This is a genomic window from Streptomyces sp. NPDC102514 (assembly GCF_055584525.1).
Window position 1 is genome coordinate 427,076 of record NZ_JBVJLW010000007.1, and the last position, 52,067, is coordinate 479,142.

Consider the following 52,067-nt stretch of genomic DNA (forward strand, 5'->3'; position numbering starts at 1 on the left):
GGTGCTGTTGTCGGTGCAGAACGACCGCGAGTGGTGCCGCCTCGCCGAACAGGTGCTGGAGCGGCCGGAGCTGGCCCACGATCCGGCGTACGCGACGAACGCGGCCCGGGTCGAGCACCGGGACCGTACCGACGGTCTGGTCGCCGCGGCGCTCGCGGCGCTGACCGCGGAGGAGGCGGTGGCGCGGCTTGAGGCGGCCGGGATCGCCTGCGCGCTGCTGAGGGACGTGACGGAAGTGGCGGAGCATCCGCAGCTGGCGGCCAGGGACCGGTGGCGGGACGTGCCGTCGCCGGTCGGGCCGCTACGGGCTCTGCTGCCGCCGATCACGCTGCCGGGCGGGGACGCGGCGAGAATGGGGCCCGTACCCGCACTCGGGGAACACACCGAGGCGGTGCTGCGTGCCGTGGGGATGACGGACGATGAGATCGCAGCACTGCGCCGGGACGGTGTGTCCGCCTGAGCGCGGGTCGGGGTTCTGCTGGTCCTGCTGGTACTGCCGTTGCCGCTGGTCCTGCTCGGTTCGGCCGCCTCTCAGCGACCGGGGTCGCCTGTCAGCGGCCGCCGAACAGGGAACGGCGCAGCCGGCGCAGTGGCGCGAAGAGCGAGACCCGCCTCACGCGCGCACTCCTGCCGGTGCGGTCGTGCGCGGTGTCACGTGCGGTCAGTTCGCGCATCAGAGACGTCGCCTCGGCCGCCTCGCGCTGAGGGATGGCAGGGCCACCCATCACCGAAAGATGGCGGTCGAGGCGCGAACTGGTCGCGCTGCTCCCACACGTGATCGCAGGGACTCGCGCCCTGCCACGCACTGTTATCTGTTCCATGTCACTCCCCACCCATACGAGGGCACCCGGCCCGGGCAGGTTAACCCTATCGCTCCCTCATCACACTCGTGTATCCCGGGCACGGGATTCACCTACCCGCAAAGGGGGTTGACGATTACTCTCCGAATCCGAGCGATTTCAGGGCGAGTTGGACAACCGGTGCGGTGGTGGGCTGCGGAGAGCCGCCGGACGGCTCGACGGTGACAGCGAGTGAGGTCGCGTCCGTATTCAGTCCGGTGGCAATCAAGGGCGTGTCGCCGTCGAGGAGCCCCAGGGAGCGCGGTTTCTCCTCCGGTCGCATGAGCCACAGCTGGTGGACCCCTTCGTTCGAAGGCGTACCGAGTCCGGCCGCGGTGACGACGGCGGTCTTCTGGGAGGCGGACGCGACGACACCGATACCGCGGCCGTTCGCGTCACGTCCGGCGGCGGCCCGTGCGTCCGGCGCTCCGAGAACGTGGGCGATCTCACGTGCCTGCGCCTGCTGTTCGGCCAGCTGGTCCTGTGTCCGGGACGCCTGCATGCCGAAGAGCGCGGCGACGACGAGGGCGGCGGCGGCCGTGGTGGAGGCGAGCGGGACGAGGAAGACCGAGAAGGGTGAGCGGCGGGCGCGGGAGGGCGGCCGTTCCGCGCGTGCGCGGGGCTGGGGCTCCGCGGAGGCCGACTCCTGAGGGGTCGTCCGGATGGCCGTCAGGACCCGGTCGCGCATGGCGGCGGGGGCCGGGGCGGCCGTGGACCAGGCGAGGCGCACAGCGTCCTCGCGCAGGGCGCGCACTTCGGCGGCGCAGCTGTCGCAGCGCTTCAGGTGCTTCTCGAATCGCTTGTGCTCATGGGGTTCCAGGGCGTCGAGGGCGTACGGGGCGGCCAGCGAGTGCAGATCACCGCGGCGGAAGAGGGTGCTCATGCGACACCTCCGAGGCAGTCGCGCAGCCGCGTGAGTCCGTCGCGCATGCGGGTCTTGACCGTGCCGAGCGGCAGGGAGAGCCGTTCGGCGACCTCACGGTAGGTGTAGCCGTCGTAGTAGGCCAGGGTGACGGACTGTCGTTGCAGGGCGGTGAGCCGGTCCAGGCAGCGGCGTACCCACTCCCGTTCGAGGCCGGCCTCGACCTCCTCGGCGACGTGGTCGAAGGCGGGGCCGTTCGCCCGCCGGGCCATGCGCAGTTCGCGTTCCGTGGCGGAGCGGGCGCTGCGGACCCGGTCGACGGCCCTGCGGTGCGCGAGGGTCAGGACCCAGGCGAGCGCGGTGCCGCGCCCGGGGTCGTAGCGCGCGGCGGAGCGCCAGAGTTCGAGAAGCACCTCCTGCGCCACCTCCTCGGACTGGGCCGGATCGCGCACCACCCTGCGCACCAGTCCGAAGACCGGCCCGGACACCAGGGCGTACAGATCCTCGAAGGCCTTCTGGTCGCCTCCGGCCACGAGCACCAGAAGTTCGTCCGCCTCCACCCGTTTCCCCCTTCGCCGGTCTGAACGGCTCGTCCCGTCCTCACGTATTCGGCGCAGGAACGCCGTCGGATGGGGTTACGGATCAGCCGCTCGAAAACGCGGGTGAATTTCGAACCAATCCTTATTCCCCCCGGCTCCGAATGGCGTGCATCAGGCATCACCCACCGACGCGGTACGAGCGTGGGGGCGGACCGGTCGACAGGTCCCTCCCGCCACATCACCGCCGGAACACAGCTTTGGGACAGAGGACGGACGGCATGACACCTTTCACCAGTGGGTTCGTGGGACGCAGGAGCCTCGCGACCCTTGTCTGCGGTGCGCTGGCCACCGGCGGGCTCGCGGCCGTCGGCGTGACCGCGCTCGAACCGGGGGCGGCCAGCGCCTCCAGTCACCGGGAGGCTCCGCTCATCTCGGGGCAGCCGCAGTACGACAACACCGACGTGTACGCGTTCGCGAGCCCCGACAAACCGGATACGACGACCATCATCGCCAACTGGATCCCGTTCGAGGAGCCGGCCGGCGGACCGAACTTCTTCCCGTTCGCCGAGGACGCCCAGTACGACCTGCACATCGACAACAACGGTGACGCGCAGGGCGAACTGGTCTTCCGCTACACGTTCGAGACGCACGTCAAGAACGACAAGACCTTCCTGTACAACACCGGCCCCGTCGAGAGCCTCGACGACCCGGACCTCAACATCACGCAGACGTACGACATAGACCTGCTGCAGCTCAAGGACCAGCACCTGGTCAAGAAGACGAAGTACGCGGACGACGTGGCGGTCGCGCCGTCGAACGTCGGCAAGGCGTCCATGCCGGACTACGCCAAGCTCCGTTCCGAGGCCGTCCACGAACTGCCGGGCGGGGCGACGACGTTCGCCGGTCAGGCGGACGACCCGTTCTTCCTCGACCTGCGCGTCTTCGACCTGCTGTACGGCGGGAACCTGTCGGAGGTCGGCAACGACACCCTCAAGGGCTACAACGTCAACTCGGTCGCCCTCCAGCTCCCGAACGACGTGATCCAGGAGTCGGCCGACCAGCCGATCGTGGGCATCTGGTCGACGACGCAGCGCAAGAACGCGAGCGGCCACTACCGCCAGGTCTCGCGCCTGGGCATGCCGCTGGTGAACGAGGTCGTCAACCCGATCAAGGACAAGGACAAGTTCAACGCGTCCGCGCCCTGGAACGACGGTGACTTCCTGAAGAACGTCACGGAGCCCGAGCTGCCGAAGCTCATCGAGGCGATCTACAAGATCGAGGCGCCCGACGAGCCCCGCAACGACCTGGTCGACGTGTTCCTGAAGGGCGTCGAGGGTCTCAACCAGCCGCCGCACGTGCGTCCTTCGGAGATGCTGCGCCTCAACACCTCCATCAAGCCGGCCACCGAGGAGAAGCGTCTCGGTGTGCTGGACGGCGACAACGCGGGCTTCCCGAACGGCCGCCGGCTCGGCGACGACGTGCTGGACATCGCGCTGCAGGTCGTCGAGGGCGAACTGGTCGGCTCCAAGAACGACCTCGGTGACGCCGTCGACAAGAACGACGTGAAGTTCGAGAAGACGTTCCCGTACGTCGGTCAGCCGACCTCGGGTTCGCGCGGGCCGCTGGCCAAGGGCACGACCGGCACCAACGACGTCCGCAACCAGCTCGGTGACGCGCTGCAGCCCGCCGGTACGACCGGCACGGGCGGTATGGACGACACCACGCTGATCGCCGTCTCGGCGGCCTCGGGCGCGGCCGGGTTCCTGCTCGTCGGCACGGGTCTGCTCTGGTGGCGCAGCCGCCGCCGGTCGTACTGACCCGCGGCCTGCCGGCATCCCTGACTGGCGCGGTCCGTGCGTAACCGTCCCCCACGGCGCACGGGCCGCGCCACCCACCGCGGCGAACGCATCCATCACGTGAACCACCTTTTCCAGCACGGCGATTGAGGAGAGCGCAATGTCCCCGCGTAGCAACGACGACGCGCAGGAGAGGGACCTCGTCGACGAGGCCGCCGTCCCGGCCGGGACGGCAGAGACAGCGGCCGACCCGACCGGGGCGGCCACGACGGCCGAGACGGCAGGGGCGGCCGAAACGGCAGGGACCGACCGGCCCGCGCCCGGGGAGCGCCGCGGGTCCGGGCGGTCGCGGGTGCTGCAGCTCGCGGCCTGCGCCGTCGCTCTCGCCGTCGCGATGACCGCGGGGGCCGTGGTGCTGGGCAACCGGGACGGCGACGGTACGAGCACGGTGTCGTCCGCGCCCGGCCTCGATCCCGAACTCCTGGCGGGCGGCAGCCTGGCCTCGGGCATCTCCGCACTGCAGTCCCATCTCAAGGCGCAGCCCAAGGACTCCGGCGGCTGGGCCACGCTGGGCATGGCCTATGTCGAGCAGGCCCGCACCAACGGCGACCCGTCCCGCTATCCGCAGGCGCAGCGCGCGCTGGAGCGGTCGCTGAAGCTGAGCCCCGACAACGATCCGGCGCTGGCGGGCCGGGCGGCGCTCGCCGCGGCCCGGCACGAGTTCCCCGAGGCGCTGGCCTTCTCGGAGAAGGCACTGGACGAGAACGCCTTCAACGAGCGCGCGCTGTCGGTCCGTATCGACGCCCTGGTCGAGCTGGGCCGCTACAAGGAGGCGGCGAAGGCCGCCGACGAGGCCGACTCCCGCCGCCCGGGCGTCCCGGTCTTCACCCGGTACGCCTATGTGCGTGAGCTGCGCGGCGACATCGGGACGGCACGCCGCGTCCTGAAGCAGGCGCTGGCCGGTGCCACCGCGCCCGGGGACATCGCGTACGTGGCGGGTTCGCTGGGCCAGCTCTCCTGGCGCGAGGGCGACTACGACGTGGCGCTCACGTACTACGAGCAGGCGCTGCGGGCCGACAAGACCTATCTGCCGGCGCTGGAGGGCCGCGCCCGCGCGCAGGCCGCGAACGGCGACCGGGCGGCCGCGATCCGCGGGATGGAGGAGGTCGTGGCGCGCTTCCCGCTGCCGGGACCGCTGGTCGTGCTCGGCGAGCTGTACGAGGCACGCGACGACGAGGGGGACCCGGCGAAGGCCCGCGACCAGTACGCGCTGGTCGACGCCTGGACCTCGCTGGCCCGCGCCAACGGCGTCAACGCCGATCTGGACACCGCCCTCGCGGCGGCGGACCACGGCGACCGCAAGGCCGCCCTGCGCGCCGCCCGAGCGGAGTGGGAGCGCCGGCACACCGTGCACACCGCGGACGCGCTCGCCTGGGCCCTGCACGTCAACGACCGTGACGACGAGGCCCTGGCCTACGCCCGGCGGGCCACGGCGACCGGCTACCGCGACGCCACGTTCCTCTACCACCGCGGCGTGATCGAACGCGCCACGGGCCACGAGAAGGAGGCCCGCGGCAGCCTGTCGTCGGCGCTCGAACTCAACCCGGGCTTCTCGCCGGTGGGCGCGAAGCAGGCCAAGAAGGCACTGACCGCCCTGGGCGGTGCCCGGTGAGCGCCGCCGTACTGCGCGGGCTCCGCTCCCGCCTCACCCGCAACCGCGGGTCGTCCCTGCGCCGCCGCGCGTACGGGTCCTGCGCGGCCGTGCTCATGGCCGCCTGCGCGCTCGTGCTGATCCCCTCCGGGACGGCCTCGGCGCATCCGCTGGGAAACTTCACCGTCAACCGGTACGACGGTCTCGTCGTCGCGCCCGGAAAGCTGCGGGTCCTGCATGTGGAGGACCTCGCGGAGATCCCGGCGACCCAGGCGCAGCCCGCCATCGACAAGGCGGGCATGGGGAGTTGGGCCCGGGAGCGGTGCGAGGCGGCGGCCGGGAAGAGCCGGGTGACCGTGGACGGGAAGCCCGTCGCGCTTGCCGTCGGCGAGAGCCGTGCCCGGGTGCGGCCCGGACAGGCCGGCCTCAAGACGCTGCGGGTGGAGTGCCGTTGGACGGCTCCGCTGCCCGACGGGAACCTGGCGGTGCGCTTCCACGCCTCCGTGGACGACGGACCGGGCTGGCGCGAGGTCACCGCGCGCGGCGACCGGATGACGCTCGCCTCCTCCGACGTACCCGAGAAGTCCGTCTCGGGTGAACTGACCAAGTACCCGGCGGAGTTGCTGTCGTCGCCCGCCGACACGGCGTCCGCCGCGCTGCGCGTGCGCCCCGGTGGTCCCGCGCTCGTCGAGGAGGACACCGACGCGCCCGCCTCGTCCGTGCTGCCGCGCGGCGCCGACCGTTTCACGCGCGCGCTGGACGACTTGGTCTCCCGCCAGGACCTGACCTTCGGTTTCGCCCTGCTGGCCCTGGCGCTCGCGGTCCTCCTCGGCGCGCTGCACGCGCTCGCGCCGGGGCACGGCAAGACGCTGATGGCCGCGACGGCCGCGGCCCGCGGCGGCCGGGCGGGTATGCGCGACGTCCTGCCCCTGGCGGCGTCGGTGACCATCACCCACACTCTCGGCGTCGCGGCGCTGGGCCTCCTGGTCACCGCCGGCTCGGCGGCGGCGCCCTCCGTGGTGACCTGGCTGGGCGTGGCGAGCGGCGCCCTCGTGATGGCGGCCGGCCTCACCCTCGTACGACGGGCCTGGCGGAACCGAGCCCCTGCCCACGCTCCGGCACACGAGCACACACACGAAGGCGGGCACGCGCACACGCACGAGGCTGGGCACGCGCACGAGCACGAAGGTGGGCACGCGCACACGCACGAGGCTGGGCACGCGCACGAGCACGGTCAGGGGCATGAGCACGGTACCGGGCACACCCACCAGCACGACAACGCCCTGGCCGGCGTCCACGAGCGTCGGCCCGTACTCGCGCACTCCCACGCCGGCGGTGCGGCCCGGACCTCGGGGCACGGCACCGCCGCCGCCCTCCTGGAACCGCCCCCGCACAGCCGTTCCGAGAAGGACGGCCACTCCCACGACCACGGTGACGGCCGTTCCCGCACCCACACCCACACCCATGGCGGCTTCACCCACAGCCACGAGATCGCGCCGACCCTGCGCGGCACGATCCTGCTCGGCTTCGCCGGCGGGCTGGTGCCGAGTCCGTCGGCCGTCGTCGTCCTGGTGGGCGCCGCCGCCCTCGGCAAGGCCTGGTTCGGGCTGCTGCTCGTCCTCGCGTTCGGCGTCGGACTCGCCCTGACCCTCACGGCGGCCGGGGTCGCCGTGGTCAAGCTGGGCAGTGGGGTGAGCCACGTGCTGGCGACCCGCTCACGCTGGGCCGGCGGGCCGGTGGTCGCGCTGGTACGCAGGACCGTGCCCCTGGGGTCCGCGTTCGTCGTCGTGGCCCTCGGGGTCGGACTGGTGCTCAAGGGGGCGGCAACCGCACTCGGTTGAGCTACTTTTGTTCAGAATCGTGCGGATGCGAATGGGGGACGCCCGTGTCCGAAGAGCCGGGCAGTGAACGTGTGATCGCGGGCCGCTACCGTCTTCTCTCGCCGCTGGGCGAGGGCGGGATGGGGACGGTGTGGCGGGCCCGCGACGAGGTGCTGCACCGCGAGGTCGCCGTCAAGGAGGTACGGGCCCCGGGCGGGCTGCCGGGCCCCGACGTCGAGCGGATGTACGCCCGACTGGAACGGGAGGCGTGGGCCGCGGCCCGGGTCTCGAACCGCAATGTGGTGACGGTCTACGACGTGGCGATGGAGGACGGCCGCCCGTGGATCGTGATGGAGCTGATCCGCGGGATCGCGCTGTCCGACGCGCTGGACGCCGAGGGCCCGATGCCTCCTCAGCGCGCCGCCCACATCGGCGCGGAGGTGCTCTCCGCGCTGCGGGCCGCGCACGAGGCGGGAGTCCTGCACCGGGACGTGAAGCCGGGCAACGTCCTGCTGTCGAACGACGGCCGGGTCGTGCTCACCGACTTCGGCATCGCCACGGTCGAGGGCAGTTCGGCGCTGACGATGACCGGCGAGGTGATCGGCTCGCCCGAGTTCCTCGCCCCTGAGCGGGCGCTGGGGCGTACGCCGGGGCCCGAGTCCGACCTGTGGTCGCTCGGTGTGCTTCTGTACGCGGCCGTCGAGGGGAACTCCCCGTTCCGCCAGAACACCCCGCTCAGCACCCTGCGCGCGGTGGTCGACGAGGAGTTGCCGCCGCCGCTGCGGGCGGGTCCGCTCGCCCCGGTCGTCGAGGGGCTGCTGCGCAAGGACCCGGCGGAGCGCATGTCGGCCGAGGACGCCGAGCGGGATCTGCGGCTCGTCTCGGGCGGCGGAACGCCCCGTACGGGCACCCTCCCCTACGCGCCGACGGTCGCCACGTTCCCGCAGCCGGACCAGCGGGACGCGACGCGGCCGTCCCCGGTGCCGGCGTACTCACCCGCCGCACCCGGCCCGCAGACCCCGACCGCCACGACGACGACCGCCCAGCCCGACCGTCCCCGGCGCGCCATGATCGTGATGATCGCGGGCCTGGCCGCGCTCGCCCTGGCCATCGCGGGCCTGAGCTACGCGCTCGTCAACCGCGGCAACGGGGGCGACGGCGGGAACGGGGCCAAGAGCTCGAACGGCGGGACCACGAGCGGCGGCTCGACCGGCGGGAACGACAGCGGCGCGAGCAACGGGAGCGACGGGGGCGGCACCGACGGCGGCTCGACGACGGAGAACTCCGGTACGAGCGGGTCGGACGGCGGCTCGACCACGGGCGGCGGGGCCACGACGCCCACGCCCACCCAGTCCGTGAAGGTGACGGTCTCGGGCTCGCACACCGACTACACCGGTGCCTGCCCGCCGCCCGAGGCGGGGGCTCCGACCTTCACGGCGACGTTCACCGTGGGCGTCGTACCGGTCGATGTGCAGTACCGCTGGGTGACGGAGACCGGCGAGGTGTCCGACCCCGGCTGGAAGACGCTCTCGTTCCCGCAGGGCGGCGGGAAGAGCAAACAGAACACGGTCGTCCTGACGACGTACGACACGTCGGGGACGCTCACGAACAAGATCGGTGTGGAGGTCCGCAGCCCGCAGCAGACGAAGTCGAACCAGGTGCCCTTCTCGGTCACCTGCGAGACGGAGGCCCCGACGGGCGGGACCTCCGGCTCCGGTTCTCCCCAGGCACTGGCTCCGAACGGGGTGCTCAGGTCCTGGGGGTGAGCAGGCCGCGGGGCGGATCGGGCCCGCGGAATCGGTCAGGCGGCGGCGGTGAAGACGGGCAGGTAGCCGCCCGACTGGCCGGCGGCGGTCGGGTGGTAGGACTCGCCGATGTTCAGCCAGTTGACGCTGTGGAGCCAGGCGCTGCCGGAGCAGATCTCGTGGTTCGTGAACGTGGGGCGTACGTCGCCGAACGTGAAGCCGTGGTCGGCGGCGCGCTTGGCGATGGCGCTGTCCAGGTAGTCGGCGGCGCCGTTGATGGCGGCCCGTTCCGTCTCGGAGAGACCGGCCAGGCAGCTGCCGCTCAGCTTGTAGAAGCGGGGGTAGCCCAGGACGACCACCTGGGCGGCCGGGGCCTTGGCGCTGATCGCCGAGTAGACCGAGTCGAGCTTGCCGGGGAGGGTCGAGTCGACGTACGCCTTCGCCGTGTTGACGCGGGCGACGCATGCGCTGTCGGACTGCAGGACGCAGGTCGTCATGACGTCGGCGAACCCGGCGTCGTTGCCGCCGACGGAGATCGAGACGAGGCCGGTGCCGGAGTTGAGCGGGCTCAGCTGGTTCGCCAGAACATCACCCGTACGAGCGCCCGAGCAAGCGGTGAAGTCGAAGGACGAGGGTGAATGCGCGGCCGCCCAGAGGTAGGGGTAGGCCTTCGTGCTGCGCTTGCAGTCGCCGCTGGAGCTGATGTAGCTGCCCGCGCCGACGCCGGAGGAGTAGGAGTCGCCGAGGGCCACATAGCCCGTGGCGGCGGCTTGTTGGGACGCCTGGGCCGTCGCTGCCCCGGTGAGGGCGAAAGCGGCGGCGAGGAGAAGTGAGGTCACGTATGCCGTAAGTCGGGAACGTCTCATGGAACCTCCCTTTAGCAGGATCTCTGCCGTGACTTTGGTACCAGCCGCGCGTGTCGCCAGGAAGCGTTCATGCCAAGACTTTTCTGGTCAGGCAGGTAGTTCTTCCTGGCGTTCACCACACGTTCGATTGCGTGCTCATGACAGACATGTGACATACCCTCAACTCCCTTGAGCTACGCCCGTAGACCGATCACGCTGATGTCTCGGCCAGTAGCGGAACGCGACGCTCCTGGCTGTGCGCGCAATCACGTGCGCACCCCCCACAGACGCGCGCCCCAACCCAGGCGCGCGCCGCCTATGAGGAGGAATCCCTCGTAATGGCACAGCTGCGTAGCAAGAAGATCCGGATCGCCGCGGCGACCTCCGTGGTGACCGCCGCCCTGCTCGGCGCCGTCACCGCCCTCCCCGCCCAGGCCGCGCCGGCCGAGGGCCGGGTCCTGGCGGCCGACTCCCCCACCGCCGTCAAGGACAGCTACATCGTCACGCTCAAGAAGGGCGCCGGCTTCAAGGCCTCGTCGGCCCAGGGCAAGAGCCTCATCAAGGGGTACGGCGGCACCGTCGCGAAGACGTTCGGCGCCGCGCTCAACGGCTACTCGGCCAACCTCTCCGCGGCCGAGGCCCGCAGACTCGCCGCCGACCCGTCGGTGGCCGCGGTCGAGCAGAACCAGACCGTGCGGGCGAGCGACACCACCCAGTCCAACGCGCCCTGGGGTCTCGACCGCTCCGACCAGGCGTCACTGCCGCTCTCCGGCACGTACACCTACCCGGACTCGGCGGGCAGCGGGGTGACGGCGTACGTCATCGACACCGGCGTACGCATCACGCACTCGCAGATCAGCGGGCGGGCCAGCTACGGCTACGACGCCGTGGACGGCGACACGGTCGCCTCCGACGGCAACGGTCACGGCACGCATGTCGCCACGACCATCGCCGGCTCGACCTACGGCATCGCCAAGAAGGCGAACATCGTGGCGGTCCGCGTGCTCGACAACGCCGGGTCCGGTACCACCGCGGGTGTCATCGCCGGCATCAACTGGGTGACCGCGAACCACAGCGGACCCTCGGTGGCCAACCTGTCGCTCGGCGGGGGCGCGTCCTCCACGCTGGACACGGCGGTCTCCAACTCCATCGCGAGCGGGGTGACCTACGCGGTGGCGGCGGGCAACAGCAGCGCCAACGCCTCGTCGTACTCGCCGGCGCGGGTCGCCGCGGCGATCACCGTGGGCGCGACCACCAGCACGGACGCGAAGGCCAGCTACTCGAACTACGGTTCGGTGCTGGACATCTTCGCGCCCGGGTCGTCGATCACGGCGGGCTGGAACACGAGCGACACGGCTACGAACACGATCTCGGGTACGTCGATGGCCACGCCGCATGTCGCGGGCGCGGCGGCGGTGTACCTGGCCGGTCACACCTCGGCGACTCCCGCCCAGGTAGCCACGGCCCTGGTGAACGGCGCCACCACAGGCAAGGTCACGTCCCCCGGCACAGGCTCCCCCAACCGCCTCCTGAAGATAGTCCCGTAACCCTTCCCCTCACGCGCCCCTAAAGACGGGGGCCACCCGCCCTCCCCCCACGCGCGCCCCAGTGGGGGCGGGCTGCGCAGTTCCCCGCGCCCCTTCAGGGGCGCGGGGAACTGCGCAGTCTTTCGTCTTGAGGCGCACGCCTCTCAGGGGCGCGGGGAACGGCGCAGTCTTTGGTTTCTAGGGGCGCGGGGAACTGCGCGGCCAGCCCCCACCGGCGCTCGGGCAAATGACACCCCCCTTCACGCGCCGGCAGCCGCCACAGGGCTTGACTGCTCCCGGACAGCTGCGCGACATTGAAGCCCGGCATCCGGCGCTTCAGGGGGCAAGTCGCCCATGCAGACCATAGGTATCAAGTCATCATCATCGGACCCGCCCGACCCGGACGGCGACGAGCGGTTACGGCAGGCGCGAACCCCGGAAAGGGACCTGCTCCCCCTGCTCGCGGGAGCGGCCACCACGATCGCCGGCGTGGGCGCCGTACTGGCCCTCGCCGACATCGACTCCCCCCTGCGCGCCCCCTTCACACTCTTCTTCCTGCTCGCCGCCCCCGCCGCCGCCGTGGCGATCGCCCTGCGGAACCTGGAACCGGTCGGCCGCGTCCTGGCGTCCCTGTCGGCAGCGACAGCTGTCAATCTTCTGGTCGCCCAGGGCATGCTCGCCGTGCACCGGTGGTCGGTCCCGGGCGGAATCGCGGCCGTGGCCGCACTCAGTTCCCTCATTCTCCTGCTGGTCCTGGTACGGCGCCTGCGCGGCCGTACGGCGAGAAGACGGGCTTCCTGACGTGGACGACGTGGATGACGTGGACATCAGCGTGTACCGCCCCGGTGAACTGACCTCCGCCGACCGGTCGGCATGGACGGCCTTCCAGTCGAAGGCCCATCTGCACGACACACCGGAGCTCGCGAACCCGTTCCTGTCCCCGGAGTTCACGCTGGCCGTGGGCCGCTGCCGGCGCGGCGTACGGATCGCGGTCATCAGGGAGAACGGTGAACCCGCCGCGTTCTTCCCCTTCCACACCACCGCCGCGGGCGTCGGCCGGGCGATCGGCCTGGGCATCTCGGACTGCCAGGGGCTGGTCCACCGCCCCGGTTTCAGCTGGGACGCCCGCGAGCTGCTGCGGGCCTGCGGGCTCTCCGTGTGGGAGTTCGACCATCTGGCGGGAGGGCAGGCGCCGTTCGAGGCCGGAGCCTCCGGCGCCTTCCCGTCCCCCGTCATCGACGTCGACCGCGGGTACGAGGCGTATCTGACCCAACTGCGCGCCCGGTCACCCAAGTTCACCCGCACCACGCTCGCCAAGGAACGCAGGCTGGGCCGCGACCACCCGGACGTGCGGTACGTGCACGACGAGCGCGACCCCGAGGTGCTGAGCACGCTGATGCGCTGGAAGTCGGCGCAGTACCGCAGGACCGGGCGCAGCGACCGCTTCGCGCAGGACTGGATCGCCCGGCTGGCGCAGCAGCTCTTCCACAGTCGTTCCGAGTCGTTCGCCGGGCTCCTGTCGGTGCTCTACGCCGACGGCCGGCCGGTCGCCGCGCACTTCGGACTGCGTTCCGAACGGGTGCTGGCGTGCTGGTTCCCCGCGTACGACCCGGAGTTCTCGAAATACTCCCCGGGCCTGATCCTGCATTTACGCATGGCCGAGGCGGCTGCCGCCGACGGCATCGCCCATCTGGATCTCGGCCGGGGCCAGAAGGAATACAAGGACTCCTTGAAGACACGGGAACTCACCGTGTCCGAAGGGTGGGTTGCGCGCCGCCATCCCGTGGCGTTCGGACACCGGGCGCGACGCGCCCCCGTCCGTGCTCTGCGCAATGCGGTGCTGGGGAGGCCGGAGTTGTTCGAGCCGGCCGACAAAATGCTCAAACGGATGGGGAAGATCCGTTCGGGCGGTTGAGTAACGGCCAAACCAACAAAAACGTGAGGCCATGTTCCAGGTCTTGCCATAGCGTCTCAATCATCAATACCGTCGTACATCTCACCCGCATCGGTCCATCAGTGCATATGCGATCTAGGGGAGGGCTCAAGATCGCGACGAGGGCCCGGCGCGGGGCGCGGTAGGGGGGTGCCGTGCTCGGTGACCGCAATTGTGCCGAGCACTGCCGCGAGACCGACCCAGACAGTCGGCCAGTTATGCCAGCTCACCCGGCATGGACGGAGCTCTATTTCGGCATGCCGTGAGTGAGAAACCCCCCTTTCGAACCGGACAAAGAACCGGACCGCCCAGGGGCGGGCGGTCCACCGGACGAGAGGGACCAGACTCAATGACTTCTTTTCTGCGCCCGGCGGATTCGGGAAAAGATCAGATCAAAGATCAGATCCAGAATGAGATTCAAGGTCAGTTTCAGGGTCAGATCACTGCCAGCACCTATCGGCCCATATCAACTCACCTGGCCATAGCACCTCCGGTGAGCATCGTGATTCCCGCCATGAACGAGGCGGAGAATCTCCCGTTCGTCTTCAAGACGCTTCCGCCATGGATTCACGAAGTGGTGCTCGTCGACGGGAATTCCACCGACGACACCGTGGCGGTCGCCCGCGAACTGTGGCCCGACGTCAAGGTCGTCGGGCAGCGGGGGAAGGGCAAGGGCGACGCCCTGATCACCGGTTTCGAGGCGTGCACCGGCGACATCATCGTGATGGTCGACGCGGACGGCTCGGCCGACGGTCACGAGATCGTCAGTTACGTCTCCGCGCTGGTCTCCGGGGCCGACTTCGCGAAGGGTTCGCGGTTCGCCAACGGCGGAGGCACGGACGACATGACACCGATCCGCAAGCTCGGCAACTGGGCACTGTGCACGATCGTCAACCGCAAGTTCGGCGCGCGCTACACCGATCTCTGCTACGGATACAACGCGTTCTGGCGGCACTGTCTGGACAAGATCGACCTCGACTGCACGGGCTTCGAGGTGGAGACCCTGATGAACATCCGGGTGGTCAAGGCGGGGCTGAAGGTCCAGGAGATACCGAGCCACGAGTACGTACGCATCCACGGCGCGAGCAATCTGCGGGCCGTACGGGACGGACTGCGGGTGCTCAAGGTGATCCTCAAGGAGCGCTCCAACCGGCGGTCGCTGCGCCGCCGCCCGCACGCGGTCACGCTCAACTCCGGTGCGGGAGAGACGTCTTGAGCGCTCCGGACATCTCAGTGGTGATCTGTGTCTACACCGAGGACCGCTGGGAGGACATTCTCGCGGCGGTCGCCTCGGTGCGGGCGCAGTCCCGGCCCGCACGGGAGACCCTGCTGGTCGTCGATCACAACCGGACGCTCCTGGACCGGCTGTCCAAGGAGTACGAGGAACGCGGGGAGCACGCACACGGGGAGCGCCGGGGGGCCGGGGAGGTGCGGGTGCTCGCCAACGCGGGCCCCCGTGGCCTGTCCGCGGGCCGCAACACCGGTATCGCCGCCTCGCGCGGCGACGTCATCGCCTTCCTCGACGACGACGCGGTGGCCGAGCGCGACTGGCTCCGCCACTTCGCCGAGGGGTACGCGAATCCTCGGGTGATGGCGGTCGGCGGCCGGACGATGCCGATCTGGGCGTCGGGCCGCCGGCCCGTCTGGTTCCCCGCGGAGTTCGACTGGGTGGTGGGCTGCACGTACCGGGGTCTGCCGCCCGGCCGGGTCCGGGTGCGCAACGTGCTCGGCGGCAACGCCTCGTTCCGCCGTACCGCCTTCGACGCGGCGGGCGGTTTCGCGACCGGTATCGGGCGTGACGGCGACAGGCGCCCGCTGGGCTGCGAGGAGACGGAGCTGTGCATCCGGCTCACCCGCGCCCGGCCGGACGCCGTCCTGCTGATCGACGACCGGGCGGTGATCCACCACCGGGTGCCGGAGGCCCGCGAGCACTTCGCCTACTTCCGCACCCGTACGTACGCCGAAGGCCTGTCCAAGGCCCTGGTCGCCCGGAGCGTGGGCGCGGGCAAGGGGCTTGAGTCGGAGCGCCGCTACACCACACGCGTACTGCCCGCCGGAGTCGCGCGCGGGCTGCGCGACGCCCTGCTCGCCCGCCCCGGCGGCGCGGGCCGGGCCGCCGCCATCGTCGCCGGAGTCGTGACGGCGGCGGGCGGGTACGCACTCGGGAGCGTCCGGGCGCGCAGGGGCGAAGCCACGTTCTCCGCGCTCCCGATCGAGCGGAACGAGGGGGCCGAACCATGAGTGGATCACCCGAGCCACGCGTGCCGATCCTCATGTACCACGCGGTGGCGAAGGCGCCGAACGACGCCACCCGCACGCTGTCCGTGACACCCGAGGCGTTCGCCGAACAGATGGCGCTGCTGCGCGGCTCGGGCTTCACCCCGGTCGACACCGCGCTCCTCGCCGAGAGTTGGCGGGACTCGGCACCGCTGCCGGAGCGACCCGTACTGATCACCTTCGACGACGGCTATGTGGGCGTGCACCGGCACGCCCTGCCCGTGCTCACCCGGCACGGCTTCGCGGCCACGCTGTTCGCGTCGACGGGCTGGCTGCGCGGGGAGTACGACACCGGGGGCGGCCTCGACGTCATGCTCGACTGGGACCAGGTGCGCGAACTGGCCTCGTCCGGCGTCGAGATCGGCGGCCACAGCCATACGCATCCGCAGCTGGACCAGCTGCCCGACGACGCCCTGCGCTACGAACTGCGGCACTGCCGGGAGATCATCGCCGCCGAACTGGGCGTGCTCCCGGCCTCGTTCGCGTACCCGTACGGCTACTCCAGCCGCCGGGTGCGCCGGGCCGTGCGCGAGGCGGGTTTCACCCAGTCGCTCGCCGTGGGCAACGCCCTCGCGCGGCGCCGCCAGGGACCGTACGCGCTGCGGCGGGTCACCGTGCGCCGCAGCACCGGGATCGAGGAGTTCGAGCGGCTCGTCGAGGGCCGCGCGATCGCCCGTATCTTCGCCAGGGACCGTGCCCTCACCAAGGGGTACTCCATGGTCCGCAGAGCACGACAGGTTCGCCGGAAGGCCATCCGTTCCCGTGTCTGACACGACCACGGCCGAAGCCGACACCCCCGCGCCCGATCCACCCGAGCGGTCCGGGCGGCGCCTGCGCCTGCCCGGGCTCGGTCCGTCGTCCGGAGGCAGCCAGCTGTTCCGGAACGCCTACGCCCTGATGCTGAACACCGGTATCTCGGCCGTCCTCGGGCTCGGCTTCTGGCTGGCCGCCGCCCGGTACTACTCCGAGTCCGCGGTCGGGCAGGGCTCCGCCGCGATCGCCGCGATGAAACTCCTCGCGGGCCTCACCGCGGTGACGCTGACGGGCGCCCTCGCCCGGTTCATCCCGGTGGCGGGCCGCGGCACCGGACGGCTCATCCTCCGTACCTACGTGGGCAGTTCGGTGGTCGTGGCGCTGGCCGCGGGCGTCTTCCTGCTCACGCTGGGGCTCTGGGGATCCTCGTACCGCTTCCTGCACGACCCGCTCATCGGGCTCTGTTTCGTCCTGTCGGTCGTCGCCTGGTCGGTGCTGACCCTCCAGGACGGGGTGCTGACGGGGCTGCGGAGCGCGCTGTGGGTGCCGGTCGGCAACACCGTGTTCTCGGCGGTGAAGCTGGCGCTGCTCGTGGCGTTCGCCTCGGCGATCCCGACCATGGGTGTCTTCGTGTCGTGGGTCGCGGCCATCGCGGTGTCCGTGCTGCCGCTGGGCTGGCTGGTGTTCCGGCGGCTGGTCCCCCGGCATGTGAAGGCGACCGCGGAGGGCGCCGAGCCGCCCACCCTGCGGGAGATCGGACGGTTCCTGGCCGGCGACTACACGGGCTCGCTGTTCTCGCTCGCCGTCGTCTACCTCGTCCCGGTGATCGTCGCCGCGCAGGTCAGCTCCGCCGACAACGCGTACTTCTACATCACCACCACCATCGGCGGCACGGTCAACCTGCTCGCCATCAACATGGGCGCCTCGCTGACCGTCGAGGGCTCGCACGACCCGGCACGGCTCGCCGCGAACACCCGGGCGGCGCTGCGCCGGATGGCCTGGATCATGCTGCCGGTGGCCGGGGTGCTGTTCTTCGGGGCGCCCTGGATCCTCGGTGTGTTCGGCCAGGGATACGCGGACGCGGCGACGCCGCTGCTGCGCTGGTTCGCGGTCGGCGCGGTGCTGCGGGTCGTCATGGAGACGTACTTCGCGGTGCTGCGCGCCCAGAGCCGCACCGCCGGACTCGCCTGGCTGCAGGGCCTGTTGTGCGTCCTGGTCCTCGGCCTGACGGTGATCCTGCTGCCCCGCATGGGGCTGACCGGCGCGGGTGTCGCGGAGATCTCCAGCCTCGCGGTGATCGTGATGCTCGCCGCTCCCCGGCTGTACCGGATCGTCATGACCGCGCCGCCCGAGGAAGCTCCCCGGGACACGGCGTCCGACGGCGACCTGGCGGACCTGGGCGCCCGCGAGGTGCCCGGTCCGCATCAGGGCGGCCCGGACAAGGACGGCTCCGAGCCGGACGGGCCCAGGAAGGCCGGGCCGAGGAAGGGGCGCGGTCCGGCCTGGGCGCAGCGCCTGGACACGGACACGCTGGCGCTCGGTGTCCAGCTCGACTTCGACCATCTGGAGCGGCGGCCGGACGTACGGCCCGGTCCCGGGACACCGCCCGCCGGCATACCCGCGGTCGACCGGCCGAGCCGCCCCTCGGGGCCCCGGCCGGACCACCGGCCGACCTGGGCGCTGAAAACGCCCCGGACTCCCCCGCAACCGCCGCCGTCACGAACGGAGTTGGGTCTGCCGGTCGAGCGGCGGGAACCGGGCTCGGAGACCTCCCTCAGCCCGTCCGAGATCGAGGTGGACGCCCCCTTCGACCCACCGGTCGGCGGCTTCGCCGAGGAACCGGAGGGCGTACGCGAGGCAGGAGCGTCCGGCACGGGCGGCGCGTCCGGAGCCGTACGGGAGGCGGACGGGCCCGGACCGGCGGAGCCGCCGGCCGCCGGATGGCGGCGGCTGCGGCCGACCCGCCTCGGGGTACTGCTCGGCTCGCTGCTGACGGCCGCGCTCGTCCTGTACTGGGTGCCGGTGTCCGGGCTCGGGGAACGCGATCTCGACCGGATGGACGGGCTCGGCCTGATCTCCGTCCTGCCCACACCGACCCTGGTCGGGGCCGGACTGCTGGTCCTGGTGTTCGCCTCGCTGCTCTGGCTGGGGCGCGAGCACAAGGCGCTGCTCATGGTCACCCTGCTGGCCACCGTGGTGTCGCTGCACGCGCTGCCGGCCGTGATCGAGACCGAACCGCGGTTCGCGACGGCGTGGCAGCACCTGGGCTTCATCGACCACATCGACCGGACCGGCTCGGCCGTGCCCGACCTGGACGCCCGCTGGAGCTGGCCGGGCTTCTTCGCGGCAGCCGCTTTCCTGTCCAAGGCATGCGGGGTCGACGATCTCACCGAGGTCATCCGCTGGTGGCCGACGGCCATGCAACTCCTGTACCTGGCACCGCTGTTCCTGCTCGTACGCCATATGCGGGCGAGCTGGCGCGCCCAGTGGACCGGCATCTGGATCTTCGTGCTCAGCGGCTGGGTGGGCCAGGACTACTTCTCCCCGCAGGGCTTCACCTACCTCCTCTACCTGGTCTTCGTGGCGATCCTCCTGGTGTGGTTCCGGGCGCCACGGGTGCTGTGGACGAAGATGCGGCCCGGCGAACTGGAGGTCGAGCCCACCGGCCGGCGCGAACGGGCCGTGCTGCTCCTGGTGCTGATCGGTCTGTTCATGGCGACCGTGCCGGCCCACCAGCTGACGCCGTTCGTGATGCTGGGCGTCCTCGCCGTCCTCGTCCTGATCGGCCGCTCCGAACTGCGGGGCCTGCCGATCCTGTTCGCCGTCGTGGTCAGCGTATGGATCGGCTTCCTCGCCGAGCCGTACTGGTCGGGACACTTCGGCGAGCTGTTCGGCGGGGTGGGCGGAGTCGGCGACAACGTCTCGTCCTCGGTCTCCGGCCGTATCGGCGAGGGCAGTTCGTCCCACAAACTCGTCCTCTACGCGCGCGTGGCACTGGCCGGCGGCGTGCTCGCGCTGGCCAGCTGGGGCTGGTGGCGCCGACGCGACCACAAGTACCGCGAACGGTCGCTGCTCGTCCTCACCTTCGTCCCGTTCCTCGGCTTCGGCCTGCAGTCGTACGGCGGCGAGATGGCGCTGCGCGTCTTCATGTTCGCCCTGCCCGGCGCGGCCCTGCTCGCCGGTCTCGCGCTCTTCCCGCGTACCGGCGTCACCGCGGACGAACGGGACAAGGACCGCGTGAGCCTCGCACCGCTCGCCGCGCTGATGGCGGGCCTCGTCCTGATGGGCGGCTTCCTGGTGGCCCGCTGGGGCAACGAGCCGTTCGAGCGGATCAGGCCGGGCGAGGTCGCCGCCATGGAGTACGTGTACGCCCACGACAGGCCGACCGTCCGGGTGCTGTGGCTGAGCAACGACACGGTCAACAACGTGACGCCCGCGATGCCGTGGGGCACCCGGGACATGGAGAAGGTGAACTACGTACCGACGCTCGCACCCGCCGATCCCGTGCTGGTGTCGAGCCTGGTCAAGTCGCTCAAGGACGCGGGCCCGAACTCGTACCTCATGATCAACCGCAGCCAGGTGACGTACCTGCAGCTGGACATCGGCTACTCGAAGACGTACGAGTACCGGCTCATCCGCAACCTCGACGCGCGGCAGGAACTGCGTAAGGTCTTCGTGAACGAGGACGTGTCCCTGTACGCGCTGCGGCAGCAGCCGCGCGGCAAGGTCGCCAAGGCCGACCCCGGCCCGATCGGTCCGCAGGTGACGTGGACGCCCTGGTCGGTGGTCGGCGCGCTCGCGGCGGTCGCGCTGATCGCGCTGCTCACGACGCGGGAGGTCGTACGGGTGGGTGCGCGTCCGAGCGTGCGCCAGCACCTTTGGCTGCAGGCGACGTTCTGGTTCGCCCTGCCGCTACTGGCCCTGCTGGTGGCGTCCTTGATCCAGAGATTCCTGACGATGGCCTGAACCGCCGTTGGGGGCGCGGGGAACGGCGCGATCTTTTCGCTTTCAGGGCCGCGGGGAACTGCGCGGCCAGCCCCAGCCGACGCCCGCCCCGCCCCGCCCCCTACCGGCGAACCCACTTCACTTCATACGCGCCCATGGCGAACCGCTTCCCGTCGACCTGCGCACTGATCCCCCGCCCCAACGTGTTCACGACGAGAACAACCCGCTCGGACGCCAGCACCCGCACATTCGCCCGATCGTCCGCGGCGACAGCCACCGACTCGTACCGCGTCCCGGGAGGGAACTCCGCCCCGAACCGGGAGAGAAGGCCGAGCATCGGCAACGGCTCACCCCCCGAGGAGCGATCCGTGGGCGTCCACAGACACCCCGCACACCCGCCCCCCTTCTCCGTCTCCGGATTCCAGTAGAAGCCGGAGGTGGCCCCGCCCCGCACCATGGCGATCAACGCGGCCGCGTGCACGGCGACCCGGTGCGACTCGGACCACCCGTCCCGCGCGTCGTCGGCGTCCGCGGGCTCCACGTAGTACTCGGCCCACCACAGCGGCAGATCACCGGTCCGCGACCGGACCCACCGGCTCACGGCCGTGAACTTCGCGGTGGCCGCGAACTCGTCCGGCAGCAGCTCGTCGTCCCTGGTGTAACCGGATCCGTCGACGACGACGAAATCCGCGCCGGCCTTGTGCTTGTTCCAGTAGTCGAAGGCGTCGAGGACCCGCTGGTCCATCGCGCCCCAACTGCCCTTCACCGTCGGGGAGGCGTCTTCCTTCTGGCGGGGGTCGAGGCTGTCCATCACGAGATAGGGCCCGCCGACCTCGATGTCCTCGTCGACCTTCTTCAGTGCCTTGTAGACGAGGTTGTACAACTCCGTGTAGCCCTCGTAGTCCCAGCGGGCGGCGGAGTCGTTCCAGAAACCCTTGAACTCGTTCCACACGATGAAGTGGCGTACGTCCGGATAACGCCTGGCGACGGTCGCGGCGAGTGCCGCGTAGTCCTTGTAGTGGGCGCGGTCCGGAGCCGTCTCCAGGGCTGCCTGGCTCCAGTCGGTCCGGTCGGCGCCGGGCTTGCCGCCCTTCATCCAGTCCGGCGCGCAGCACAGCGTGACGACCGGCGTGCCGCCCGTCTCGCGGACGAAGTCGATCCGGCGGTCCATCGCCTCGAAGTCGTAACGCCCCTTCACCGGCTCGGGGTTGTCCGCGCCCCAGCCCATGATGTGCTGGATCTGCGGCGGGGACTGCTCACCGAGACGCTGCTCCACGCGCTCCGTGGCGGCCGAGCTGCCCTCGTCGGCGCTGTACTGGGTGTGGGTGAACCCCCAGCCCACTTCCGGTTTCGGCGCCGGGGGGACGGACGGCGTGCCGTGCACCCTGCCGCCGTCGCGGGTCGTGCCCGCCTCGCTCCCCGCGCTTCCCGGCAGGGTGTGGATCAGGGTCAGGACCAGGGCCAGAGCGGCCACACCCACGCCGAGCAGAGCGGTGAAGCGCCACCGCCGAGCCCCCGAATTCCACCCATGACGTGCCATCAAGGACAACAGTAACCTCGGGCGTCAGCGGCGGAACAGCTTCCGGAACACCACAGCTCTGTAACAGGACGGCGCCCGGACCCGCTCGCGGACACCCGTGGACCCCAGGAGGACACCAATGGGGACGCGCGTGGACGCAACGCGGAAACCGGATGCACGGGGCGTCCCCGTGACGGATCATGTCGGCATGTCTGCCAACCCGCACGACGCGCTGCCGATCCGGCTCAACGTCGACGACAGCGACTCACCGTCGGACGTCGTCGACGCGCTGTTCCTCGGCCGCTTCGCGACGGGCGAGCAGCCGCACTCGCACTCCGCGAACATCGACCGCGTACGGTCCGGGGTCTCCCTTCTCCCGCCGGGCGCCCGGGTGTTGCGGTCCGCCCGCGACGACGACCGCAGCGCGACGCTCGCGGAGGGCGACGGCTGGACGCTGCTCGTGTCGCGCTGGAACCGCGGCGCCGACGTGACGGTCACCGCGACCAGCGAGGAGCTCGCCGAGAAGGTCCTCGGCCAGGCCACGGACGGCGCGGCCGACGAGCCCGAACCGCAGCCGGAGAACGTGACCATGGGGTTCTGGTACGTGTCCCCGCGGCGCGGCCCGCACCGCACGACCCGGCAGATCTCGGCGGGTACGTGGGAAGAGGTGCGCGGCAACTACACGGCGCCGGTGGCGGACGCCATGGACGGGCTGATGAAGACCACGCCCGAGGACATCGCGGGCCGGCTGCTGCTGCTGCACGGTCCGCCGGGCACGGGCAAGACGTCGGCGCTGCGTACGCTGGCGCGTTCGTGGCGGGACTGGTGCCAGGTGGACTGCGTCCTCGACCCGGAACGGCTGTTCTCCGACGTCGGCTATCTGATGGACATCGCCATCGGCGAGGAGGACGGCTCGGGGAAGGGGCGCTGGCGGCTGCTCCTCCTTGAGGACTGCGACGAACTGATCCGCGGCGAGGCCAAGCACACGGCGGGGCAGGCGCTCTCGCGGCTGCTCAACCTCACGGACGGACTGCTGGGCCAGGGCCGCAACGTGCTGGTGGGCGTCACGACCAACGAGGACCTGGAGCGCCTGCACCCCGCGGTGGTCCGCCCCGGCCGCTGCCTCGCGCGCATCGAGGTCGGCCCGCTGACCCGCCGGGAGTCCACGGCCTGGCTGGGCACGGACGAGGGCGTGGGCCGCGAGGGCGCAACCCTGGCAGAGCTGTACGCCCTGCGCAGAGGCACCACACCGACATCGGTCCCGGACCAACGGACGGACACGGAGGCAGGCTTGTACCTCTAGCCCCTCACCCACTCACCAGCACCGCGGTGGATTCCCGCCGCAACGGCGGGCAACCACCGCGGCGCAGATGGAAGGCACGCCAACCCACCACCCGTTGCACAGGCGCAGCCCAAACCCCCGCCGCGACGGCGAGCAACCACCGCGGCGGATCCCGGCGGTGCCGAATCCACGTCTGCCCGCTCGGTCCGTGCAGGCCACGGCCACCGGCCGCCGCCCGGGACCCGACCGCGGCGGTCGGCCTGGGCGGCCGGGCAGGGCGGTGGGGCGACGGCCGCGCCCCACCCGTCAGCCGGACTCCCCATAAGCCGCGCGCAGCGCATCCCGTACCGCGGCGAGGGCCGCGGCCTCGGACAGCCCGAGCCGCCGCACACGCTCGGCATAGGCCTGCGCGTCGGACGCGGCCGTACGATCCGCCGCCGAGCCCGCGGCAGCGACCAGCGTGCCGTTGCGCCCCCGCGTCTCGATGACCCCGTCGGCCTCAAGCGCCCGGTACGCCTTGGCGACCGTGTTGGCGGCGAGCCCGAGCTCCTCGGCCAACCCCCGCACCGTGGGCAGCCGGTACCCCACCGGCAGCATCCCGGCCCTCGCCTGCTCGGAGATCTGGGCGCGCACCTGCTCGTAGGGCGCGACCCCCGTACCGTCATCGATGTCGATCTTCAACGTCACCCGGTGATTGTCCCGCACCCGCCGGAAAATGAGAGGCGGCCTGCCGCACCCCGCGCGTAGCGTGCGATTCCATGACTGTGATCGTCCGCGACCTCCGCACCGAGGATGCCGAGGACGCCGAAGGCTTCTCGTACATCCGGCGTCTGGCGCTCCCCTACATGCTCTCCACCCCGGAGTCCGTCCTCCACGACGTCACGCACGCCCACCCCGACGCGCATTTCCGGCCGCTGGTCGCCGAGGAGGACGGCGAACTCATCGGCACGGCCAACACGGGCGTGGTGTACGACAGCCCGCAGCCGGGCCAGGCCTGTCTGAACGTGTACGTGCACCCGGAGCGCCGGGGCCGCGGCGCGGGCTCGCTGCTCGTACGGACCGCGGAGGCGCATCTCGCCGAGGTGTCCGCGCGGAAGCTCTTCGCCTGGGTCCTCGACGAGCCCGCGAACCGTTCCTTCGCCGAGCGGCGCGGCTACCACGCGAGCCGCTCCGCGCACTTCCTCCGTCTCGACCTGGCGAACAACCCGCTGCCGCCACGCCCGGAGGCGCCCGCGGGCGTGGAGCTGCGCACGGCCGCGGACTTCGCCGACGACCCGCGCCCCCTCTTCGAACTGGACGCGGAGACGCTGGCGGACGAACCGAGCGACATCGCCCACGAGTTCACCGACTACGAGGCCTGGCTGAAGGAGACCTGGCACCACCCCCTCCTCAGCCAGGAGCTGACCTCCGTCGCGGTCGTCGACGGCCGGCCCGCCGCGTTCAGCGCCGCCCGCACCGACGGCCGCACCCGGTACGGCACGGTGATGACCGGCACGGCCCGCGCCCACCGCGGACGCGGCCTCGCCAAGCTCGCCAAGGCCGACTCCCTGCACCGCGCCCGCGCCGCCGGCTTCACGGAGGCGTTCACGGGCAACGACTCGGGCAACGGCCCGATGCTCGCGATCAACAAGTGGTTCGGTTACGAGATCTGCGCCACGGAGGTACAGCATGTCCGCGAACTCGGCTGATCCCTCGGCCCGGTCCGCCACTCCGGTCACCGTGGACATCGTCCTGGTCAAGTCCGGCCGTACGAAGATCCGGTACCCGGCCGACCTGCTCCACGACGACGGGACACACGTCGTCGTCCGCGCGACCTGGGCGGGAGCAGGTGTACGCGACTTCGGCTTCGTACGCTTCGAGCCCGGCGACGTCTTCACCGAGCACTACTGGCGTGACCGCTGGTACGCGGTGAAGGAGGTCCGGGACGCCGAGGGCACGCTCAAGGGCTGGTACTGCGACATCGCCCGCCCGGCCGAGGTCACCCCGGCCGACGTCACCCCGGGCGAGGTGGTCTGCGAGGATCTCGACCTGGACCTGTGGCGCTCCGCCGACGGCAGGACCGTACTGCGCCTCGACGAGGACGAGTTCGCGGCGAGCGGCCTGGAGACCACCGATCCACGGGCCGCGTCCGCAGCGCGGGCGGCCCTGGACGAACTCGAACTCCGCGCCCGCGAAGGCGACTTCGAGGCACTGCTGACCTAGCCACCGCAGGCCCGCATCCCTGTAGCCCCGCAGCTCCGTAGCCCTGCGGTCCGCCCCTCACGGCACCGCGATCACCGCGTACCGCTCGTCATCGACCTCCCGGCCCCACAGCCGGGAGTCGTCCGACAGCAGCTCCACGCGCACGTCCTCGGCGAGGGGCGCGAGCAGGGCCGTCAGCCGGTCGGCGGGTATGCCGACCGGGCTCACCGTCCCCCAGACGCCCTCGACGAGGACGAGCCGTCCGCCGGGGCGCAGGAGCCCGCGCCAGAGCCGCAGGACGCGGCCGGGCTCGGGGAGCGTCCACAGCACGTGGCGGACGAGGACGGCGTCGAAGCGCTGCTCCCCGACGGGCGGGGCCGCCGCGTCACCGACCAGGAACGCGGCGTCGCGTCCGGCCAGTTTGGCGCGGGCCAGTCCCACCATGCGGGGCGAGAGGTCGACGCCGGTGACCCGGTGCCGCGCCTCGGACGCGAGGAGCGACAGGCTGCCCGTGCCGCAGCCCAGATCGAGGACGTCGGAGGGGCCGCGGGGCAGCCAGCCGCGCAGTCTGGCCGCCCATGCCTCGCGCACGGCGGGGTCCCGCAGTCCGTGGTCCGGCTCGTCGTCGAAGGTGTCGGCCTCCCCGTCCCAGTCGACGCCGGACCGCTCTCCACCAGTGCTGTTGCCAGTGCTGTCACTCGTCATGCACCCAGAGTGGCACCCGCCACTGACAACGGGCCGACCCCCGGTTCGGGCCCCACTCGGGCCCATCCTTCACACAAACCGACAAGATGTCCGACATGTGGACTCATTGATGAAACGTGACAGCCGCCACTGACAACTGGCCTCCGATGAGTCACCCTCCCGGAAATGGTCTGACTCCGTGAGAACGCGGTACTCGGCAGACCAGCCGCAGGGAGGCCCCTATGCGCCGCATGACCATGCAGAAGCCCCTGAAGAAGTCGGACGCCCGTCGCGTACGGGAAGAGGCCGACCAGCGCCCGGCCGAGCGCCCGGAAGTCCGCAAGGACATCCATCGCACCTGGTGGCCGGACGGGTGAGCGCGCCGGGGCAGACGCCCCCGGGCCGGGTCGCAGACGGTCAGGGTGCGAGCCGCTTGCGGTAGTGGAGCCGGTCGTAGGGGCCGTCCACGCGGCGCTCGACGAGTTCGTACCCGTACCGGGGGTAGAGCCTCTGGTTCTCCCACATCAGCGCGTTCGTGTAGAGCCTGACCTCGGGCAGTCCCAGCGCCCGCGCGTGCGCGTCCACGAAGGCGAGCAGCCGCCGTCCCACGCCCTGACCGCGGGCGTCCGGGCGGACGGCGACGCTGTCGAGGAACAGATGGCCCTCGTGCGCCTCGATCACCACGAGCCCCACCACCGGCTCCCCCAGGACGAACACCCGCCCCGCGGCGATCTCGGCCGCGTGGTCCGCCCGCACGGGCTGCGGCACGACACCGATCCGCTCGACGTAGGGGCCGTACGCCGCATCGGTCACGGCCCGCACGGCCGCCGTGTCGGCGAGAACGGCCGGCCGGATCCCCGCCTCCCGCGCACTGTCTGCCATGACAGGAACGGTACCTACCTGAGCCCAGTCTCAGCACTCCCTTAACGGCACCATAAGGATCGCCCGCACCCGCTCCCAGCAGGCGATTTTGCGGTTTCCAGGGGCTAGCTTGCTGATCGCCCCCAGGCATCACAGGCACCCCCCAGATCCGTTTCGAGGAGTACCCCCATGCCCGCTCGCCACCAGGCAGCCGCCCGTATCGCCACCGTCGTCGCGGTCGGCGTCGCCCCGCTCGCCCTGACCGCGCTCGCCGCCGCTCCCGCCGCCGCCCACGGCTCGATGACGGACCCGGTGAGCCGGGTCGCCGGCTGCTTCGCGGAGGGTCCGGAGAACCCGAAGTCCGCCGCCTGCAAGGCGGCGGTCGCGGCCGGCGGCACGCAGGCCCTGTACGACTGGAACGGCGTCAACATCGCCAACGCCGCCGGGAAGTCGAAGCAGATCATCCCCGACGGGAAGCTGTGCAGCGCGGCCAACGACAAGTTCAAGGGCCTCGACCTGGCCCGCGCCGACTGGCCCGCCACGCGGCTGACCTCGGGCAACCGCACCTTCCGCTACAAGGGGACCGCCCCGCACAAGGGCTCGTTCGAGCTGTACGTCACCAAGGACGGGTACGACCCGACGAAGCCGCTGAAGTGGTCGGACCTGGAGTCGACGCCGTTCCTCAAGGTCACCGACCCGAAGCTGGAGAACGGCGACTACGTCTTCAACGGGGTCGTCCCGGTCAAGTCGGGCCGCCACCTCATCTACTCGATCTGGCAGCGCTCCGATTCCCCCGAGGCCTTCTACACCTGCTCGGACGTCGTCTTCGGCGAGGGCGGCGCAGGTGCGGAGGCCTCCGCGGCCCCGGCCGCGTCGGCGCCGTCCGACGAGGAGATCGCGGACGGTGCGGACGAGTCGTCCGTGGAGCACGGGGGGCACGGCGACGACGACCCGAAGACCCAGGCGTCGGTCACGGCCGCGGCCGGCACGAAGTCGGACCCGGACTCCGGGACCGACTCCGGCTCCGGCTCCGGCTCCGAGGCCGTGGAGACACCCGGAGCCGCCGAGGCCGCCGACGGGTCCGGGAACGGTGCCGAACCCGCCGGTGCGTCGACGAACCTCGCCGAGACCGGGGGGTCCGACTCGACCGCGTACCTCGCGGTGGGTGGGGCGGCGGCGCTGGCGGTCGGCGCGGCGGCGATGTTCGCGTCCGTCCGCCGTAGGGCTGCCGCCGGCAAGTAGGGATCGTGGGGGTTCGGCTGTACGGGAACTGCGGGCCCGGCTGTGGCTGGCCGCGCAGTTCCCCGCGCCCCCTACGGGGCCCGGCCAGCTGAGCGCCGACAGACAGGTAGTGGGGGTTCGGTCATGCGGGAACTGCGGGCCCGTCGTGGCTGGCCGCGCAGTTCCCCGCGCCCCCTACGGGGCCCGGCCAGCTGAGCGCCGACAGACAGGTAGTGGGGGTTCGGTCGTGCGGGAACTGCGGGCCCGTCGTGGCTGGCCGCGCAGTTCCCCGCGCCCCTTACGGGGCTCGGCCAGCTGAGCGCCGACAGATGGGTAGTGGGGGTTCGGTCGTGCGGGAACTGCGGGGCCGGCCTGGCTGGGCGCGCAGTTCCCCGCGCCCCTTTTGGGGCGCTAGCTGATTGCTGACAGGCAGGTTGTGGGGGTGGCTCGGGACGGGTCCAGGGCGTTGGCCACCTCGTGGAAGGCGATGCGGTCGGTGAGTCCGATCGCCGCGTGCTCGGAGAGGTCGAGCGCGCACAGGTCCTGGATCAGGATGTTGCGTACGTTCGGGCCGTCGAGGAACTGTGAGCGGTACGGCGTGACGACCTCGTCGTACCGGGTGGCGATGACCGTGTAGCGCACGCCCGGCACGGTGTCGCCGCCCGCGTTGAGCCGGGTGAGGAACGCGGAACCGGCCACCTGGTCGGCGAGGGCCGGAGTGACCGATGAGAGCACCTCGCTCGCGCCGGGGAAGTACGTGACCAGCTTGGCCAGTCCGTTCAGGGTGGTGCCGTGGTTGTCGGGGGCGATACCGACGAGGGCGTTCACCTTGGCGGCGCCGCCGAGGAACTTCAGGTAGTGGCGTGGCATCATGCCGCCCTGCGAGTGGCCGACGAGGTCCGCCTTCGCCGCCCCGGTCGCGGCGAGCACCTTGTCGACGAAGGTCTTCAGCTGCTCCGCCGACTTGTCGATGGGGCCGAGCCCGTGGACGAGCGGCACGCCGGGAAGCTGCCCGTAGTCGAGGGCGTAGACGCAGTAGTCGCGGCTGACCAGATAGGGCGCGAGGCCCAGCCAGTTGTCGACGGAGTTGGCGAAGGTGCCGTGGACGAGGACGACGGGGCGCGGATGGGCGGCGGACGGCTTGCAGGAGTAGTCGTTCCATCCCCTGCTGGTCGCGGTCGCAGCCCGGTCGGTGGCGGCGGCGGCAGTGGCCGTGGTGGCGGGGACGAGCGTGACCACCGCGGCCAGCAGCAGCGCCGACAGGGGTCTGAGCAGGTGCTTCCAGGGCAGCATCGGGTGATCTCCTTGCGGCTCAAGGGAGTGACGAGGCCATACGCCCTGTGATCCGGATCACGAGGATGCTGTTCTTTTTTCAAGTTACGGGCGAGTAGTAAGTGTGTGAAGTTACGCGTCAGTAAAAACTTCCAGTGGTAACCGGGAGCGCTGACACGTGGCGTTGAACCGTCACCAGGCGGGCCTGATGGGACCGTAGGGCGCAATGCGCAGCAAATGGTCGCGCAACGCCCGGACTTCACCCTCACCGATTAGTTCGATCCACGGCCGAACGGCCTCCGCGGCCGACTCCTCCGCCGCCCGGGTGCACTCCCACCCCTGCTCGGTCAGCACGATCAGCCGGGCGCGCGCGTCGTCGGGGTGCGGCTGCCGTTCCGCGTACCCCTTGCGGACGATCTCGTCGACGAGCTGACTCGCGGCCTGTTTGGTCACGCCCAGGTGGGCGGCCAGTTCGGTGACCGTCGCCCCGCCGGACGCGATCCGGGCGAAGGCGAACCCGTGCGCGGGCCGCAGCCCCTCGAACCCGCGGGCGACGACACCGTCGTGGATGCGCTGCGTGAGTTCACCGGCGACGGCGAGCAGCGCGGCGGAAAGGGCCATGGCCTCGGAGTTCTGCACGCATGCATTGAAACACCCTTGACGAAATGGTCAAGCGGCTTGACTATGATGCACAGTACTTGGTCAAGTGACTTGACCATCTAGCACGCACAACAGCGCGCACGACAGCACGTACAACAGCGCGCACCCCAGCCCACACCGGAGGCAGCCATGCCCGTAGTCCGCTCGTCCGAAGCCGTCACCCATGAGATCCACGGCGCCCGCTTCGTCTCGTACGCCACCCCTCTCACCGGGAGCAGGGAACTGTGCGCCTGGCGGGGCGAGATCCCCGCGGGCACGAAGGCACCCGCGCACACCGTCAGCCGCGAGGAGATCTTCCATCTCCTCGCCGGGGAACTGCTGATGACACTCGACGGCCGCACCGAACGGATCGCGGCGGGCGACACGGTGATCGTCAACCCCGGCGCGACACTCACCGTCGAGAACCCGACCGACGAGACCGCGATCTCGTGGGTCACCACGTCCATAGGCCTCCAGGCAGAACTGGCGGACGGCACGACGCTCACCCCACCCTGGGCCAACTGATCGAGAGGCCGCCCGAAGGCACCCCGCCCAGGGGTGCGGGGAACTGCGCGCCCAGCCACAACGCACCCGCGCCCTCACCCCCCTCCAACGACCGACACCCCACCACCCCACTCCCCCGGCGGAGCGTCACGCCGCCAACGCGCCCGGAACCACCGCCCCCGCCCCGAACTTCTCCCGCACCCGGTCCGCCACCTCCTCAAGACGCCGCACCTTCTCGTCCACGGGATCGAACGTCAGCTGGTGGGAGGCCTGTTCGGCGGGGTCGAGCCCCTCGGCCCGCAGAGCCACGCCACGGACCCGGGCCCGCTGCAGACCGAGCGCCTCGTACATGCGGTACGCGGCGTCGGTGAGCGCGGAGGAGTGGGCGGTCGGCTCGGGGAGCGTACGGCTGCGGGTCGTCGTCGACCGGTCGGCGTAGCGGACGGTGAGGGTGAGCGTGCGGCACACCTTCTCCAGGGCGCGCAGCCGCGAGCCCAGTTCCCCGGCCGCGGAGAGCAGCGCGCGCCGATGCTGCGCGGGGTCCAACTCGTCACGCGGGAAGGGCCGTTCGGCGGCGAGCGACCGGGAGACGGCGTTCGGTACGACCCGGCCGCGGTCGATGCCCCGCGCCCTCTCGTGCAGTTCGCGGCCGGTACGGGCACCGGTGAGCCGTTGCAGTGTGCACAGCGGCGCGGCGGCCACCTTGCCGATGCTGTCCAGGCCGTACTCGCACAGGGTGCGGGCGGTGGCCGTGCCGACGCCGGGCAGCGCCCGTACAGGCCGCTCCGCCAGGAACTCCGTGAGGGCGAGGGGGCCTTCGGGAACCACCCGGATCTCCCCGGGGGCGGCTTCCCGCAGGGCCATCCGCGCGAACATCGGGCCGGGCCCCGCCCCGATCGCGCAGTCGACGCCGTGCCAGGCGAGCGCCCGTACCCGGATCAGCAAGGCCAGTTCCACGACATCCCGCCGGAAGTACCGCTCGGCGCCCCGCAGATCGGCCAGTGCCCCGTCGGGCGGCAGCGCCTCGACGACGGGGGTGAACTCCTCCAACGTGCCGAGGAGCCCGGGCAGGGCGGCCTCGTACATCGGCGGCAGCTGGAAACGTACGCAGAGGATGGTCATCCCGCACTCCCCGGGCTCTGGTGCCACAGTTTCTTTCCGCTCGCGGACCCCTCGCCCGCCGGGCGCAGATCCGCCCACGGATGCATTTCGTATCCCGTGGGCAACTGGATTCGACGGCCGCCCGTCGGATCTCCCGCACCCCGGGAACCGGCCCCGGCCCCAGGCTCTCCCTCAGCCCCTTCACCGGGCCCTCCCGCAGGCCCTCCCTGCGGCTCGGCCAGTCGCATCGCCACTCCGTCCAGTCCTTCCTGGTGCCGCAGTTCCACCAGGTCGGCGAGGTTCCAGGCCGCCGCCCCGACGACGCTGAGGCTGCGCGGGCCGCGCCGCTGCACCACTCCGCGTACGAGCAGGAGCCAGGAGTGGAAGACGGTGTGGGCGCACGTGTCGTGGGAGTCGTCGAAGAAGGCGAGGTCGAGCAGACCCGTGCCGTCGTCCAGGGTGGTGAAGATGACCCGCTTTCCGGAGCGGATCGGCGGTGTCTGGGTGGCCGCCTTGGCGCCCGCGACCAGAACCGTCTCGCCGTGCTTGGCGGCCCGCAGCCGGCGGGCCGTGACGACACCCAGCTCGTCGAGGAACGTCCGGTGATCGTCCATCAGATTGCGTGAGGCATCCATGGAGAGCACGCCCAGTTCGGCGCTGAGCCGTTCCGCCGAGGAGAGGTCGGGCAGCCCGGCCGACGCGGTCTCCTGGCCTCCCGCCAGCGGGAGTTGGGAGCCGCCGGCACCGCGTGCGCCCCGGTGCAGCTCGGTCAAGTGCAGTTGCAGATCACGGCGGTTGGCGCCGAAGGTGTCCAACGCACCGACCTGCGCGAGCCGTCCGGCCAGCGGGCGGCTCGGCCGGGCCCGTTCCCAGAAGTCGAGCAGCGAGGCGTACGGCTGCCCCTGCTCGATCCGGGCCGCCTCGGCCTCGCTGATCCCGTGCACGTCGGAGAGCGCGAGCCGGACACCCCAGGTCCCCTCCGAGTCCCGCGACCCCTCCAGGGATTCAGACACCAGTTCGATACTGTGTGCGACCGACGACCGGTTCACGTCCAACGGCAGGATCGGCACCCCCCGCCGTCGCGCGTCCGCGAGCAGCAGCCGCTTCGGGTACATCCCGGGATCGTGCGTGAGCAGCCCCGCGTAGAAGGCGGCCGGGTGGTGCGCCTTCAGCCACGCCGACTGATAGGTCGGCACGGCGAACGCGACCGCGTGCGCCTTGCAGAAGCCGTACGCCCCGAAGGCCTCGACGATCTCCCAGGTACGGGTGATCGTCTGCGCGTCGTACCCCCGCGAGGCCGCGTGCTGCGCGAACCAGAAGCGGATCCGGCCCTGCGACTCGGGGTCGGACAGCCCGCGCCGCACCCGGTCCGCCTCGCCCCGTCCGCAGCCGGTCATGATGTCGACGATGTCGATGACCTGCTCGTGGAAGACCACGACCCCGTACGTGCTCTTCAGCGGCTTCTCCAGATCGGGGTGCGGGTAGCGGACCGGCGCGCGGCCGTGCCGTGCCTCGATGAACGGCCGCACCATGTCGGCCGCGACCGGCCCGGGGCGGAAGAGGGAGATGTCGACGACGAGGTCGTGGAAGGTCGCGGGCTGGAGCCTGCCGACCAGGTCCCGCTGGCCCGGCGACTCGATCTGGAAGCAGCCCAGCGTCTCCGTCGACCGGATGAGCCGGTACGTCTCCGGGTCGCCCTCCTCGACGGCGACGGCGTCCAGGTCGACCTGGTCGCCCGTCGCCCGTTCCACCTCGGCCACCGCGTGCGCCATCGCGGACTGCATCCGCACACCCAGTACGTCGAGTTTGAGCAGCCCGAGGTCCTCGACGTCCTCCTTGTCGAACTGCGCCATGGGGAGCCCTTCGCCACTGGTCGGCACGACCGGCGTACGGGCGAGGAGCGAGGCGTCGGAGAGGAGGACCCCGCACGGGTGCATGGCGACTCCGCGCGGCAGGGCGTCCAGTGACTCCACCAGTTCCCACAACCGCCCGTACTTCTCCTTCTCCCCTGCCAGGGAACGGAGTTCGGGCAGTTCCGCCAGCGCGGCGCGGGCGTCGCGGGCGCGGATGTGCGGGAAGGACTTGGCGATGCGGTCGATGTCGGCCGGGTCCATGGACAGGGCCGCGCCGACGTCCCGTACCGCGTGACGCACCCGGTACGTCTCCGGCATCGCCACCGTCGCGACCCGCTCGGTGCCGAACCGGCCGATGATCGCGCGGTAGACCTCGATGCGGCGCGCGGACTCCACGTCGATGTCGATGTCGGGCAGGACCGCGCGGCGCTTGGACAGGAAGCGCTCCATCAGCAGCCCGTGTTCGACGGGGTCGGCGTGCGCGATGCCGATGAGGTGGTTGACGAGCGAGCCCGCCCCGGAGCCGCGCGCGGCGACCCGGATGCCCATCGCCTTCACGTCGTCCACGACCTGAGAGACCGTCAGGAAATAGGAGGCGAAGTGGTGGTGGGCGATGATGTCCAGCTCGCGGTGCATCCGCTCCCAGTACTCCCGCGCCCGGGACGAGCGGTCGTACCCGAGCCGCGTCATGCCCGCCGCCGCCCGTGAGGCCAGTACGCGCTGCGCGGTGCGGCGCCCGGCGCCGACGAGGTGCGCCTCGGGGAAGTGCACCGCGCCGATCCCGAGGTCGTCCTCCGGGTCGACCCGGCACTCGTCGGCGGCGGCCCGGGTCTGTTCGAGCAGCCGGCGGGCGGTGTCGCGGCGGTAGCCGGCGGCCTCGACGACCCGTTCGGCGGCGGCGAGCATGGCCCCCTCGTCCTTGAGCCAGGCCTCGCCGCTGTCCAGCTCCTTGCGGGGGTCGACGGGGACCAGCCGGCGGGCGGCGTCCAGCACGTCGGCGACCGGGCCCATGCCGGGGTCGGCGTACCGGACGGCGTTGGTGAGCACCGGGCGCACCCGCTGTTCGGCGGCGAAGCCGACGGTACGGGCGGCCAGCCGCAGGGAGCCGGGGCCGGTGCCCTCGCGCCCGTGCCAGACCGCTTCCAGGCGCAGCGCGTCGCCGTACACCTCCCGCCAGGGCGCGAGCAGTGTCGCCGCCCGGTCGGGCCGTCCGGCGGTGAGCGCGCGGCCGACGTCGGAGGCCGGGCCGAGCAGCACGGTCAGCCCCTCGGCGTGGTTCTCGGCCCGGGGCAGCAGCGGCTGTCCCTCTCCCGCATGCGCCGCAGTAACGATCCTGCAGAGATCGACCCAGCCCTTCGCGCCGTCCCGGGCGAGGAAGGTCACGCGAGGCGTCGACTCGTCGACGAAGGCACCGCCCCGTACGGGAGTCCGGCGCCGCTCACCCCGTACGGACTCCGCGGCGGCCCTTCCCGCGACCCCTGCGGGCCCTCCGGACGACCCCCTCGCAGCCCCTCCGGCGGGCCTTACGGCGGGCTCTTCGACCGCGAGGTCGACCCCGAACAGCGGGCGCACGCCCACGCCCTGCGCGGCACAGGCCTTCGCGAAGCGGACCGCGCCCGCGACGGTGTCCCGGTCGGTGAGCGCCAGCGCGTCCATACCCCGCTCGGAGGCCCGTTCGGCGAGGCGCTCCGGGTGGGAGCCCCCGTACCGCAGGGAGTACCCGGAAGCGGTGTGCAGATGCGTGAAGCCGGGCACGCGCACCTCCACCACCAGGGGCTTTCACCCAGTCCTCGAACATTAGTTCCCAAGTCCCTCACCTCCACCATAGACCATCTCTCGAACATCTGTACGACATCCGTTCGGACCCGTCCCACCTGCACAAACGTCACGGCACCCGGACCGTGGGGACATGTCACGGACAGCAGAGGCCCCGCACAAGTCCTTCCTCGACGAGGTCAAGGACGCGGTCACCCCGCGGGCCACCCTGCTCGTCATCGGCGTGGTCGCCCTGCAGCTGCTCTTCATCGCCTCCTACGTGGGGGCGCTGCACCATCCGAAACCGAAGGACGTGGCGTTCGGGGTGGTCGCGCCGGGCGCCGCCGCGGGGCGGACGGTGGCCCGGCTCGAAGAACTGCCCGGCAGCCCCCTGGACCCCCGAAAGCTCGCCGACGAGACGACGGCCCGCGAGCAGATCGCGAACCGTGACATCGACGGCGCCCTGCTGGTCGACCCGAACGGCACCACCGACACCCTGCTGGTCGCCTCCGGCGGCGGAAAGACCCTGTCCAACGCCCTGACCGCGCTCACCACCGCGCTGGAGAATGACCAGGGGCGCACGGTACGGACCGTCGACGTGGTCCCGGCCGACGCCCAGGACGCCAACGGGCTGACCCCCTTCTACCTGGTCGTCGGCTGGTGCGTGGGCGGCTATCTGTGCGCGTCGGCGCTGGCGATCAGCACGGGGGCCCGTCCGGCCAACCTGCGGCGCGCGGTGATCCGGCTCGCCGCGATGGCCCTGGTCGCGATCGCCGGCGGACTCGGCGGGGCGGTCATCGTCGGACCGGTCCTGGGCGCCCTGCCGGGAAGCGTGGCCGCCCTCTGGGGACTGGGCGCGCTCATCACCTTCGCGGTGGGCGCCGCCACGCTGGCACTCCAGTGCGTCTTCGGGATCGTCGGCATCGGCGTGGCGGTCCTGCTGGTGGTGATCCTGGGCAACCCGAGCGCGGGCGGCGCCCTCCCCCCGCCGATGCTCCCCCCGTTCTGGAAGGCGATCGGCCCGGCCCTCCCCCCGGGCGCCGGCACCTGGGCAACCCGCTCGATCGCCTACTTCAAGTCCAACGACATCACCACCGCACTCCTGATCCTCTCGGCCTGGGCAGCAGCGGGAACAGCGATCACCCTGACATCAGGCGCAAAGCGCCGCCCCTAGGGGCGCGGGGAACTGCGCAACCCTTCAGCCACACCCCCACCGAACCCGCACCCTCCAGACGACCTCCAGGGGCGCGGGGAACTGCGCGATCCTTCAGCCGCACCCCCACCCACCAGACACCCGAGGCCCACGCGAAGCGGCACCTCCAGGGGCGCGGGGAACTGCGCAATCTTTTAGCCACACCCCCACCGAACCCGCACCCTCCAGACGACCCCCAGGGGCGCGGGGAACTGCGCAATCTTTTAGCCGCACCCCCACCGAACCCGCACCCACTCCCCAACCCAACCCAACCCAAGGCAGCGCAGCGCAGCGCAGCACAACGCAAAAGCCCCGCCCCCGCGCAAGCGGGAACGAGGCTTTCACACCACGGCGGAGCCGATCGTCAGCCGATCTGCGTACCCGTCGCGGACAACGCCTCAGTCACCGGCTGGAAGAACGTCTCCCCACCGGAGGTGCAGTCACCACTGCCACCGGACGTGAGTCCCACCGCGCTGCTCCCCGAGAACAGCGACCCACCGCTGTCCCCCGGCTCGGCGCAGACATCGGTCTGGATGAGCCCGTTGACGATGTCACCGTTGCCGTAGTTCACGGTCGCGTCCAGGCCGGTCACCGACCCGTCGTGCACCTGGGTCGTGGACCCGCTCCGGGTGACCTCCATCCCGACGGTCGCCTCCGCGGCCCCCGATATCTGCTGCGCGGAACCGTTGTAGAGGTTCACCTCGCTCGGGTGGTCCACGTCCGCGGTGTACTTCACCAGGCCGTAGTCGTTGTCGGGGAAGCTGGAGTCCGCGTTCTCGCCGATCTCCGTACCGGAGGAGTCGGACCAGTTGGTGATCCCCTCGGTGCAGTGCCCGGCGGTGAGGAAGAACGGCTCGCCGCCCTTGACCACGTTGAAGCCGAGCGAGCAACGGCCGCCGCTGCCGGTGATGGCGTCACCGCCGGCCACGAAGGTCTTGAACTCCCCCTTCGTCCGCTTGAGTTCGGTCGTGCCGCCGAGCCCGTCGACGACCTCGGTGAGCTTGGTCAGCTCGGCACCGGAGACCGTACGGTCCGCGGTGACGACGACCTTGTTGGTCGCGGGGTCGAGCGCCCACGAGGTGCCGGGGATGGTCGCGTCCTGCTTCAGCGTCGTACGGGCGCTCTTCAGGTCGGCGAGAGAGTTCTCGACGACTCTGGCCCTGGCGCCCGCCGACTCGACGGTCTCGGCCGCGGCCTGGTCGAGCACGTTCACGACAAGGCTCTTGGCCTTCGCGTCGTAATACGTTCCCGCCGCGTCGCCGCCTAGGTCCTTGCCGAGCGTCGAGGCGAGCTTTCCGGCCGCCGTGACCGAGAGGACCTTCAGCTCGGGGGCAGGCGTGTTCTCACTCGCGTTCGCACTCTGCAAGGTGACTCCACCCGCGACGAGTGCGGCGATGCCCGCGCCGGCTGCGACGGCCCGTCGCCTGGATATACGTCGGTGCTTCAACTCGTGTCCTCCTGTGGGGGGTCGGACGCGGCGGTAGTGGGGACCAGCGCGACCGAAAGGTGTGTGGCAATGGTGACGACTCACGAAAAAAGCCGCGTCCATGCCAACGGACACCACCCACTATTCCGAGGCCGCACCGGGGCACACAAGGTCGACTTCAGGACGCGCGCACCACAACCGACGTGCGCCCCCGCACGGTTGACGCGCGTTGACAAGAACGCTGTCGCACCACGTCGATCCCCATTGCAAATACTACGAGCGAGTAACCAACGCCCCTCTGTGAGGTCTAGTCCTGTCCTGAATTCGACCCTCGGAAGTCCGGATCCAGCGGTGCCTCGACGGGCGGGAGTTGCTCCTGCATCGATTGCTGCCACTGGGTCAGCAACTGCTGCGCCTGAGCCGCCAGCTCCAGGGGCCGGTCCAGAGGGCGGTCCGAACTCCGGCCCGAGGCCTGCTCCGAAGCCCCGCCCGCCCCTTCCGCCCTGTCCGCCCCGACCGCCCCGTCCAGTGCCTGCTGCGATTCGGACAGCTCCCGCGGTGACTGCTGTGCCTGCTCCGCCTGCTCTGCCTGCTCTGCCTGCGGTGGCCGCGGCGCCTGCTGGGACTGCACGTGAGCCGTCCCCGGATGCGCCGGATGCGCCGGATGCGGGCCGTGCCCCGGCTGAGCCCGCTCAAGGAACCGCAGCAGCTCGACGGGGAAGGGCAGCACGAGCGTGGAGTTCTTCTCCGCCGCGACCGCCACCACGGTCTGCAGCAGCCGCAGCTGGAGCGCGGCGGGCTGCTCCGACATCACCCCGGCTGCCTCCGCCAGCTTCTTGGAGGCCTGCAGTTCGGCGTCCGCGTTGATGACCCGGGCCCGCCGCTCACGGTCGGCCTCCGCCTGGCGCGCCATGGACCGCTTCATCGTCTCCGGCAGCGACACGTCCTTGATCTCGACCCGGTCGATGGAGACACCCCACTCGACGGCCGGGCTGTCGATCATCAGCTCCAGGCCCTGGTTCAGCTTCTCGCGGTTGGAGAGCAGATCGTCCAGCTCGCTCTTGCCGATGATCGAGCGCAGCGAGGTCTGCGCCATCTGCGAGACCGCGAACCGGTAGTCCTCGACCTTGATGACCGCGTCGGCGGCGGACACCACTTTGAAGTAGACGACGGCGTCCACCCTGACCGTGACGTTGTCCCGGGTGATCCCCTCCTGCGCGGGCACCGGCATAGTCACGATCTGCATATTGACCTTCTGCAGTCGGTCCACGAGGGGCATGATCATGGTGAAGCCCGGACCACGCACCCCGGATCGCAGCTTTCCGAGCCGGAGCACCACTCCGCGCTCGTATTGTTTGACGACTCGGGCCGCGGCCATCCCGTACACCGCTCCGACGGACGCGAGTGCCACTCCCGCCGTCACCAGCTCTTCGACCATGACGACCCCCAGGGTCCGTAACGGGCGCAAAAGGTGTGTACTTCGACGGTAACTCCGGCGCGCGGACGAAGGGGAGATGGAGGACAGAGGTGCCTAGCGGGATACGGATGCGGGACGGACGGCGGCTGGCGTTCGAGGAATGGGGCGACCCTCAGGGCACGCCGGTGGTGCTGCTGCACGGCACACCGGGCTGCCGGACCGGGGTGGTGCCGCAGGACCTGATCGAGGCGCGCCCCGAGGTGCGGTTCATCGCGTACGACCGCCCCGGGTACGGGGACTCCGACCGCGGCCCGGGACGCCGGGTGGCGCAGGCGGCGCGGGACGTGGCGGCGCTGGCCGACGCCCTCGAACTGGGTCCGTTCGCGGTGCTGGGCCGGGCGGGCGGTGCCCCGCACGCGCTGGCCTGTGCGGCGCTGCTGCCGACCCGGGTACGGCGGGCCGCCGCGCTGGCGAGCCTCGCGCCGCCCTCCAGCGAGGGGCTGAACTGGTTCGAGGGGATGGCGGAGTCGAACGTCGAGGAGTTCACCCGGGCACTGACCGACCCCGTGGACTTCTCTGAGCGGCTCGCCTCGCGGGCCGCCGAGATCCGGACGGACCCGGCGCAGCTCCTCGCGTCGATCCGGGACGGGCTCACCGAATCCGACCGGCGGATCGTCTCCACCCCGGCCGTCAGCGACATGCTGTTGCGCAACTACCGTGAGGCGCTGCGCACTTCGGCGTACGGCTGGCTCGACGACAATCTCGCGCTGCTGAGCCACTGGGGCTTCGACCCGGCGCGGATCACCCGGCCCGTGCTGCTGTGGCACGGCGCCGAGGACGCTTTCTCCCCGGTGGGCCATTTCGAGTGGCTGGCCCGCACCATCCCCCGCGCCCGGCCCGTCCTTGATCCGAAGGGGGGCCACTTCTCGGCACTGGAAGCCCTTCCCGACGTACTGGACTGGCTGTGCGCCACGCCGAGGACCGACGGCTGAGCCGGGCCGACGGCTGAGTCGGACCCCACGGATGAGCCGGACCCACGGCTGAGTCGGCACGGGGTGCGCGGGACGAGCCGGCTCGTCTGCCGGGCGACCCCACAACGAGCCCCCGCACCGCGAACGGTGTGCGGGGGCTCGTCTGCTGCTGGCTGCAGGTTCAGACAGTTCGGACGGATCTACTGTGACGCGTACCGATCAGTAACACGTACCGATCAGAACACGTTGACGCCGTAGGCGCTCAGGGCCTCGGTGACCGGCTGGAAGAACGTGACGCCACCGGAGGTGCAGTTGCCGCTGCCGCCGGAGGTCAGACCGTAGGCGACACCGTTGCTGCCGTACATCGAACCGCCGGAGTCTCCGGGCTCGGCGCAGACCGTGGTCTGGATCATGCCGTAGACGATGTCGCCGCCGCCGTAGTTGACGGTCGCGTTGAGGGCGGTGACCCGTCCGGTGCGCGTACCGGTGGTGGAACCGGTGCGGATGACGTTGGTGCCCACGGCCGGGGTGGCCGCGCTGGTGATGTCCACGCTGCCGGCGGTGCCCGACTTGGCGACCGAGGTGTTGGTGTAGCGCACCAGCCCGTAGTCGTTGGTCGGGAAGCTGGACCCGGCCGTCGTGCCGAGGGTGGTCGTGTGCCCCGAGTTCGACCACCAGGTGCCGGCGCCGTCGGTGCAGTGACCGGCGGTCACGAAGTAGTCGGCTCCCGCACTGTTCTTGACGTTGAAGCCGAGCGAACAGCGCCAGCTACTCGCATAGATGGCGTCGCCCCCCTTGATCAGCTTGTTCATCTTGCCCGGGGCGGTCTTGATCTGCAGGGCTCCGGCGTTGGCGCCCGCGGCCTGCTTGATCTTCGCGATCTCCGCCTTCGAGACCGTGCTGTCGACCGTGACCAGGACCTTGCCGGTCTTGGCGTCGGTCGCCCAGGCGGTGCCGGGCACATCGGCCTTGAGCACCGCGGAGTTGGCGCTCTTCAGCTGGGTGGTGCTGAACGTCGACGCGTCGTTCGCGTTCGCCGCGGGGACGGTGAACGCTGCCGCGGCCACGAGTCCGGTGCTCACGGCGATCAGCCGGGTCCGTCTCGCTATGCCACTACGGGGGGTGGTGCGCTTGGTCCTCACTGTTCGTTCCCTCCAAAGGGAAGTCGGGGGCCCGCGTGGGGTCGGGGCCCGTGAGGCGCACGCCAGAGGCAGAGTGTCCGGATTCCGGATACGCCGTGCCCCTGACAAGGCGCTGGGGGGAGTATTTGGCCGTGCACCCGAACGACGCAAGGGCGCCTTTCGGCCGTACGGCGTTCAACTTGCGTATGCCCCAAGAGAGTTGATCTCTTCGGCGCCGAGGTGTGGGGTGCGTGCGGATCAGCCGGTGCGGATCACGGGTGCGGGTCGAGCCGTGCAGGTCAGGCAGGGCGGATCGGACCAGGTGGATCAGGCGGTGCGGACCGGGCGGTACGCGTCACCGGAGCAGATTGCGCTCGCCGGCCGCAATCTCCGCGCCCAGAGTATTCCCCGGCGGCGGGAATGGGCAGATGAAGTGGTCCGCGAATGCGCACGGCGGGAGCAGGGCCCGGTTGAAGTCCACCGTCGTGCGCCCCCGCGCGTCGGGCACGGCGGGCCGCAGGAACCGGAAGCGGTAACTGCCGTGTCCGCTGGTGGAGTCGGCGAAGACGGCCCACAGCGAGCCGTCCTCCTGGACGGTCACCTGCAGCGTCAACTCCTGTCCGTCCAGCGTGAATGCGAGTTCCCCGCCGAGCCCGAGCCCTCGCTCGCGCCCGTCGGCGTTCCCCACCCGCACGGTCCGCTTCTCCCCGTACGGCGTGAAGCACCCCGGCACCGACCAGCGCGGGTCGTACGAGGTGGCCTCGATGCCGCGGAACGCCTGCCGGGCAGGTGAGGCCGGGTCGAAGTCGCGTACACCCCGGACGCCCTCGCGTACGAGGACGACGAACCGGCGCTCCCCGTACGCGACCCGGGCGTCACTCGCCGGGCCGGGGTCCGCCACCAGCCTGACCTGGCCGTTCAGGGGCAGTCCGTCCACCTGGACGCCGTCGGACTCTCCTGCCGCCAGCAGCACCGCGTCCCCGTCGAGGGTCCAGCGGCCGGGCATGTCCGGAATTCGTCCCTCCGGATGATCTTCGATCCAGTGCGTCCCGCGGAGCGCAAGGGGCCCGTGGGGCGCGGACACCGTCGTGGTGCGCTGCTCGTGCCAGTGCTTCCAGTCCTCGGCCGCGTCCGTCGTCATGTGATCAACCCTTCCACACGGGATCGTGCACCCCGAGGTGTGAGCGCAGTGTCGTACCGGTGTATTCCGTCCGGAACACGCCACGCTCCTGGAGCAGCGGCACGACCCGGTCCACGAACGCGTCCAGGCCGCCCGGCGCCGGATGCGGTACGAGGACGAAACCGTCGGCCGCGCCGGTTCGTACGGAGTCGTCGATCTCAGCAGCGACCGACTCCGCCGTGCCGGCGAAGGACCACCTGCCGTCCGACGGGCCGATCCCGGCGGCCCTCTCCCGTGCCTCGGCGGCCGAGTCGCCGAGTACGACGGTGGCCTCGGCCATGATCTTCAGGTCGGCGCGGTCGCGGCCGTACCCGGCGAGGCGGCCCTTCACCTCGGCGTAGAGAGCGCGGCCCGCCTCCGGGGTCCCGTACCGCGTGAGCATCACGTCGGCGGTGGCCGCGGCGAACGCGCGTCCCTCCGGCGAGTCGTCGGAGGGACGGATGGCGACGGGGTGGCCCTGCGGGGAGCGGGGCACGGTGAACTCGCCCGCGATGTCGAAGTGCCGGCCGCGGTGCGCGAACGGGCGCACGACGCCGTCCGGCGTCCACGAGTCCCACAACTCCCGCGACACGTCGACGAATTCGGCGGTGCGGGCAAGCTGGTCGGCGGAGGCCGCCACGTTCCAGGCGGCGCGCCCCGCGCTGAGGTGGTCCAACGTGGCGAGTCTGCGGGCGAGTTCGTACGGTTCGTTGGAGGCCGTGTCGACCGTGGCGGCGAGCCCGATCCGCTCGGTGCGGGCGACGAGGGCGTTCAGCACGGTGACCGGCTCGGGGACACGCCCGCCGCGCTCGGCAGGCCGCGCCTCCTCGCCGACGAGGAGGAAGTCGAACAGACCGCGCTCGGCGGTGCGCGCGAGTCGCTCGAAGGACGCGAAGTCGGCCCCGGCGGAGGTGCCGGGGACGTACGCGGCGAGGTGCACCTGCTGGGGAAGGGGCTGCAAGGGCTCACGAGGAGGCTGCCCGGCGGGCGTCCGTACGGTCATGACGTTCCCCCTGTCACGGCGTACCGACGGGCGGGCCGGCCGAGCCCCAGATGCTCGCGGAGCGTGCTGCCCGGGTAGAAGGTGCGGAGGAGCCCGCGGTGCTGGAGCAGTGCGGCCGTGCCGTTGACCAGGCGTTCCAGGTCCCGGCGCGGTTCGACAGGGGTGAGGTGGAAGCCGTCGGCGGCACCGGTCTCGTGCCAGGCGGCGATCAGTTCGGCGAGGTCGACGGGCCCTCCGCGGTACAGCGGGCCCTGCGCGGTCTGCCGCGGGCCTCCCCCGCCGTGGCCCGGCTCGGCCGCGCGTTCGCCGTCACCGAGGTCGACGGTGAGGGCGGCGAGAACCCGCAGTTCGTCCGGGTCCCGGCCGTGGGCGAGCGCGGAGGCCTGCAACTCGGCACGTATCGCGCCCACTTGAGCCGGGTTCGTGCCCCGGACCAGCGCCACGTCCGCGTACCGGGCGGCGGTCGCGCGGGCGTGCCGGTCCGTGGCGTCGACGACCCGTACCGGGTAGTGGCCCGGGTGCGGGTCCGTACGGTCGGCGCCGTCCCACAGCCGGGCGGCCACGTCGGCGGCCTGTCCCGCCTCGTGCCACAGGGCGTCGACGGGTGCCGCGTGCCGACGACCGAAGAGGCGGGCCTCGCCCTCGGTGGTCGACACGTCGATACACCAGCCCGCCCGGCCGCGGCTCACCCAGTCGAGGGTCGCCACGGCGGCCCGGACCTGGAACGGCTCGGTGTGGGTGGTGGTGACGGTAGGCACCAGACCGATGCGGGTCGTGGCGGGCGCGACCCGCGCCAGCACGGCGAGCGCGTCGAACCCCGGCCGCGCGAAGCTGTCGCCGAGGGTCACGAAGTCGAACCCGCCGCTCTCCGCGAGCCGCGTCAGCTCGACGTGGACCGAGACGTCGTCGTGGGCCGCCGTCTGGTCGACGGCTGCGGCCAGGTGCAGAAGCCCCCGGCCGTTCGGTGGCGTCATGGGAGGGAGAACCTTTCTGGGAAGCTCCCGTGCCGCCGCCGCGACGAGCGGAGCCACGGCGGCGGCACGGGGCTTGGATGGAACAGGGCTCAGGTGGAACGGGTCATAGGTGGAATGGGGCTTGGGCGGAATGAGGCTTGGGCGGAACGGGGCTTGGGCGAATGGCTCCGGCGTCAGATCTTCGGCAGGCCAGGCGGGTTGATCTCCGACTTCGGGACGGCCTCGCTCGACAGACCCCAGCGCTTGAGCACCTTCGCGTAACTGCCGTCCTCGATCACGTGGTTGACGGCTGCCGCGTACGCGTCGACGAGCCCGCTGCCCTTCTTCGTGGTCGCGGCGATCTTGCCCTGGAGGTCGTCGCCGGCGCCCGAGAGCGTGCCGACGATCTCCGACTGCCCGGCGCTGGACACGTGGTACGCGGCGGACGGGCTCGGGCCGAGGTAGGCGTCGATACGGCCCGACTGGAGAGCCAGGTAGTAGTCCGTGTCCTTCTGGAAGTACTTGATGGTGACGGCCTTGCGGCCCGCCTTCTCGTTCTGCTTGCTCCAGTCGACGAGGATCTTCTCCTGGTTGGTGCCGGAGGAGACGGCGATCGTCCTGCCGGCCACGTCCTCGGGCCCGTCGACCTTCCAGCCGCTGCCCTTCTTCGCCTCGAACGCGATGTTGTCGAGCCGGTAGGTGGCGAAGTCGTACTTCTCCTTGCGCTCCTCGGTCACGGTGACGTTCGAGAAGACGGCGTCGAACTTGCCGCTGTCCAGGCCGACGAAGAGGTTCTCCCAGGAGACCTCGTCGTTGTCGAGCTTCAGGCCGAGGGTGTCGGCGACGAGGGTGGCGAGGTCGATCTCGGAGCCGATTCTCGTCTTGTCGTCGGTCGCGTAGAAGCCGAGTGGCGGTGAGGCGTCGGCGCTCTGGCCGAGCTTCAGCGTGCCGCGCTCGCGGATCGCCGCCGGGACGAGCGCGGCGATCTCGGCGACCTTCTTGCCGCGGATCCGGTTCTGGTCGGGGCCGATGTTGACGTCGCCGACCTTCTTGGTGCCGGACGAGCCCGTCCCGGTCGCCGCGTCGCTGTCACCGCCGCAGGCGCTGAGCAGCGGGGCGACGACGAGGGCTGCGACGGAGGCGGCGAGGGTGCGTCGGGATATCACGGTGAACTCCTGTGCTGGGAAAGGACGGTGAGTGAAAGCGGCCTCGGCCGGACTGCCGGTCCGGAAGCCGGTCGGAGAACCGCTGGGAAAGCCGGTCGGGGCGGTCGGGGTGGTGGGCCTCAGAGGACCTTGGAGAGAAAGGCGCGGGTGCGCTCGTGCTTCGGCGCGTCGAGTACGTCGCCGGGGGCGCCCTGTTCGACGATGCGGCCGTCGTCCATGAAGACGACGGTGTCCGCGACCTCGCGGGCGAAGCCGATCTCGTGCGTGACGACGATCATCGTGGTGCCCTGGTGGGCCAGGTCCTTGATGACGTCGAGGACTTCGCCGACCAGTTCGGGGTCGAGCGCGGACGTCGGCTCGTCGAAGAGGAGCAGCCTCGGTTCCAGGGCGAGCGCGCGGGCGATGGCCACCCGCTGCTGCTGTCCGCCGGACAGCTGTTTCGGGTAGGCGTCGGCCTTGTCGGCGAGCCCGACCCGGTCGAGCAGCCTGCGCGCCGCCTCGGTGACCTCCTTGCGGGGCCGCTTCAGCGCGGAGACCGGGGCCTCGACGATGTTGTCCAGGACCGTGAGGTGCGGGAAGAGGTTGAAGTTCTGGAAGACGAAGCCGATCCGGGTGCGCTGTTTGAGGATCTCGCGCTCGCGCAGCTCGTAGAGCTTGTCGCCGGAGCGCCGGTAGCCGACCAGCGAGCCGTCCACGCTGATCCAGCCCTGGTCGACCTTCTCCAGGTGGTTGATGGTGCGCAGCAGGGTGGACTTGCCGGAGCCGGAGGGGCCGAGGACGACGGTGACCTCGCCCGCGCGCACCTCCAGGTCGACGCCCTTGAGCACCTCCAGCGAACCGAAGCTCTTGTGGACGGCCCTGACGTCGACCATGGGCGCGGCCGGCCCGTCGCCTGTGCCGTCGGTGGCGGTGCCGGTGTCGGTGTCGGTGTCGGTGCCGGGAGTGGTGGGCGCGCTCATCGGGTGCTTCCCTTCGCGAAGTGTCGTTCCACGTAGTGCTGGAGGACGGAGAGCGCGGTGGTCAGGAGGATGTACCAGGCCGTGGCGACCATGAGCAGCGGTACGACCCGGCCGTTGCGTCCGTAGATGACCTGGACCTGGTAGAAGAGCTCGCCGATCGCCATGACGGAGACGATCGAGGTGCCCTTGAAGAGGGAGATCACCTCGTTGGCGGCGTTCGGCAGGATGGAGCGCATCGCCTGCGGCAGCACGATCCGGCGGATCTGCCGAAGGCGTGGGATGCCGAGGGCCGCGGCGGCCTCCAACTGGCCGCTGTCGACGGCCAGTACGCCACCGCGCACGATCTCGGCGGCGTACGCGGCCTGGTGCAGGGCGAGTCCGAGGACGGCCGCGCTCATCGCGCCGACCAGACCCATCGTGTCGAAGGTGAAGAAGCCGGGCCCGAAGGGGATGCCGAACTTCAACTCCTTGTAGAGATAGGCGAGGTTGAACCAGAAGAGCAGTTGCACGATCAGCGGGATGGACCGGAACGCCCAGATGTAGGCGAAGGAGACGGCCTTCAGGAACGGGCTGTCGGACAGCCGCATGAAGGCGAGGACGATCCCGAGGGCGAAGCCCAACGCCGTGCCATAGGCGGTGAGTTGAAGGGTCACCCAGACCGCCTTGAGGATCACCTCGGCAGTGAAGAACTCGGCGAACACCTCCCATTCCCAGCCGGGGTTGGTGGCGAGCCCGTGGGCGAACTGGGCGAGCAGCACCGCGGTCACGATCACGGCGGCCCAGCGCCAGGGGTGCCGCACGGGCACCACCTTGAGCGCGCCGTAGTCCTCGGGCTCGGCCGGCGCCTTGACGATGGGTGGATCACTGGTCAGCGACATGGGGTCCTCGGGGCGGAAGGAGGGAACGGGGTGCGCGGTGCGGGCGCGGGGTGCGCCGTGGGCGCGGATGCGATGACGTGCCCGCGGCTGCGGGGCGCTGGTTACGCGGCGGTGGCGCGACAGGAGAGGTCGCGCAGGAAAGCCAGCGCGGCCCGCGCGGTGGCGTCGTTCTGCCGGAAGGCGGGCCCTCCGGTACGGGGCCGGGTGAAGGCGCCGGAACCCCGGGCGTCGGTGTGCGGTCCGAGCGCGAAGCGCCGTGGGTGCGGGGCGCCGGACCGGTCGAGGACGCGCCCGTCGGCGGGGTCCACGGCGAGCAGACCTTCGGGTGTCGCGGCGGCCCCTTCGGCGTACAGCTCGCGCAGCAGGGTGTCCCGGGTCCGCTCGACCGTGGGGTGCGGCAGCCGTGCCTCGACGAGAGCGCGGGCCTCGACGTGCTCGCCGGGCACGGTGGTGCTCGTGGCACGGAAGACTCCGTCCGCGGCCGTCACGGTCATGCCGGCGCCGAGGAAGTTCAGTACGCCCGCCCGTGACAGGGCGAGCAGCTGCCGCAGCCTCGGTCCGGGCGGTCCCGAGGCGAGATAGCTGAAGAAGCCGTGCCACCAGGGCCCGATGTCACCGAGCCGTACCAACTGCCCGTAGACGGAAAGGAGTCCGAGCAAGACCGCCAGGTCGGGGCTGTGCGCGGGGTCGTGCCGCCGGGCGAGGTCCCCTTCGACATAGGCGCGCAGACCGTCCTGGAGCGCGTCGTACGAGGGATGGCGTACGCCGTCCAGGGGGTGGTCGAGCGCCGACAGGTCCAGCCGGTCGGCGGGGTCGGGGACGGCGGCGGCGACCAGCGCCCGGAGCTCGGCGCGGCCAGTGCTGTCGACGGGAGTGCACTTCTCGTACCGCTGTTCGAAGTCGGTCCAGGGCATGGCCGTGCGGTCGGGACGGGCCGTGAACAGCTGGTGGTAGTGGGCGAAGCCCAGTTCCTTCTCGACCAGCGGCCACACGTCCCGCCGGAAGTCGAACCCACCGGGTCGCGCGAGCAGCTCGTCCACCTCACCGGGCCCGAAGAACCGTGGCAGCGGCGGGCGTTCACCGGTCCAGTCGTAGCCGATCTTCGAGTGGTACGGGACCCCGCGCCGCGATCCGACGTGCAGCACGGGCTCGCGCCCGGACGCCCGGTACGCCAACTCCCCGTCCGGGCCGGTCTCGTAGCGGCCTCCGCGTCCTTCCGTGAGCAGGACCATCAGGTCGACGAAGGCGAGCCCGAAGCCCCGTACGAGCACCGGTTCACCGGGGTCGAGGGCGGACAGGTCGCTGTCGGCGGTGAAGTCGGGCGGCAGATGGACGAGGTCGTGGGCACGCGCGTACGCGGCCAACTCGCGTTGTTCCTGGTCGAGTTCGGCGCCGAGATGGCCGAGCGCGAGGACCACGAGGTCGGCGAGGAGCGGACGCGGCCGGCCCTCCAGCCACACCTGCTGACGGCCCTCGGACGGACCCCCGACCCGCACGGCGCGGTGGGGGTGGTGACGGACCCGGATGCCCGGCGGGAGGGCGGCGACGGTCCGTTCGTACACCCAGCGCAGATAGGCGCCCTGCCGCTGCCGGTCCGCGAAGTGGCGTCCGTCGAGCCGGGCCCACTCGTGCAGGGTGGGGCCCTCCCGTACGGGTCCGGCCATGTCCACGGTGTCGTCGGTGAACATCGTGACGTCCTGGGCCTGCGAGTTCATCCACAGCAGCGGTGGCTGTTCCTCGCGCCAGATGCGTCCGCCGCCCGGCGGATACGGGTCGACGAGATGCACGTCGAGCCCCGAACCGGCGTACAGCTCGGGCGCGTTGGCGGCGATCCGCTCCAGCAGCCCGGTCCCTCGCGGACCCGCGCCCACGATCACCAGCGACGGGCGCACCCCGCCCGCCCCGCTCATCGCGCACGCTCCGAACCGCGACCGTAGTGCCGCTCGACGTAGTACTGGCCGACGCTGAGCACGGAGGTGACGATGATGTACCAGAGCGTGGCCACCATCAGGAGCGGGATGACCTGGTAGGTGCGGTGGTAGACGAGCTGCACGGAGTAGAGCAGGTCCTGCACGGCGATCACGCTGATGATCGAGGTGCCCTTGAGCGTCCCGATCAGCATGTTCCCGGCCGGCGGCACGATGGAGCGCATGGCCTGCGGCAGCACGATCTTCCACCAGCGGCGCCACCGGCTCAGCCCGAGCGCCTCGGCGGCCTCGATCTGGCCGCGGTCGACGGAGAGGATGCCACCGCGTACGACCTCGGCGGCGTACGCGGCCTCGTGCAGGGTGAGGCCGATGATCGCGACCGTGACCGGTCCGAGCAGATTCACCGTCTTCACACCGAAGAGCGTCGGGTAGAGCGCCCCGACGTTGAACCAGAACAGCAGCTGCACCAGGATCGGCATCGACCTGAAGAGCCAGATGTACCCCCAACTCACCGCGCGCAGCACGGGGTTGCCGGAGAGCCGGCCCGCGGCGAGCAGGGCGCCGAGGGCGAAGCCGAGCACCATGACGAGCCCCGTGAGCCACAGGGTCAGGCCGAGGCCGCGCAGGACCGAGGCCGAGGTGAAGTAGTCGCCGACCACGTCCCACTGGAACGCCTCGTTGCGTGCGACGGAGTTGACGGCGAGCCCGAGCAGGATCAGGACGAGGCCCGCGGCGGTCCACTGGCCGGTCCGGCGCCGGGGGACGATGCGCGAGGGCACCGCGTCTTCCGGTGCGGCCACCTTGGTGAGGGTGTGCGAGGACATGCGAAGGCTCCGTGATGCGTCGAATCGAGTCGAACACGGGTGGTGCCTTCACACGGATCACGGCCAAGCCCCTCAGCAGGACCGTCCGTTGAGAGTACGGGGGCGTTTCCCCGGGCTGTCAAGGCTGTCCACACTGTGAGCGGTACGTCTCACGCCGGTTGACGTGCAACCGAATGCCTGTTCCACTTGTGCGCATGTATTCGCAGCAGTGGCTGGTCACGCGCTCCCACATCGACTTCGGTCGAGTGTGGTCCTCATCCTGTTGAGCTGACCCCCTGCGCGCCCTGGCCCTTCAAGGGCGGGCGCCTTCCTCATTTCTCCACCCGCAGCCTCGCCTTCACACGCGCACCCCTCCCCTCGCGTTTCCGCACTCCGTGCCCTTTCACGCACGTCCCGCCCTTCAGTGCTGCCTTCAGCGCTCCCCTTCGCGTTTCCTCACCGCGCGCTCTCTCGTCCCGCGCTCTGCTTCCAGGAGACCGCTCCATGCGTACCTTCACGCGTGCCCGCACTCACCGTGCCCGCAACCAGCTCTTGCTGCCGTTCGCCCTGATCACCTCCGCGACCCTGCTGCTCACCGCGTGCGGCTTGGGCGGGGACGACACCGCTGCGGGCGGCACCGCCCAGGCCGCCGCCGGCAAGAGCAACGAGATCCCCACCACGGACGTCGTCTCCGCCGTCGAGAAGAACGCGGGCGCCGCGAAACTGCTGCCCGCGGGCACCGACTCGCTCACTCTCGCCGTCAGCGTCGGCGGATCGCCGCCCGGCACCAACTACCTGGAGGACGGCAAGACCCTCGCGGGCCAGGACGTCGACTTCGCGGACGCCGTCGCGAAGACGCTCGGCCTGCGGCTCAAGCGTGAGGCCGCGAGCTTCGAGGCGATCCTCCCGGCCCTGGACAGCGGCAAGTACGACGTCGGGGTCGGCAACTTCGGTGTCACCGACGAGCGCCGCAGGACCATCGACTTCGTCACCTACATCAACGACGGCAAGGGGTTCGCGACCCGCAAGGACAGCGACCTGGACAAGGTCACCGACCTCGCCCAGCTGTGCGGGCTGAACGTGGCGACCGGGGCGGGCACCACGTTCGAGGCCACGCTGGAGGACCAGAAGCACGTGTGCTCCGACGCGGGCGAGAAGGCGTACAAGGTGCAGACGTACAGCGAGCAGGGCGCGCTGTGGTCCTCGCTCCAGCAGGGGCGCAGCGATGTGGTGATGAGCACGATCAACGGGCTTCGCTATGCCGTCTCGCAGCAGGAGGGGCTGAAGTTCCTGAACGAGTTCCATCGGCTGGATGTGGGGTTCGCGTTCAAGAAGGGCACGGAGTTGGCGCCTGCGGTTCAGGCGGCCGTGAACGGGCTGATCTCGGACGGGACGTACGCGAAGATCCTCAAGAAGTGGGGCACGACGGGGTCGGCGATCACCAAGTCGCAGATCTCGCCGCCGGAGATCAAGGACTGATCCGCCGGGTTTTTCGCCCCCGCCGCCCCTACCCTTCCCGTCACCGCATGGGGGCTGCGCCCCCTCGCCCCCTTTTGCGCAGGTCCCCGCGCCCCTAAGTGCCTGGGTACCTAGCCTCGCGCTTTCACGAGGTGGGACGTCCGAGGCTTGATCAAATAAGCGGAGAGTGCTCCTGACCTGCAACGATGGGACTTGTCTAGGGTCCTGTT

The 52,067-nt window shown here is 71.1% G+C and carries 44 protein-coding genes (1 of these 44 cut by a window edge); 21 read left to right on the plus strand and 23 right to left on the minus strand.

All coding sequences use genetic code 11. The features are described from left to right. On the plus strand, positions 1 to 460 hold the 3' portion of the coding sequence (locus tag ACZ60E_RS20795; protein WP_469442215.1) for a CaiB/BaiF CoA transferase family protein. It extends 737 nt beyond the left edge of the window; only the last 460 of its 1,197 coding nucleotides appear in the window; the start codon falls outside the window, past its left edge; its stop codon occupies positions 458 to 460. A gap of 91 nt (positions 461 to 551) precedes the next feature. On the opposite strand, the gene ACZ60E_RS20800 is transcribed toward ACZ60E_RS20795, so the two are convergent. The 3 genes from ACZ60E_RS20800 to ACZ60E_RS20810 all read right to left on the minus strand — a co-directional run bounded on the left by ACZ60E_RS20800 (position 552) and on the right by ACZ60E_RS20810 (position 2,309). Then, on the minus strand, positions 552 to 821 hold the full coding sequence (locus ACZ60E_RS20800; protein ID WP_107021126.1) for a hypothetical protein: 270 nt from the start codon (positions 819 to 821) through the stop codon (positions 552 to 554). Positions 822 to 936: 115 nt separating this feature from the next. Continuing rightward, complete coding sequence (locus ACZ60E_RS20805) at positions 937 to 1,722, minus strand: anti-sigma factor (RefSeq protein WP_469442217.1); 786 nt, start codon at positions 1,720 to 1,722, stop codon at positions 937 to 939. After that, complete coding sequence (locus ACZ60E_RS20810) at positions 1,719 to 2,309, minus strand: sigma-70 family RNA polymerase sigma factor (protein WP_210890244.1); 591 nt, start codon at positions 2,307 to 2,309, stop codon at positions 1,719 to 1,721. Before ACZ60E_RS20810 ends, ACZ60E_RS20805 begins: the two co-directional genes overlap by 4 nt. Before the next feature lie 209 nt (positions 2,310 to 2,518). Between ACZ60E_RS20810 and ACZ60E_RS20815 the strand changes: the two genes are divergently transcribed. The 4 genes from ACZ60E_RS20815 (at position 2,519) to ACZ60E_RS20830 (ending at position 9,273) form a co-directional block, all read left to right on the plus strand. Continuing rightward, positions 2,519 to 4,057: a DUF4331 domain-containing protein gene (locus ACZ60E_RS20815; RefSeq protein WP_384812761.1), complete on the plus strand. Its 1,539-nt coding sequence runs from the start codon at positions 2,519 to 2,521 to the stop codon at positions 4,055 to 4,057. A 139-nt stretch (positions 4,058 to 4,196) separates the two neighbouring features. Next, on the plus strand, positions 4,197 to 5,708 hold the full coding sequence (locus ACZ60E_RS20820) for a tetratricopeptide repeat protein (RefSeq protein WP_469442219.1): 1,512 nt from the start codon (positions 4,197 to 4,199) through the stop codon (positions 5,706 to 5,708). A 95-nt stretch (positions 5,709 to 5,803) separates the two neighbouring features. Continuing rightward, on the plus strand, positions 5,804 to 7,528 hold the full coding sequence (locus ACZ60E_RS20825) for an urease accessory protein UreH domain-containing protein (protein ID WP_469442292.1): 1,725 nt from the start codon (positions 5,804 to 5,806) through the stop codon (positions 7,526 to 7,528). A gap of 44 nt (positions 7,529 to 7,572) precedes the next feature. After that, positions 7,573 to 9,273, plus strand: coding sequence for a serine/threonine-protein kinase (locus ACZ60E_RS20830; RefSeq protein WP_469442220.1), 1,701 nt, complete (start codon positions 7,573 to 7,575; stop codon positions 9,271 to 9,273). 35 nt (positions 9,274 to 9,308) lie between these two features. Here ACZ60E_RS20830 and ACZ60E_RS20835 read toward each other — a convergent pair whose 3' ends face one another. Continuing rightward, the gene (locus ACZ60E_RS20835; RefSeq protein WP_469442221.1) at positions 9,309 to 10,118 is read right to left on the minus strand and encodes an SGNH/GDSL hydrolase family protein; all 810 of its coding nucleotides are present in this window, start codon (positions 10,116 to 10,118) and stop codon (positions 9,309 to 9,311) included. Between the two features lie 317 nt (positions 10,119 to 10,435). Between ACZ60E_RS20835 and ACZ60E_RS20840 the strand changes: the two genes are divergently transcribed. From ACZ60E_RS20840 to ACZ60E_RS20870, 7 genes are all read left to right on the plus strand, one after another. After that, positions 10,436 to 11,644 (plus strand): S8 family peptidase, encoded by a 1,209-nt coding sequence (locus ACZ60E_RS20840; protein ID WP_453795225.1) that lies wholly within the window; start codon positions 10,436 to 10,438, stop codon positions 11,642 to 11,644. A 333-nt stretch (positions 11,645 to 11,977) separates the two neighbouring features. Next, on the plus strand, positions 11,978 to 12,424 hold the full coding sequence (locus ACZ60E_RS20845) for a hypothetical protein (protein WP_384816421.1): 447 nt from the start codon (positions 11,978 to 11,980) through the stop codon (positions 12,422 to 12,424). A 19-nt stretch (positions 12,425 to 12,443) separates the two neighbouring features. Continuing rightward, positions 12,444 to 13,538 carry a GNAT family N-acetyltransferase gene (locus tag ACZ60E_RS20850; RefSeq protein ID WP_469442294.1) on the plus strand — a complete coding sequence of 365 codons (1,095 nt, stop codon included), beginning with the start codon at positions 12,444 to 12,446 and terminating at the stop codon, positions 13,536 to 13,538. Positions 13,539 to 13,905: 367 nt separating this feature from the next. Further along, on the plus strand, positions 13,906 to 14,772 hold the full coding sequence (locus ACZ60E_RS20855) for a glycosyltransferase family 2 protein (RefSeq protein WP_469442223.1): 867 nt from the start codon (positions 13,906 to 13,908) through the stop codon (positions 14,770 to 14,772). Continuing rightward, positions 14,769 to 15,797: a glycosyltransferase family 2 protein gene (locus tag ACZ60E_RS20860; RefSeq protein ID WP_469442225.1), complete on the plus strand. Its 1,029-nt coding sequence runs from the start codon at positions 14,769 to 14,771 to the stop codon at positions 15,795 to 15,797. Before ACZ60E_RS20855 ends, ACZ60E_RS20860 begins: the two co-directional genes overlap by 4 nt. Then, positions 15,794 to 16,603 carry a polysaccharide deacetylase family protein gene (locus ACZ60E_RS20865; protein WP_469442226.1) on the plus strand — a complete coding sequence of 270 codons (810 nt, stop codon included), beginning with the start codon at positions 15,794 to 15,796 and terminating at the stop codon, positions 16,601 to 16,603. The genes ACZ60E_RS20860 and ACZ60E_RS20865 overlap by 4 nt, the downstream gene beginning before the upstream one ends. Then, positions 16,596 to 20,552, plus strand: a complete 3,957-nt coding sequence (locus tag ACZ60E_RS20870; RefSeq protein ID WP_469442228.1) for a lipopolysaccharide biosynthesis protein — start codon at positions 16,596 to 16,598, stop codon at positions 20,550 to 20,552. The genes ACZ60E_RS20865 and ACZ60E_RS20870 overlap by 8 nt, the downstream gene beginning before the upstream one ends. Positions 20,553 to 20,652: 100 nt before the next feature. Here ACZ60E_RS20870 and ACZ60E_RS20875 read toward each other — a convergent pair whose 3' ends face one another. Further along, entirely contained in the window at positions 20,653 to 22,071 is a 1,419-nt protein-coding gene (locus tag ACZ60E_RS20875) for a GH39 family glycosyl hydrolase (protein ID WP_469442230.1), read from the minus strand. Between the two features lie 187 nt (positions 22,072 to 22,258). Between ACZ60E_RS20875 and ACZ60E_RS20880 the strand changes: the two genes are divergently transcribed. Continuing rightward, positions 22,259 to 23,353 carry a DUF5925 domain-containing protein gene (locus ACZ60E_RS20880; protein WP_384813857.1) on the plus strand — a complete coding sequence of 365 codons (1,095 nt, stop codon included), beginning with the start codon at positions 22,259 to 22,261 and terminating at the stop codon, positions 23,351 to 23,353. A gap of 285 nt (positions 23,354 to 23,638) precedes the next feature. Here the strand turns inward: ACZ60E_RS20880 and ACZ60E_RS20885 are convergent, their stop codons facing one another. After that, the gene (locus ACZ60E_RS20885) at positions 23,639 to 24,019 is read right to left on the minus strand and encodes a GntR family transcriptional regulator (protein WP_384813860.1); all 381 of its coding nucleotides are present in this window, start codon (positions 24,017 to 24,019) and stop codon (positions 23,639 to 23,641) included. A 71-nt stretch (positions 24,020 to 24,090) separates the two neighbouring features. Between ACZ60E_RS20885 and ACZ60E_RS20890 the strand changes: the two genes are divergently transcribed. Together ACZ60E_RS20890 and ACZ60E_RS20895 are read left to right on the plus strand one after the other, a co-directional pair. Then, positions 24,091 to 25,020: a GNAT family N-acetyltransferase gene (locus tag ACZ60E_RS20890; protein WP_469442231.1), complete on the plus strand. Its 930-nt coding sequence runs from the start codon at positions 24,091 to 24,093 to the stop codon at positions 25,018 to 25,020. Continuing rightward, positions 25,001 to 25,534: a ribonuclease FAU-1 family protein gene (locus ACZ60E_RS20895; RefSeq protein ID WP_469442232.1), complete on the plus strand. Its 534-nt coding sequence runs from the start codon at positions 25,001 to 25,003 to the stop codon at positions 25,532 to 25,534. The genes ACZ60E_RS20890 and ACZ60E_RS20895 overlap by 20 nt, the downstream gene beginning before the upstream one ends. Before the next feature lie 57 nt (positions 25,535 to 25,591). Here the strand turns inward: ACZ60E_RS20895 and ACZ60E_RS20900 are convergent, their stop codons facing one another. Next, on the minus strand, positions 25,592 to 26,218 hold the full coding sequence (locus ACZ60E_RS20900; RefSeq protein ID WP_469442234.1) for a class I SAM-dependent methyltransferase: 627 nt from the start codon (positions 26,216 to 26,218) through the stop codon (positions 25,592 to 25,594). Between the two features lie 221 nt (positions 26,219 to 26,439). On the opposite strand from ACZ60E_RS20900, the gene ACZ60E_RS20905 reads away from it, so the two are divergent. Further along, positions 26,440 to 26,574, plus strand: a complete 135-nt coding sequence (locus ACZ60E_RS20905) for a hypothetical protein (RefSeq protein ID WP_384813871.1) — start codon at positions 26,440 to 26,442, stop codon at positions 26,572 to 26,574. Positions 26,575 to 26,614: 40 nt separating this feature from the next. On the opposite strand, the gene ACZ60E_RS20910 is transcribed toward ACZ60E_RS20905, so the two are convergent. After that, a complete protein-coding gene (locus ACZ60E_RS20910) occupies positions 26,615 to 27,079 on the minus strand; it encodes a GNAT family N-acetyltransferase (protein ID WP_469442235.1) in 465 nt (154 codons plus the stop codon). Between the two features lie 168 nt (positions 27,080 to 27,247). Between ACZ60E_RS20910 and ACZ60E_RS20915 the strand changes: the two genes are divergently transcribed. After that, positions 27,248 to 28,300, plus strand: a complete 1,053-nt coding sequence (locus ACZ60E_RS20915) for a lytic polysaccharide monooxygenase auxiliary activity family 9 protein (RefSeq protein WP_469442237.1) — start codon at positions 27,248 to 27,250, stop codon at positions 28,298 to 28,300. A 390-nt stretch (positions 28,301 to 28,690) separates the two neighbouring features. On the opposite strand, the gene ACZ60E_RS20920 is transcribed toward ACZ60E_RS20915, so the two are convergent. Both ACZ60E_RS20920 and ACZ60E_RS20925 read right to left on the minus strand, forming a co-directional pair. Further along, the gene (locus tag ACZ60E_RS20920) at positions 28,691 to 29,572 is read right to left on the minus strand and encodes an esterase/lipase family protein (protein WP_469442238.1); all 882 of its coding nucleotides are present in this window, start codon (positions 29,570 to 29,572) and stop codon (positions 28,691 to 28,693) included. A 171-nt stretch (positions 29,573 to 29,743) separates the two neighbouring features. Next, positions 29,744 to 30,190: a MarR family winged helix-turn-helix transcriptional regulator gene (locus ACZ60E_RS20925; RefSeq protein ID WP_469442240.1), complete on the minus strand. Its 447-nt coding sequence runs from the start codon at positions 30,188 to 30,190 to the stop codon at positions 29,744 to 29,746. A gap of 150 nt (positions 30,191 to 30,340) precedes the next feature. Between ACZ60E_RS20925 and ACZ60E_RS20930 the strand changes: the two genes are divergently transcribed. Further along, positions 30,341 to 30,715, plus strand: coding sequence for a cupin domain-containing protein (locus ACZ60E_RS20930; protein ID WP_469442242.1), 375 nt, complete (start codon positions 30,341 to 30,343; stop codon positions 30,713 to 30,715). Positions 30,716 to 30,841: 126 nt separating this feature from the next. Here the strand turns inward: ACZ60E_RS20930 and ACZ60E_RS20935 are convergent, their stop codons facing one another. Together ACZ60E_RS20935 and ACZ60E_RS20940 are read right to left on the minus strand one after the other, a co-directional pair. Continuing rightward, the gene (locus ACZ60E_RS20935; protein WP_469442244.1) at positions 30,842 to 31,816 is read right to left on the minus strand and encodes a DNA polymerase Y family protein; all 975 of its coding nucleotides are present in this window, start codon (positions 31,814 to 31,816) and stop codon (positions 30,842 to 30,844) included. Beyond that, positions 31,813 to 35,403, minus strand: coding sequence for a DNA polymerase III subunit alpha (locus ACZ60E_RS20940; protein WP_469442245.1), 3,591 nt, complete (start codon positions 35,401 to 35,403; stop codon positions 31,813 to 31,815). The genes ACZ60E_RS20935 and ACZ60E_RS20940 overlap by 4 nt, the downstream gene beginning before the upstream one ends. Positions 35,404 to 35,557: 154 nt before the next feature. Between ACZ60E_RS20940 and ACZ60E_RS20945 the strand changes: the two genes are divergently transcribed. Continuing rightward, entirely contained in the window at positions 35,558 to 36,577 is a 1,020-nt protein-coding gene (locus ACZ60E_RS20945; protein WP_469442247.1) for an ABC transporter permease, read from the plus strand. Between the two features lie 382 nt (positions 36,578 to 36,959). Here ACZ60E_RS20945 and ACZ60E_RS20950 read toward each other — a convergent pair whose 3' ends face one another. Continuing rightward, a complete protein-coding gene (locus ACZ60E_RS20950; RefSeq protein WP_469442249.1) occupies positions 36,960 to 38,042 on the minus strand; it encodes a S1 family peptidase in 1,083 nt (360 codons plus the stop codon). Between the two features lie 286 nt (positions 38,043 to 38,328). Then, entirely contained in the window at positions 38,329 to 39,459 is a 1,131-nt protein-coding gene (locus ACZ60E_RS20955) for a slipin family protein (protein WP_469442251.1), read from the minus strand. Positions 39,460 to 39,566: 107 nt separating this feature from the next. Between ACZ60E_RS20955 and ACZ60E_RS20960 the strand changes: the two genes are divergently transcribed. After that, a complete protein-coding gene (locus ACZ60E_RS20960; protein ID WP_469442295.1) occupies positions 39,567 to 40,430 on the plus strand; it encodes an alpha/beta fold hydrolase in 864 nt (287 codons plus the stop codon). A gap of 215 nt (positions 40,431 to 40,645) precedes the next feature. On the opposite strand, the gene ACZ60E_RS20965 is transcribed toward ACZ60E_RS20960, so the two are convergent. From ACZ60E_RS20965 to ACZ60E_RS21005, 9 genes are all read right to left on the minus strand, one after another. After that, positions 40,646 to 41,551 carry a S1 family peptidase gene (locus ACZ60E_RS20965; protein ID WP_469442253.1) on the minus strand — a complete coding sequence of 302 codons (906 nt, stop codon included), beginning with the start codon at positions 41,549 to 41,551 and terminating at the stop codon, positions 40,646 to 40,648. A gap of 334 nt (positions 41,552 to 41,885) precedes the next feature. Continuing rightward, complete coding sequence (locus tag ACZ60E_RS20970) at positions 41,886 to 42,671, minus strand: DUF1684 domain-containing protein (protein WP_469442254.1); 786 nt, start codon at positions 42,669 to 42,671, stop codon at positions 41,886 to 41,888. A 4-nt stretch (positions 42,672 to 42,675) separates the two neighbouring features. Continuing rightward, positions 42,676 to 43,692: an LLM class flavin-dependent oxidoreductase gene (locus tag ACZ60E_RS20975; protein WP_469442255.1), complete on the minus strand. Its 1,017-nt coding sequence runs from the start codon at positions 43,690 to 43,692 to the stop codon at positions 42,676 to 42,678. Then, positions 43,689 to 44,666: an LLM class flavin-dependent oxidoreductase gene (locus ACZ60E_RS20980; protein WP_469442258.1), complete on the minus strand. Its 978-nt coding sequence runs from the start codon at positions 44,664 to 44,666 to the stop codon at positions 43,689 to 43,691. The genes ACZ60E_RS20975 and ACZ60E_RS20980 overlap by 4 nt, the downstream gene beginning before the upstream one ends. Positions 44,667 to 44,839: 173 nt before the next feature. Then, on the minus strand, positions 44,840 to 45,811 hold the full coding sequence (locus ACZ60E_RS20985) for an ABC transporter substrate-binding protein (RefSeq protein ID WP_384813911.1): 972 nt from the start codon (positions 45,809 to 45,811) through the stop codon (positions 44,840 to 44,842). Positions 45,812 to 45,930: 119 nt separating this feature from the next. Next, positions 45,931 to 46,683, minus strand: coding sequence for an amino acid ABC transporter ATP-binding protein (locus tag ACZ60E_RS20990; RefSeq protein ID WP_384813933.1), 753 nt, complete (start codon positions 46,681 to 46,683; stop codon positions 45,931 to 45,933). Positions 46,684 to 46,766: 83 nt separating this feature from the next. Next, complete coding sequence (locus ACZ60E_RS20995; RefSeq protein ID WP_210884051.1) at positions 46,767 to 47,648, minus strand: amino acid ABC transporter permease; 882 nt, start codon at positions 47,646 to 47,648, stop codon at positions 46,767 to 46,769. A gap of 101 nt (positions 47,649 to 47,749) precedes the next feature. Next, positions 47,750 to 49,558: an FAD/NAD(P)-binding protein gene (locus ACZ60E_RS21000; protein WP_469442260.1), complete on the minus strand. Its 1,809-nt coding sequence runs from the start codon at positions 49,556 to 49,558 to the stop codon at positions 47,750 to 47,752. Then, entirely contained in the window at positions 49,555 to 50,400 is an 846-nt protein-coding gene (locus ACZ60E_RS21005) for an amino acid ABC transporter permease (RefSeq protein WP_384813918.1), read from the minus strand. The genes ACZ60E_RS21000 and ACZ60E_RS21005 overlap by 4 nt, the downstream gene beginning before the upstream one ends. A 483-nt stretch (positions 50,401 to 50,883) precedes the next feature. On the opposite strand from ACZ60E_RS21005, the gene ACZ60E_RS21010 reads away from it, so the two are divergent. Beyond that, the gene (locus tag ACZ60E_RS21010) at positions 50,884 to 51,858 is read left to right on the plus strand and encodes an ABC transporter substrate-binding protein (protein ID WP_469442262.1); all 975 of its coding nucleotides are present in this window, start codon (positions 50,884 to 50,886) and stop codon (positions 51,856 to 51,858) included. Positions 51,859 to 52,067: the final 209 nt, after the last annotated feature.

Bases quoted from the DNA above. Each gene is read 5' to 3' on its own strand.
- ACZ60E_RS20800 (WP_107021126.1), bottom strand. From the start codon at position 821: ATGGAACAGATAACAGTGCGTGGCAGGGCGCGAGTCCCTGCGATCACG.
- ACZ60E_RS20805 (WP_469442217.1), bottom strand. From the start codon at position 1,722: ATGAGCACCCTCTTCCGCCGCGGTGATCTGCACTCGCTGGCCGCCCCG.
- ACZ60E_RS20815 (WP_384812761.1), top strand. From the start codon at position 2,519: ATGACACCTTTCACCAGTGGGTTCGTGGGACGCAGGAGCCTCGCGACC.
- ACZ60E_RS20820 (WP_469442219.1), top strand. From the start codon at position 4,197: ATGTCCCCGCGTAGCAACGACGACGCGCAGGAGAGGGACCTCGTCGAC.
- ACZ60E_RS20825 (WP_469442292.1), top strand. From the start codon at position 5,804: ATGGCCGCCTGCGCGCTCGTGCTGATCCCCTCCGGGACGGCCTCGGCG.
- ACZ60E_RS20835 (WP_469442221.1), bottom strand. From the start codon at position 10,118: ATGAGACGTTCCCGACTTACGGCATACGTGACCTCACTTCTCCTCGCC.
- ACZ60E_RS20840 (WP_453795225.1), top strand. From the start codon at position 10,436: ATGGCACAGCTGCGTAGCAAGAAGATCCGGATCGCCGCGGCGACCTCC.
- ACZ60E_RS20845 (WP_384816421.1), top strand. From the start codon at position 11,978: ATGCAGACCATAGGTATCAAGTCATCATCATCGGACCCGCCCGACCCG.
- ACZ60E_RS20855 (WP_469442223.1), top strand. From the start codon at position 13,906: ATGACTTCTTTTCTGCGCCCGGCGGATTCGGGAAAAGATCAGATCAAA.
- ACZ60E_RS20865 (WP_469442226.1), top strand. From the start codon at position 15,794: ATGAGTGGATCACCCGAGCCACGCGTGCCGATCCTCATGTACCACGCG.
- ACZ60E_RS20875 (WP_469442230.1), bottom strand. From the start codon at position 22,071: ATGGCACGTCATGGGTGGAATTCGGGGGCTCGGCGGTGGCGCTTCACC.
- ACZ60E_RS20880 (WP_384813857.1), top strand. From the start codon at position 22,259: ATGTCTGCCAACCCGCACGACGCGCTGCCGATCCGGCTCAACGTCGAC.
- ACZ60E_RS20890 (WP_469442231.1), top strand. From the start codon at position 24,091: ATGACTGTGATCGTCCGCGACCTCCGCACCGAGGATGCCGAGGACGCC.
- ACZ60E_RS20895 (WP_469442232.1), top strand. From the start codon at position 25,001: ATGTCCGCGAACTCGGCTGATCCCTCGGCCCGGTCCGCCACTCCGGTC.
- ACZ60E_RS20900 (WP_469442234.1), bottom strand. From the start codon at position 26,218: ATGACGAGTGACAGCACTGGCAACAGCACTGGTGGAGAGCGGTCCGGC.
- ACZ60E_RS20905 (WP_384813871.1), top strand. From the start codon at position 26,440: ATGCGCCGCATGACCATGCAGAAGCCCCTGAAGAAGTCGGACGCCCGT.
- ACZ60E_RS20910 (WP_469442235.1), bottom strand. From the start codon at position 27,079: ATGGCAGACAGTGCGCGGGAGGCGGGGATCCGGCCGGCCGTTCTCGCC.
- ACZ60E_RS20915 (WP_469442237.1), top strand. From the start codon at position 27,248: ATGCCCGCTCGCCACCAGGCAGCCGCCCGTATCGCCACCGTCGTCGCG.
- ACZ60E_RS20920 (WP_469442238.1), bottom strand. From the start codon at position 29,572: ATGCTGCCCTGGAAGCACCTGCTCAGACCCCTGTCGGCGCTGCTGCTG.
- ACZ60E_RS20930 (WP_469442242.1), top strand. From the start codon at position 30,341: ATGCCCGTAGTCCGCTCGTCCGAAGCCGTCACCCATGAGATCCACGGC.
- ACZ60E_RS20935 (WP_469442244.1), bottom strand. From the start codon at position 31,816: ATGACCATCCTCTGCGTACGTTTCCAGCTGCCGCCGATGTACGAGGCC.
- ACZ60E_RS20945 (WP_469442247.1), top strand. From the start codon at position 35,558: ATGTCACGGACAGCAGAGGCCCCGCACAAGTCCTTCCTCGACGAGGTC.
- ACZ60E_RS20955 (WP_469442251.1), bottom strand. From the start codon at position 39,459: ATGGTCGAAGAGCTGGTGACGGCGGGAGTGGCACTCGCGTCCGTCGGA.
- ACZ60E_RS20960 (WP_469442295.1), top strand. From the start codon at position 39,567: ATGCGGGACGGACGGCGGCTGGCGTTCGAGGAATGGGGCGACCCTCAG.
- ACZ60E_RS20970 (WP_469442254.1), bottom strand. From the start codon at position 42,671: ATGACGACGGACGCGGCCGAGGACTGGAAGCACTGGCACGAGCAGCGC.
- ACZ60E_RS20975 (WP_469442255.1), bottom strand. From the start codon at position 43,692: ATGACCGTACGGACGCCCGCCGGGCAGCCTCCTCGTGAGCCCTTGCAG.
- ACZ60E_RS20980 (WP_469442258.1), bottom strand. From the start codon at position 44,666: ATGACGCCACCGAACGGCCGGGGGCTTCTGCACCTGGCCGCAGCCGTC.
- ACZ60E_RS20990 (WP_384813933.1), bottom strand. From the start codon at position 46,683: ATGGTCGACGTCAGGGCCGTCCACAAGAGCTTCGGTTCGCTGGAGGTG.
- ACZ60E_RS20995 (WP_210884051.1), bottom strand. From the start codon at position 47,648: ATGTCGCTGACCAGTGATCCACCCATCGTCAAGGCGCCGGCCGAGCCC.
- ACZ60E_RS21000 (WP_469442260.1), bottom strand. From the start codon at position 49,558: ATGAGCGGGGCGGGCGGGGTGCGCCCGTCGCTGGTGATCGTGGGCGCG.
- ACZ60E_RS21005 (WP_384813918.1), bottom strand. From the start codon at position 50,400: ATGTCCTCGCACACCCTCACCAAGGTGGCCGCACCGGAAGACGCGGTG.
- ACZ60E_RS21010 (WP_469442262.1), top strand. From the start codon at position 50,884: ATGCGTACCTTCACGCGTGCCCGCACTCACCGTGCCCGCAACCAGCTC.